The organism is Ensifer sp. GW101-20A05, assembly GCF_059424735.1.
Genome location: NZ_JBWKZT010000013.1, coordinates 1 through 56,962, shown reverse-complemented (window position 1 = coordinate 56,962; position 56,962 = coordinate 1). Strand labels below are relative to the sequence as shown.

At 61.3% G+C, this 56,962-nt stretch carries 50 protein-coding genes and 1 pseudogene; 13 read left to right on the top strand and 38 right to left on the bottom strand.

Annotation, left to right across the window (positions count from 1 at the left end; all coding sequences use genetic code 11):
* Positions 1-386 precede the first annotated feature (386 nt).
* Both AC070A_RS26100 and AC070A_RS26095 read right to left on the bottom strand, forming a co-directional pair.
* A complete protein-coding gene (locus tag AC070A_RS26100) occupies positions 387-1,382 on the bottom strand; it encodes an ABC transporter permease (RefSeq protein ID WP_057248741.1) in 996 nt (331 codons plus the stop codon).
* Between the two features lie 46 nt (positions 1,383-1,428).
* Positions 1,429-2,199: an ATP-binding cassette domain-containing protein gene (locus AC070A_RS26095; RefSeq protein ID WP_112947708.1), complete on the bottom strand. Its 771-nt coding sequence runs from the start codon at positions 2,197-2,199 to the stop codon at positions 1,429-1,431.
* 170 nt (positions 2,200-2,369) lie between these two features.
* Between AC070A_RS26095 and AC070A_RS26090 the strand changes: the two genes are divergently transcribed.
* From AC070A_RS26090 to AC070A_RS26070, 5 genes are all read left to right on the top strand, one after another.
* On the top strand, positions 2,370-3,350 hold the full coding sequence (locus tag AC070A_RS26090) for an NAD-dependent epimerase/dehydratase family protein (RefSeq protein WP_057248743.1): 981 nt from the start codon (positions 2,370-2,372) through the stop codon (positions 3,348-3,350).
* A 47-nt stretch (positions 3,351-3,397) separates the two neighbouring features.
* Positions 3,398-4,390, top strand: coding sequence for a sugar-binding protein (locus AC070A_RS26085; protein WP_057248744.1), 993 nt, complete (start codon positions 3,398-3,400; stop codon positions 4,388-4,390).
* A gap of 183 nt (positions 4,391-4,573) precedes the next feature.
* Complete coding sequence (locus AC070A_RS26080) at positions 4,574-5,470, top strand: NAD-dependent epimerase/dehydratase family protein (protein ID WP_057248745.1); 897 nt, start codon at positions 4,574-4,576, stop codon at positions 5,468-5,470.
* Positions 5,471-5,513: 43 nt separating this feature from the next.
* The gene (locus tag AC070A_RS26075; RefSeq protein WP_492384031.1) at positions 5,514-6,296 is read left to right on the top strand and encodes a FadR/GntR family transcriptional regulator; all 783 of its coding nucleotides are present in this window, start codon (positions 5,514-5,516) and stop codon (positions 6,294-6,296) included.
* A gap of 292 nt (positions 6,297-6,588) precedes the next feature.
* Positions 6,589-6,792, top strand: coding sequence for a cold-shock protein (locus tag AC070A_RS26070; RefSeq protein WP_057248747.1), 204 nt, complete (start codon positions 6,589-6,591; stop codon positions 6,790-6,792).
* An 85-nt stretch (positions 6,793-6,877) separates the two neighbouring features.
* Here the strand turns inward: AC070A_RS26070 and AC070A_RS26065 are convergent, their stop codons facing one another.
* The 7 genes from AC070A_RS26065 to AC070A_RS26035 all read right to left on the bottom strand — a co-directional run bounded on the left by AC070A_RS26065 (position 6,878) and on the right by AC070A_RS26035 (position 10,475).
* A complete protein-coding gene (locus AC070A_RS26065; RefSeq protein ID WP_375293094.1) occupies positions 6,878-7,183 on the bottom strand; it encodes a hypothetical protein in 306 nt (101 codons plus the stop codon).
* Positions 7,168-7,368: a hypothetical protein gene (locus AC070A_RS26060; protein WP_492384032.1), complete on the bottom strand. Its 201-nt coding sequence runs from the start codon at positions 7,366-7,368 to the stop codon at positions 7,168-7,170. Before AC070A_RS26060 ends, AC070A_RS26065 begins: the two co-directional genes overlap by 16 nt.
* 79 nt (positions 7,369-7,447) lie before the next feature.
* A complete protein-coding gene (locus AC070A_RS26055; protein ID WP_112995840.1) occupies positions 7,448-8,044 on the bottom strand; it encodes an NUDIX domain-containing protein in 597 nt (198 codons plus the stop codon).
* A gap of 67 nt (positions 8,045-8,111) precedes the next feature.
* Positions 8,112-8,483: a nuclear transport factor 2 family protein gene (locus AC070A_RS26050; RefSeq protein WP_192495587.1), complete on the bottom strand. Its 372-nt coding sequence runs from the start codon at positions 8,481-8,483 to the stop codon at positions 8,112-8,114.
* Positions 8,484-8,506: 23 nt separating this feature from the next.
* Complete coding sequence (locus AC070A_RS26045; RefSeq protein ID WP_057248752.1) at positions 8,507-9,352, bottom strand: PhzF family phenazine biosynthesis protein; 846 nt, start codon at positions 9,350-9,352, stop codon at positions 8,507-8,509.
* A 53-nt stretch (positions 9,353-9,405) separates the two neighbouring features.
* Positions 9,406-10,035 (bottom strand): LysE family translocator, encoded by a 630-nt coding sequence (locus AC070A_RS26040; protein WP_112995841.1) that lies wholly within the window; start codon positions 10,033-10,035, stop codon positions 9,406-9,408.
* Positions 10,036-10,070: 35 nt separating this feature from the next.
* Positions 10,071-10,475, bottom strand: coding sequence for a VOC family protein (locus tag AC070A_RS26035; protein ID WP_057248754.1), 405 nt, complete (start codon positions 10,473-10,475; stop codon positions 10,071-10,073).
* Between the two features lie 136 nt (positions 10,476-10,611).
* On the opposite strand from AC070A_RS26035, the gene AC070A_RS26030 reads away from it, so the two are divergent.
* Positions 10,612-11,973, top strand: a complete 1,362-nt coding sequence (locus AC070A_RS26030) for an aminotransferase-like domain-containing protein (protein WP_113479806.1) — start codon at positions 10,612-10,614, stop codon at positions 11,971-11,973.
* Positions 11,974-12,143: 170 nt separating this feature from the next.
* Here AC070A_RS26030 and AC070A_RS26025 read toward each other — a convergent pair whose 3' ends face one another.
* The 4 genes from AC070A_RS26025 to AC070A_RS26010 all read right to left on the bottom strand — a co-directional run bounded on the left by AC070A_RS26025 (position 12,144) and on the right by AC070A_RS26010 (position 15,562).
* Positions 12,144-13,280, bottom strand: a complete 1,137-nt coding sequence (locus tag AC070A_RS26025; RefSeq protein ID WP_492384033.1) for an aldo/keto reductase — start codon at positions 13,278-13,280, stop codon at positions 12,144-12,146.
* Positions 13,270-14,040 carry a DUF4405 domain-containing protein gene (locus tag AC070A_RS26020; RefSeq protein ID WP_492384034.1) on the bottom strand — a complete coding sequence of 257 codons (771 nt, stop codon included), beginning with the start codon at positions 14,038-14,040 and terminating at the stop codon, positions 13,270-13,272. The genes AC070A_RS26025 and AC070A_RS26020 overlap by 11 nt, the downstream gene beginning before the upstream one ends.
* 13 nt (positions 14,041-14,053) lie before the next feature.
* The gene (locus AC070A_RS26015; RefSeq protein ID WP_492384035.1) at positions 14,054-14,530 is read right to left on the bottom strand and encodes a cytochrome P460 family protein; all 477 of its coding nucleotides are present in this window, start codon (positions 14,528-14,530) and stop codon (positions 14,054-14,056) included.
* A 138-nt stretch (positions 14,531-14,668) separates the two neighbouring features.
* The gene (locus AC070A_RS26010) at positions 14,669-15,562 is read right to left on the bottom strand and encodes a LysR family transcriptional regulator (RefSeq protein ID WP_492384036.1); all 894 of its coding nucleotides are present in this window, start codon (positions 15,560-15,562) and stop codon (positions 14,669-14,671) included.
* Between the two features lie 184 nt (positions 15,563-15,746).
* Between AC070A_RS26010 and AC070A_RS26005 the strand changes: the two genes are divergently transcribed.
* Positions 15,747-16,736, top strand: a complete 990-nt coding sequence (locus tag AC070A_RS26005) for an aldo/keto reductase (protein ID WP_218373659.1) — start codon at positions 15,747-15,749, stop codon at positions 16,734-16,736.
* Between the two features lie 92 nt (positions 16,737-16,828).
* Here the strand turns inward: AC070A_RS26005 and AC070A_RS26000 are convergent, their stop codons facing one another.
* Together AC070A_RS26000 and AC070A_RS25995 are read right to left on the bottom strand one after the other, a co-directional pair.
* On the bottom strand, positions 16,829-19,279 hold the full coding sequence (locus tag AC070A_RS26000) for a GcvT family protein (RefSeq protein WP_492384037.1): 2,451 nt from the start codon (positions 19,277-19,279) through the stop codon (positions 16,829-16,831).
* Between the two features lie 85 nt (positions 19,280-19,364).
* Entirely contained in the window at positions 19,365-20,150 is a 786-nt protein-coding gene (locus AC070A_RS25995) for a DeoR/GlpR family DNA-binding transcription regulator (protein WP_492384038.1), read from the bottom strand.
* Positions 20,151-20,364: 214 nt separating this feature from the next.
* Here AC070A_RS25995 and AC070A_RS25990 point away from each other — a divergent pair, with 214 nt between their 5' ends.
* Entirely contained in the window at positions 20,365-21,402 is a 1,038-nt protein-coding gene (locus AC070A_RS25990; RefSeq protein WP_192495595.1) for a GlxA family transcriptional regulator, read from the top strand.
* 72 nt (positions 21,403-21,474) lie between these two features.
* Here AC070A_RS25990 and AC070A_RS25985 read toward each other — a convergent pair whose 3' ends face one another.
* From AC070A_RS25985 to AC070A_RS25955, 7 genes are all read right to left on the bottom strand, one after another.
* Positions 21,475-23,484 carry a putative 2-aminoethylphosphonate ABC transporter permease subunit gene (locus AC070A_RS25985; RefSeq protein ID WP_192495619.1) on the bottom strand — a complete coding sequence of 670 codons (2,010 nt, stop codon included), beginning with the start codon at positions 23,482-23,484 and terminating at the stop codon, positions 21,475-21,477.
* An 8-nt stretch (positions 23,485-23,492) separates the two neighbouring features.
* Positions 23,493-24,668: a putative 2-aminoethylphosphonate ABC transporter ATP-binding protein gene (locus tag AC070A_RS25980; RefSeq protein ID WP_113131866.1), complete on the bottom strand. Its 1,176-nt coding sequence runs from the start codon at positions 24,666-24,668 to the stop codon at positions 23,493-23,495.
* 82 nt (positions 24,669-24,750) lie between these two features.
* A complete protein-coding gene (locus AC070A_RS25975; protein WP_162733543.1) occupies positions 24,751-25,773 on the bottom strand; it encodes a putative 2-aminoethylphosphonate ABC transporter substrate-binding protein in 1,023 nt (340 codons plus the stop codon).
* Between the two features lie 364 nt (positions 25,774-26,137).
* Positions 26,138-27,592: a phosphonoacetaldehyde dehydrogenase gene (gene phnY, locus AC070A_RS25970; RefSeq protein WP_113131867.1), complete on the bottom strand. Its 1,455-nt coding sequence runs from the start codon at positions 27,590-27,592 to the stop codon at positions 26,138-26,140.
* Between the two features lie 10 nt (positions 27,593-27,602).
* Positions 27,603-28,865: a phosphonoacetate hydrolase gene (phnA, locus tag AC070A_RS25965; RefSeq protein ID WP_492384039.1), complete on the bottom strand. Its 1,263-nt coding sequence runs from the start codon at positions 28,863-28,865 to the stop codon at positions 27,603-27,605.
* A gap of 15 nt (positions 28,866-28,880) precedes the next feature.
* Complete coding sequence (locus AC070A_RS25960; RefSeq protein ID WP_492384040.1) at positions 28,881-30,083, bottom strand: 2-aminoethylphosphonate--pyruvate transaminase; 1,203 nt, start codon at positions 30,081-30,083, stop codon at positions 28,881-28,883.
* 103 nt (positions 30,084-30,186) lie between these two features.
* On the bottom strand, positions 30,187-31,839 hold the full coding sequence (locus tag AC070A_RS25955; protein WP_492384041.1) for a Na/Pi cotransporter family protein: 1,653 nt from the start codon (positions 31,837-31,839) through the stop codon (positions 30,187-30,189).
* 117 nt (positions 31,840-31,956) lie between these two features.
* On the opposite strand from AC070A_RS25955, the gene AC070A_RS25950 reads away from it, so the two are divergent.
* Positions 31,957-32,832 (top strand): LysR substrate-binding domain-containing protein, encoded by an 876-nt coding sequence (locus tag AC070A_RS25950; RefSeq protein ID WP_113131871.1) that lies wholly within the window; start codon positions 31,957-31,959, stop codon positions 32,830-32,832.
* 19 nt (positions 32,833-32,851) lie between these two features.
* Here the strand turns inward: AC070A_RS25950 and pta are convergent, their stop codons facing one another.
* The 8 genes from pta to tauA all read right to left on the bottom strand — a co-directional run bounded on the left by pta (position 32,852) and on the right by tauA (position 41,538).
* Complete coding sequence (gene pta / locus AC070A_RS25945) at positions 32,852-33,862, bottom strand: phosphate acetyltransferase (RefSeq protein ID WP_492384042.1); 1,011 nt, start codon at positions 33,860-33,862, stop codon at positions 32,852-32,854.
* A complete protein-coding gene (locus AC070A_RS25940; RefSeq protein WP_492384043.1) occupies positions 33,862-34,899 on the bottom strand; it encodes a YeiH family protein in 1,038 nt (345 codons plus the stop codon). The genes pta and AC070A_RS25940 overlap by 1 nt, the downstream gene beginning before the upstream one ends.
* Before the next feature lie 75 nt (positions 34,900-34,974).
* Positions 34,975-36,750, bottom strand: coding sequence for a sulfoacetaldehyde acetyltransferase (gene xsc / locus AC070A_RS25935; protein WP_057248759.1), 1,776 nt, complete (start codon positions 36,748-36,750; stop codon positions 34,975-34,977).
* A 34-nt stretch (positions 36,751-36,784) separates the two neighbouring features.
* Complete coding sequence (locus tag AC070A_RS25930) at positions 36,785-38,185, bottom strand: NAD(P)/FAD-dependent oxidoreductase (RefSeq protein WP_492384044.1); 1,401 nt, start codon at positions 38,183-38,185, stop codon at positions 36,785-36,787.
* Between the two features lie 17 nt (positions 38,186-38,202).
* Entirely contained in the window at positions 38,203-38,583 is a 381-nt protein-coding gene (locus AC070A_RS25925; protein WP_112995857.1) for a nuclear transport factor 2 family protein, read from the bottom strand.
* 219 nt (positions 38,584-38,802) lie between these two features.
* Complete coding sequence (locus AC070A_RS25920) at positions 38,803-39,630, bottom strand: ABC transporter permease subunit (protein ID WP_057248762.1); 828 nt, start codon at positions 39,628-39,630, stop codon at positions 38,803-38,805.
* The gene (locus tag AC070A_RS25915) at positions 39,623-40,435 is read right to left on the bottom strand and encodes a taurine ABC transporter ATP-binding protein (RefSeq protein ID WP_492384045.1); all 813 of its coding nucleotides are present in this window, start codon (positions 40,433-40,435) and stop codon (positions 39,623-39,625) included. Before AC070A_RS25915 ends, AC070A_RS25920 begins: the two co-directional genes overlap by 8 nt.
* A gap of 86 nt (positions 40,436-40,521) precedes the next feature.
* Positions 40,522-41,538 (bottom strand): taurine ABC transporter substrate-binding protein, encoded by a 1,017-nt coding sequence (tauA, locus tag AC070A_RS25910; RefSeq protein WP_112995845.1) that lies wholly within the window; start codon positions 41,536-41,538, stop codon positions 40,522-40,524.
* Between the two features lie 137 nt (positions 41,539-41,675).
* Between tauA and pdxR the strand changes: the two genes are divergently transcribed.
* On the top strand, positions 41,676-43,181 hold the full coding sequence (gene pdxR / locus AC070A_RS25905; RefSeq protein ID WP_309140519.1) for a MocR-like pyridoxine biosynthesis transcription factor PdxR: 1,506 nt from the start codon (positions 41,676-41,678) through the stop codon (positions 43,179-43,181).
* A 737-nt stretch (positions 43,182-43,918) separates the two neighbouring features.
* Positions 43,919-45,478, top strand: a complete 1,560-nt coding sequence (locus AC070A_RS25900) for an ABC transporter substrate-binding protein (RefSeq protein ID WP_057248764.1) — start codon at positions 43,919-43,921, stop codon at positions 45,476-45,478.
* Positions 45,479-45,800: 322 nt separating this feature from the next.
* Here AC070A_RS25900 and AC070A_RS25895 read toward each other — a convergent pair whose 3' ends face one another.
* From AC070A_RS25895 to AC070A_RS25865, 7 genes are all read right to left on the bottom strand, one after another.
* Positions 45,801-46,472, bottom strand: coding sequence for a hypothetical protein (locus AC070A_RS25895; RefSeq protein WP_492384046.1), 672 nt, complete (start codon positions 46,470-46,472; stop codon positions 45,801-45,803).
* 16 nt (positions 46,473-46,488) lie between these two features.
* The gene (locus AC070A_RS25890) at positions 46,489-47,673 is read right to left on the bottom strand and encodes a gluzincin family metallopeptidase (RefSeq protein WP_057248766.1); all 1,185 of its coding nucleotides are present in this window, start codon (positions 47,671-47,673) and stop codon (positions 46,489-46,491) included.
* A gap of 35 nt (positions 47,674-47,708) precedes the next feature.
* Positions 47,709-48,476 (bottom strand): TfuA-like protein, encoded by a 768-nt coding sequence (locus AC070A_RS25885; RefSeq protein ID WP_492384048.1) that lies wholly within the window; start codon positions 48,474-48,476, stop codon positions 47,709-47,711.
* Between the two features lie 8 nt (positions 48,477-48,484).
* Positions 48,485-49,660, bottom strand: a complete 1,176-nt coding sequence (locus AC070A_RS25880; protein WP_112995850.1) for a YcaO-like family protein — start codon at positions 49,658-49,660, stop codon at positions 48,485-48,487.
* Between the two features lie 43 nt (positions 49,661-49,703).
* The gene (locus AC070A_RS25875) at positions 49,704-52,772 is read right to left on the bottom strand and encodes an ATP-binding protein (RefSeq protein ID WP_492384049.1); all 3,069 of its coding nucleotides are present in this window, start codon (positions 52,770-52,772) and stop codon (positions 49,704-49,706) included.
* A 329-nt stretch (positions 52,773-53,101) separates the two neighbouring features.
* Positions 53,102-53,392 carry a type II toxin-antitoxin system RelE/ParE family toxin gene (locus tag AC070A_RS25870; RefSeq protein ID WP_057248770.1) on the bottom strand — a complete coding sequence of 97 codons (291 nt, stop codon included), beginning with the start codon at positions 53,390-53,392 and terminating at the stop codon, positions 53,102-53,104.
* Positions 53,380-53,601, bottom strand: coding sequence for a CopG family ribbon-helix-helix protein (locus tag AC070A_RS25865; RefSeq protein ID WP_492384407.1), 222 nt, complete (start codon positions 53,599-53,601; stop codon positions 53,380-53,382). Before AC070A_RS25865 ends, AC070A_RS25870 begins: the two co-directional genes overlap by 13 nt.
* Here AC070A_RS25865 and AC070A_RS25860 point away from each other — a divergent pair, their 5' ends adjacent.
* A complete protein-coding gene (locus tag AC070A_RS25860) occupies positions 53,602-53,817 on the top strand; it encodes a hypothetical protein (RefSeq protein WP_492384434.1) in 216 nt (71 codons plus the stop codon).
* A 317-nt stretch (positions 53,818-54,134) separates the two neighbouring features.
* Positions 54,135-54,436: pseudogene (locus tag AC070A_RS25855) on the top strand (PIN domain-containing protein); the annotation flags it as partial.
* Between the two features lie 26 nt (positions 54,437-54,462).
* Here the strand turns inward: AC070A_RS25855 and AC070A_RS25850 are convergent.
* Positions 54,463-56,814, bottom strand: coding sequence for a tetratricopeptide repeat protein (locus AC070A_RS25850; RefSeq protein ID WP_494773605.1), 2,352 nt, complete (start codon positions 56,812-56,814; stop codon positions 54,463-54,465).
* Between the last annotated feature and the right edge of the window lie 148 nt (positions 56,815-56,962).

The following is a 56,962-nucleotide window of genomic DNA, read 5'->3' as shown; positions in this document are numbered from 1 at the left end:
TTCAGATAGCGCCGCACTTCGGTTGCGTTCATAAATTGTGCCTGAGGGAAGGATTTTTCACAAGAATATTGTCGGCAACATAATCGAATGAGGCCGCGCGGAGCCAAACCGGCTTCGTATGGGCGACTTGCCAGTGCGCGACCCTCAGGGTGGCTCCCTTCTTGGCAGTCTGCGCACATTCCGGAACAGATGATTTCATGAGCCCGCAAACAAACTTGCGGCCCCGTCGCCGGCTTTAAAGCGAGCAATGTCAGTAGATTCATTGAAGAACTGGGATGCTGCGGCGGGACACCACTCACCGCGTGACGGCTGGCTTGCGTCGCAATCCCATCCCCTTCTGCAGTCCTCGTGAGAATTCTCGCACCAGTGTAGAGGAAGACTGAATGCTACTCGCTCTGGCGGAAATTGCGGATACGATCGAAAAGAACTGCGAGGATAGTCGCGCTGCCGATGAACGTACCCTGCCAGAAGGCGTTGATGCCGAGAAGCCCGAGGCTATTGCGGATCACCTCGATCAGTGCTGCGCCGACGAGCGCGCCGAAGGCAGTGCCGACGCCGCCAGCGAGATTCGCGCCCCCGATCACGGCCGCGGCGATGACCTGCAGTTCCATGCCGGCGCCGATATTGGTCGTCACCGCACCGAGCCAGCCGGTTTGGATGATGCCGGCGACGCCGGCCGAGAGCGCCGAGATCATGTAGACGCAGACCTTGATCGGCCGCACGGGGAGGCCCGTGGCCGTGGCCGCCTTCTCGTTGCCGCCGATGGCGTAAATGTAGCGGCCAATCCGGGTCCAGCGCAGCACGAAACCGGTGAGCAGTGCCAACATGATCATGTAGATCACCGGGTTGGCGATACCGAAGACGGATCCGCCGCCGAGCGACAGCAGCTTGTCGTGGTCCGGGCCGAACTCGAAAACCACCGTATTGTTGGACGCGACCATGGCCAGGCTTCGGGCAATCGAGAGCATGCCGAGGGTCACGACAAAGGGCGGAAAGCCGAGATAGGCAATGAGGATGCCATTGAACGCACCGATCACCAACGCAGTCGCGATCGAGACGGCAATACCTGTCTCGATGCTGTATCCCGCGTGCATCGTGACGGCGAGCACCATGCTGCACAGGCACAGCACCGAGCCCACCGAGAGGTCGATCCCGCCGGTGATGATGACGAGCGTCATGCCGAGGGCGATGATTGCGACGAAGGTGACGTTGCGGGTGATGTTGTAAAGATTCTTTGCGGTCGCGAAGCTGTCGGTGGCAAAGGACAGAAAGATGCAGGCAAGGATGACAGCGATCAGAACCCAGAAGGTCTGGTTGCCGAGGATCGTTCCTCCGAGCGTGCGCTGCCTGCGCTCGATCGTCTGGTCCAGCGTCGTTGCCATCGTTCCTCCCATTCCTCCGGTGCAGAAGATCGAGCTCGCTTGTCCCTCATCCAACCTCGATGGCGCCAGTAATCAGCCCCGTCACCTCCTCCGGCGAGGTCTCCGAGATCGGCTTGTCCGCCACCTTGCGGCCCCGGCGCATGACGACGACGCGATCGGCGACATCGAAGACATCGGGCATACGATGGCTGATGAGCACAACCAGGATGCCGCGATCGCGCAACTGCCGGATCAGATGCAGCACTTCGGCCACCTGGCGCACGGAAATTGCCGCCGTCGGCTCGTCCATCAAGACGATCTTCGCCTGCGAGATCATCGTACGCGCAATCGCCACCGCTTGCCGTTGGCCACCCGACATCTGCCGCACGAGGTCGCGTGGCCTGGTCTCCGAGCGGAGTTCTTTGAAGATCTCCCCGGCACGGCGGTACATAGCCTTGTAGTCTAGCACGCGCAGGGGGCCGATACCGCGCCTCAGTTCGCGGCCGAGGAAGACATTCGCGGCCGCGGAGAGGTTGTCACAAAGGGCCAGATCCTGGTGAACAATCTCGATGCCGAACTGCCTTGCCTCGATGGGGCGATGCAGCACGATATCGCTGCCGTTAAGGCGAATGGTTCCGTGGCTCGGACGGAAATTGCCTGCGATCATTTTGACAAGCGTCGATTTGCCGGCGCCGTTGTCGCCCATCAGGCCGACAACCTGACCGGCCTCTAACGACAGCGAAATGTCATTCACTGCCTGTATGGCCCCGAAATGCTTGGAAATATTGCTGAGCTCTAGCAGCACGACCAGCCTTCCAGACTCGCCAACACGCGCCAATCCGCCAGGACGCCTCGCCGCATGTCCGCCCCCTCGCGAGCCAGCGACTGCTTATTTACGCAAATCGTCATGAACGCGTCAATGATCTCTCACCCGATAAACCTGTTTTGTATGACAAATAGACATTGAGGCGAAGCGATCATATATTAGCTAATTCTTGGGAGATAAGCATGCTTATCCTTGTCACCGGGGCAACTGGCAAGGTCGGGCGGCACCTCATAGCAACGCTGCTTGATCGGCCACGTTTTTCGCAAGCGCGCGTTCGCGCGCTCTGCCATAACCGTGTGCTCGATCCAGCCGAGCGGCTTGATATCATCCGCGGCTCTATCGCCGATCGTGCGGTCGCGGAAGACGCGATTGCCGGTGTCAGCCACGTCGTGCATCTGGCGACTTGCAAGGAAACACCGGCCGACGTCATGGACGTGACAGTCAAGGGCCTCTTCTGGCTGCTCGAAGCGTTCAGAACGAGCCCCACGGCACGGCAGTTCATCCTGATCGGCGGCGACGCCGCGGTCGGGCATTTCTTCTATTCTCATGACGGACCGATAACGGAGTCGACACCGCACCGCGCCTATCCCGGCTGCTACGCGCTCTCGAAAGTGCTCGAGGAAGTGGTCGTCGAGCAGTACGCGATCCAATACGGGTTGAACGTCTGTTGCCTCCGGGCGCCGTGGATCATGGAGAAGGACGACTTCAAATATTCGCTTTCCTTCGGTGACGACGTGTTCGGTGGACCCGACTGGAAAACGCTTTTTGCGCCCGACGAAGCCAGGCGCTACGCAGAGGCCGGAACGGTTCCGTTGCTGCGCGATGCCGACGGAAGGCCGCTCAAGCGCAACTTCGTTCACGTCAGCGACCTCGTCTCGGCAATACTCAACACGATCGACAATCCGCGCGCAGAACGCCAGCGCTTCAACGTCGCCATGGATCGCCCGGTCGACTACGGCGAGGTCGCAAGCTACCTCAGGCGCACGCGCGGTCTGCCGTCCGTCGACGTTCCAAGCCACTTCCACTCGAACTGGTTGGACAACAGCAAGGCGAAGTACCTGCTGGGCTGGCAGCCGGAATACGATCTTAAAAAGCTTATCGACCAGGCCTGGCAATACGAGCGTTCGTCAAGCGACCCTCGCATCGTCTGGTATCCGGGTTGATTTGTGCCGCGGACAGATAGTGTCCGCTTGTTCAACGGGAGGATAGAATGAGGAAAGCATTGGTGCTTGCAGTTGCAGCGCTCGCGCTGGCCGCCGGCTCCGCCGGCGCCCAGACGAAGAAGCAGCTCGTCATTGTCGTCAAAGGCCTCGACAATCCGTTCTTCGAGGCAATCAACCAGGGATGCCAGAAGTGGAACAAGGAAAACACAAGCTCGGAATATGAGTGCTTCTATACCGGCCCGGCGTCGACCTCCGACGAAGCCGGCGAGGCGCAGATCGTCCAGGACATGCTCGGCAAGCCCAGCACGGCTGCGATCGCCATTTCGCCATCCAACGCCAAGCTGATTGCCCAGACACTGAAAACCGCCAATCCGACGGTTCCGGTCATGACGCTCGACGCCGATCTCGCCAAGGAAGACGCGGGTCTGCGCAAGACCTATCTCGGCACCGACAACTACACGATGGGGGCGCGGATCGCCGATTACATCAAGAAGGCCAAGCCGAACGGTGGCAAGATCTGCACGATCGAGGGCAACCCTGGTGCCGACAACATCCTGCGGCGGGCCCAGGGCATGCGTGACGTGCTCACCGGGAAAGACGGGCTTGCCGAACTGAAGGGTGAAGGCGGGTGGACGGAGGTCGCAGGTTGCCCGGTCTTTACCAATGACGACGGCGCCAAGGGCGTACAGGCGATGACGGATATCCTCGCTGCCAATCCCGACCTCGACGCCTTCGGCATCATGGGCGGTTGGCCGCTTTTCGGCGCGCCGCAACCCTATCGCGACCTGTTCAAGCCGATGGCGGACAAGATCGCGAAAAATGAATTCGTCATCGGCGCGGCGGACACGATCGGCGACGAGGTGGCGATTGCCAAGGAAGGTCTCGTAACTGCGCTCGTCGGCCAGCGCCCGTTCGAAATGGGCTACAAGGCGCCGTCGGTCATGCTGGACCTGATCGCCGGCAAGCCGGTGGAGGATCCGGTATTCACGGGTCTCGACGAATGCACCAAGGACACGGCGGATACCTGCATTCAGAAGTAAAACCGCCGCCGGGGCGCCCTTTACCGAGCGTCCCGGCCTTCGCCCTATCCGCGACAACCGGGGTCAGCGCGCACTCTTGCCGGCTGGCCGCGGCAACCTGCAACGACCCCGCTTGGAAGATCTCCCTTACGAACTATCATCGATAGGGATCATCCCCCAATCTTGCAGGACATGGAGAACACAATGACCAAGCGGATCATCTTCACCGGAGGGAGCGGCAAGGCCGGCCGCCATGTCGTGCAATACCTCGTCGAACAGGGCCACCAGGTGCTCAACCTCGACACGAAGCCCCTCGACAACCCGAAAGTGCGCACGCTGATCACCGACATCACGGACAGCGGCCAAGTGTTCAATGCACTGTCAAGCTACACGGGCCTGCACGAATTCGACCCTTCGCTCGCGCCGCAGCCGATCGATGCCGTTGTCCACTTTGCCGCGATCCCGCGCATCCTGATCGCCCCCGACAACGAGCTCTTTCGCGTCAATGCGATCGGCACCTACAATGTCATCGAGGCGGCGGTGAAGCTTGGCATCCGCAAGATCGTCATCGCATCGAGTGAGACGACCTACGGCCTCGTCTTCGCCAACGAGCCGCGAAACCCACGCTATTTCCCGCTCGACGAGGACTATGACGTCGACCCGATGGATAGCTACGCACTCTCCAAAGTCGTCAATGAAAAGACCGCGCGCGCCTTTGCACTCAGAAGCGGCGCCGACATCTATGCCCTGCGCATTGGCAATGTGATCGAGCCCAACGAATACCATCTCTTCCCCGGCTGGTTTGCCGATCCGGGCTTTCGCAAGCGCATTGCCTGGAGCTATGTCGATGCGCGCGACCTCGGCCAGATCACACTGAGGGCCGTGGAGACGGACGGTCTTGGGTTCCAGGTCTTCAACGCAGCAAGCGACGATACGTCCTCCGACATTCCAACCCGCGAACTGATCGACCGGTTCTACCAAGGCGTTCCTGTCAAGGGGCAGATCGGCGAATACGAGACGCTCTTATCAAACCGCAAAGCCCGCGCGATGCTCGACTTTGAGCCGCAACACAGCTGGCGGAAATATGTTGACGTCGGGTGACGCTCTGCGCGGCTGAGCGTTACAGACGCGAGAAAAGACGAAAATGGCTGAACGACAATCAGAAAAAGTCTCCGCCGGTTCGACCACGGCAGAGGCGAAGCGTGCGAGCCGACGCCTCGATGCGCCGCGTATGTCGGGACCCAGCGTCCACATGTCGCTTGCCGATGACATCGGGCTCAGTATCGTGCGTGGCGACTATCCGCCCGGAACGATCCTGCCGAACGAGACGCAATGGACGGAAATCTTCAACGTCAGTCGCACTGCGGTGAGAGAGGCGATCAAGATATTGATGGCCAAGGGCTTGCTCGCCTCGCGCCCGAAAGTCGGCAGCTGGGTGGAGCCGAGGGAGCGTTGGAACCTGCTCGATCGCGACGTTCTGAGCTGGTATGCGGTCTCACCGGACCATCTCCAGTTCCTCAAGACCGTGCAGGAATTTCGCCACATCCTGGAGCCGGAGGCGACGGCGCTCGCCGCCACCCGCCGGAACGAAAAGCAGATGACCGACATCAGCGCCGCATTGGAAGACATGCAACAGGCGACAACGCTGCAGACCCGCATCCAGGCCGACACACGCTTCCACCTTGCAATCCTGCGCGCGTCGGGAAACGATCTCCTGGTGCCGCTGGGCGCGCTGATCGAATCTGCACTCAACCACCTTTTCCTGCTGGTGACCCGGGAGGACAGCAGCTCCGTCCACGCGCTGAAGCTCCACGAGAACATCGAGAAAAGCATCCGCCTCGGACGCCCGAACGCGGCTCGCAATGCCGTGCGGCGACTTCTAGCCAATACCGATGAGCTCATAGCGCAATCGGGGCGCAATGTATGATCGTCAGGTCGGATGGCATGAGGCCCCCGAGCGCACCTCCGCTTGTGTGAGAGTTCACTGCCCCGCCGCGCGATATCGTGCGCGAAAAGTCGCAGCGTTCGCCTTCAATCATTAGGCACCGTCTACGACGGGCACGGCAGTGGCCGCAGGCGGCCTTCGCCAACACGACACGAAAGAGCTCGACCGCGCGCCGTCCGAGCCGCGAATCGCGTGAATGCGCGGTTGCGGGAGGGGGCAGCCTTGAATAAGCTGCAGTGGCAATTTGCAGGCCACTCAGCTGACGAGGATAATCATGGCAATCGGTACCGTTAAGTTTTTCAATCAGGACAAGGGCTTTGGCTTCATCACACCGGACAACGGTGGAGCGGACGTCTTTGTCCATGTGTCAGCGGTGGAAGGCGGAAGCCCACTTCGAGAGGGTCAAAAGGTCAGCTACGAACTTGGCCAGGACCGCAAGACAGGAAAATCGAAAGCCGAAAACGTCAGGCCAGCTTGAACGTCTCGACCTACCGGACTTCTTTTGGTCGGGCGATCTCGGTAATGGCAAGCTGAGCCATCAAAGCGGAAAGCAGATCACCGCTTTAGGTTGGTTTAAAGCCAAGCACGAAATCGACGACCTTCGACGAGGACATTTCGCAGGGCTTGAGCGTGGTGCTCGCACCAGAAAGCACATAAAAGTTGAAGCTGACGACATCCGCTCCGCCCAGTTCCTCGCCATATAACCAGATCCGCCTGCCATCGGCCGAGCGCCTGACGGTCACGCCCCATGGGCGACCTGCGAAGCTTCCCTGTCCATAGCCGTCGGGAAGCTGCGCAAGCGCCTTCTCAAACTTGACCAGCACCTCAGACGATAGCTCTGGCACCGACGGCGTCATGGCGCGAGGCACTCGTCAAAATTGCAGCGACCGTCGGCGTCCATTCGCGAGGCCGACCGCTTCTTTTGACAACAGAGGCCTATCATCGCGTTTCCGGACTGGCCTCCGTCGCGCTCTGGCGGGATGACTTCGATGTCGATGTCGATGTCGATGTCGATGTCGAAGTCGGAAAGGACATTCGGGGCAAACTGATCCATCTCGAGGTTCCCATATCGGGAACGGCAATCTTAGCAGGATCATCATCTGTCCGAGATCGATATGGCCCGGAGATCCGGATCAGCGCTTCACGTCGTGTTCCTGAAAGAGCCGGATCGTCAGGTGCTGAAGCAGAATGATCGTTTTGGCGTCGCGAATCTCACCACGGTCGATCATCTGGATCGCGTCGGACAACGAAATTTCCAGTACGTCTATGTCTTCTCCCTCGTCAGGAGCGCCGCCGCCAGTTCCCACCCTGTGTTTCTCGGTATATTCGCCGTAGAAAAATGCCAGGTATTCCGTGACCGATCCGGGGCTCATGTAGATGTCGAAAAGATGCGTCAGCTCGGAGACATCATAACCAGTTTCTTCAATCAGTTCTGCACGCATCCGCGTTGCCGGCTCGGCACCATCAAGCAGTCCCGCCGGGGTTTCGATCAGTGACTCCAGACCGCCATTCAAGAAAACCGGCAAACGAAACTGACGGGTCAGCAGAACACGGCCACTTCCGGGATTGTACAACAGACATGTCGCCCCGTTGCCACGATCGTAAGTCTCTCGGGTCTGCCGCTGCCAACCTCCATCCCTGAGCCGAAGTTCAAATTCGTACTTGGTCAGCCGTCCCCAATCATCCGCCAATACACGCTCCGCGATCGGCCGGAAAACACTCTCGTCCATCAAGTCACCACTCTCTTGTTTGCCGCTTCAATGGCCATGCAATTGGCCTCATACAGTCTGCCTAAGGCTACAAATGCCTCTGCTCGCTGATCTTGAACCAGGCTTTGGCAATCTTGCCGTTTTCAACTTCGTAGATACAAACGACATCGACCTCGCCCTTCCCTTCCGGAAAAGTTCGCGCAACCGTTTCGTGGTCGATGACGACATTGCCGACCACGATACGTGTCAGCACCGTTCCGTGTAGATCAGGCTCTTTGAACCGCTCGATATGTCGCTCTCGAATTTCGACAGCACCCCCTGCCAAAAGCGTGGAGGGAAATGCGTAGTACTGGCAATCATCAGCCCACCAGGGCATGAATGCCTCAATGTCTCGGGCGTTGTAGGCTTCGAGCTGTCTTTGGACGGGGAGCTCAATTTCTGCCCTATCGATTGTACCCAATGAAACACCTCTTCTTTCCCTTTTCAAAGGCCGTGTAGCCGGCCTTCGACATGCGTGCGCGTTTCGCCACCTACCCAAATTCGGCCAACATCATCGCGGCCCACATGAATTCGGCCATGGCGCCCAAGACGGGTCCCCTGGGCGGCGACATAGTCCTCCTCAACCACACTTCCAGCGAACAACCACTGTGCGATCGAGGCATTGAGGCTTCCGGTGACGGGGTCTTCGACGATTGCACCCAGATGGTCGCTGAAGAACGCACGAACCTCGAAGGCTGCATCGCCACCCTTTGCACGCGGACCAACCACACCAACGTCGATCCGACCGGCCCAGTTTCGGAGCGGATTGAGCGAAAGCACTTTCTCCGCCGATGCCAATCTGATCCCCAACCATCCAGGCCCATTGTCGATCCAGGCGGCATCAAGGATATCGCAAGGTTCAATGCCCAACAGTTGACGGGCCCCATCCAATTCACCCTGTGTTGGCGCGCCGGAACGGATCAGCGGCGGGGCGGCAAACGAAATCCGCCCATGCGCACGCCGGATCGTGACCAGACCGGCGCGGCATTCCTGAATGATTTCCGTCGCCTTCTTCGGCACCCGACCCGTCGAGAGCCAGACATGACAGCTTCCAAGCGTCGGGTGCCCGGCAAAAGGCATCTCCCTGTCCAGCGTGAATATCCTGACCCGGTAGTCAGCATCTGGATGCGTGGGCGATAAGAGGAAGGCGGTCTCCGACAAATTGAACCACCGCGTCAACTGCTGCATTTCATCCGTCGACATGGCATCTGCGCCGATGACGACCGCCAGCGGGTTACCAGAAAACGGCCCGGCGCCAAACACATCGACCATATGGACGGCAAGGGTCATGACATCGCGCTTTCAATTTGGGTCACTTCATTGGGGCATCGACGGACCGGATATCAGCTCTGCGAAACAAGCAGTTTAAGTCCCGCAACCGCGAAGACCGCCGAGAGCACACCTTCAATCCAGCGCCGCAATCTGGCGTATAGGGCAATCATGGAGGCCGTCGAAAAGACGATGGCGTAACCACCGAACACCAGGACGCCGAGGATGGCGCAACCGCCAATGATCACCGGTAGCGTGCCTGCGGGAGCATCCTGACGGAACCCCAACGACATGATCGCTATCCAGGCCAGAATCGCCTTCGGGTTTCCGATATGCATGAGAATGCCCTGCCGATAGAGCGATCGATAACAAGGCGTGGCAGGCCTTGCGTCCTTCTTCGTGATGTCGGAGATCGGCTTCAGAGCCGACTTGCCCGCACGAAAAGCCAGATAGAGCAAATAGACACCGCCAACGATCTTGATGACGAAAAGCGCCTCTGCATAGGCGGCCAACGCGGCGGAAATGCCCGTCGCCGCCAGTACTGCCCAGAAGAGTGAGCCCGTGATAACGCCCGCCGCCAAGACGAGCGCGGGCAGGCGACCGTCGCGCATCGCCGTTCCCATGATCGCCATGTTGCTCGGCCCAGGACTGGCGGTGGCGACGAGATAGGTGCCGTAGACGAGTGCTATCTGACTGCCGATCATTCGAAATTCTCCAGAAACAGGAGGCTTCTCCAGCACTAATGCTGGAGGTCTCCGCGGTGGACGATGTGGACCTTGTTTCCATCGGGGTCGCGCAGATACGCACCGAAGTAACCGTCGCCGTAGTGTGGGCGCGGGCCTGGGGCGCCTTCGTCCGTCCCGCCGTGCGTGAGACCCTCCGTGTAGGCCGTCCTCACGGCCTCCTGCGAGGGGGACAGAAAGGCGGCCATGCAGCCATTGCCGGCCGTCGCCAGCTCGCCATCGAAGGGGATGTAGACATAGAAGCGCGGCAGTGGCGCTTGAATAGCCACCCAGCAAAGCGCCGGAGGCCCGCCATCGGAGGCAACGACGCGGCGTTTCAGGCCGAGCGGAGCGAGCACGGCGTCATAGAAACGACCCGCCCGCTCAAGATCGCGCGCCCCGACGGTAACATGACTGAACATCTGGCTCTCCATGCGCCCGTCATCGCGGACAGGCGCCTCCTGCAAGTGTGTATTTCGTTCAGCGTCGTCATAGCGTATGTTACACTTGCTGTTTATCTGAATAGTGTCATGTGACACTTTTATCGAGGTGGCGAACATGCTCCTTCAATCGCCATGGGCACCACGTCTCGCCGACATAGAGGCGAATGCCGCCGAGCGGCTGGTCCTCGCTCTCGCCGACGACATCATCGAAGGGCGGCTGACGGGAGGCGACCGCCTGCCGGCGCATCGCGATGTCGCATGGAAACTGGGGATTGGCCTCGGCACGGTGACGAAAGCCTATGCCGCTCTGGAACGTCGAGGTCTGACGCGTAGCGTCAAGGGCCGGGGAACGTTCGTGGCGATCCGCCACGCACACAAGGATCGGCAGATCGATCTCTCATCCAACGCCCCGCCAGCAACGCTCAACGCACGCCTGCTGGCGCGGACATTGACCGGGATCGCGCGCAAGATCGATGCGGATCATCTCAATCTCTACGCCCCACCCGCCGGACATCTGGAGCACCGCCGCGTTCTGGCCCGCTGGCTCGAAACACTGGGTCTCATCGTCGATCCGTCGCATCTGGTGCTGACGAGCGGCGCCCGCCAGGCGCTCTCACTGGCCTTCGACCTCGCCTGCGGTCCGCAGGGACTGCTTCTGACCGAACGGATCACCTATCCCGGCGCGATCGCGCTGGCCCGGCGCAAGGGATATCGGATGCAGGGTGTCAGGATCGACGCAGAAGGGATGGTGCCAGAGGCACTGGCAGAGGCGCTCGACAGGGCCGCATCGGCCGGCAGAAAGGCAGTTTACCTCACTCCGACGCTTCACAATCCGACCACCGCCACGATGGGCGGGGAGCGAAGGCAGGCCATCGCGGAAATTTGCCGTCTGGCGGGCGCATGGATCATCGAGGACGGCGTCTATGCGCCGGCCGAGCCGGCTTTGCCTCCGCTGACGGCATTGGCGCCCGAGATCGCCTTTCATGTGAACGGGCTGTCCAAGTCGCTTGGCCCCGGATTGCAGATCGGCGTGCTCGCGCTGCCGGCTGGTTTTAACGAAGCAGCGGAAGACGCCTTGCAAGACATGCCTCTGGCCCCCTCGCCGCTCTCCTGTGCAGTGGTCGAGGAATGGCTGATCACCGGCGTCATCCCTTCGATCCAGCGCGATCTGCGCCATGAGGCGCGGCGTCGATCCAGTCTGGCTGTCTCGCTTCTCGGTACGGCCGAACTTGTCTCTGATCCCGATGCGTATAACGCCTGGCTGCCGATGCCGCGCGACGCTGCCAACCGCTTCGTATCCGCCGCTGCGGAGGCCGGCATCAAACTGACCCCACCGGATTCCATGATGGTGGACCGAGAGGATCGGGCGAGCGGAATTCGGCTTTGCCTTGGCGGCGCATCGTTCGAAGATCTGACCGAGGCACTGACACTTCTGGCGCAGTGGCTAATCGAGATGCCAAGGCAATCTGCGAAATAGGACCCGCGAACGCCCCACCTCACGCAACCGCCTGGGCGCCCGTTATTTCGACAAGCGGGCCACAAATGAACGCGGCTTCCTCCAACACGACGACTTTAGAACAGATAACTTCCGATTTGCCGTTGCGGGCCTCAAGCAAACAGATTGCTTTGGGCGGGCCTAAGTTGCGATTACGACTTCAGAGGTGCTTCAACATCCGAATAGGCCTGGACAGCGTCTGGCAGCCTCGCGCCACGGATTTCGATCACTGATACGGAGGCGTTCAGTTCGGCGATTTCGGCGGGCGAAAACTGGATTGCCGGCGCGCCGATGTTCTCGATCATATGCGCCATCTGCGTCGTTCCGGGGATCGGCACGATCCATGGCTTTTGAGACAGCAGCCAGGCCAGAGCGATTTGCCCCAGTCTGGTCTGTTTGCGTTCGGCCCAAACTTTCAGGAGCTCGACGAGTGCCAGGTTGTGGGGCAGGTTTTCAGGGGCAAAGCGGGTCTCGATGCCGCGGATATCCCCGGGGGCAAACCGCGTCTCCGCATCGATCGCACCGTTGAGGAAACCCACACCAAGAGGGCTCCACGGCACGAACCCTATGCCGAGTTCCTCGCAAACCGGGATCGCACCGGTCTCCGGGCCGCGCCAAAGCATCGAATATTCACTCTGAACCGCGGTCAGAGGCAGCGCGGCATGTGCTCGGCGCAGCGTGGTCAAGCACATCTCCGACAGGCCCCAATGCAGGACCTTGCCTTCGGACATCAGGTCTTTGACGGTCCCGGCGACGTCCTCGATTGGCACCTGTGGGTCAACCCGGTGCTGGTACAGAAGATCGATGCGATCGGTACGCAGCCGCTTCAGCATGCCCTCGACGACAAGCTTGATGTGCTCGGGGCGGCTGTTAAGGCCGGGCTTCCGTTCCCCGGTCTCTTGATCGATGTTCCAGCCGAACTTCGTGGCGATGACGACCTGGTCGCGGAAAGGCTCCACACCCTCGCCAAGGATCCTTTCTACCTCGTGCGGACCATAGGCTTCGGCGGCATCATAGAAAGTGAGGCCACGGTCGAAGGCTGTTCGGATGACATTGTGCATCTCCGCGCGCGTCGGAACGGTGCGCTGATAGGTCCGGCTCATATTCTGGACGCCGAGGCCGACGCTCGAAACTTCGAGCGAGCCGAGTTTCCGCCGTCCGATTTCCGACACAGTCGTGCTGGTTGGGACGCGCTCCCGTGTGGCGGTCTGCGCCTCAGCGACACCCGCGTTCGCCACCGCGGCCAGGGTGCCCGCTGCCAAAAGTAGGTCTCGACGGTTAAGCTCCATGTTCTCGTATCCTCTCTTGTTTTGATTTGAAGGGGTGGGCGAACTGGTCAGGAGATGGCTCGGTCCTCTCGAGCGCATCGGCGTCGGCCGACCGACGATGGGGAGCCTGGATGGCCGAGATGCCGTAGTACCCCGCAGCGACGTATAGTCCGGCGATGGAGGCGATGCGGAAGAAGAACCCAGCGGCGCCTTCGTTGAAATCCCAGAACTGCATGGTGGGGATCAGGAGAAGTCTCGATCCGATATCGAGTTCGAGGGAACTGTAGACGCCGCAGGCCGCGATTCCACAGGAGGCAAGCCTGAGGACTGCCGTACGGCCGAGGTGGTTTCGATGGAGTCCGAGCAGGCTTCGGACGACGTTCATGACGATCGACCAGTGAAGACCGAGGTGGATCGAGACGATGATCAAGGCCCAATAGGCGGCCAGGATATGGGCGTCTCTGGCGGAGGGGCCGCCGACGGCGAAAAACCCGAAAAGCGACTGCGAAATCAGGATGCTCGTGGTCAGCAAGGTCAGCATCGTGACCAGCAGCGTGAGGTTCAACCCGACGGTTACCTGCGGCCTCGCCTGACGCCGCGTTCGGGCTATGCCCCCGTACCAGCGACGATTGAAGACGTTGTGGAAGAGGAGCAGCGCGAACATGCTCGTGCCGATCAGTTCGTGCGAACGGTCGTCCATCCACCAATAGGCCATGGCGACCACAAACAGACCGACGGCGAGGAAGTCCAACCCGAGGCGCATCAGGAAAACGGGGGGCATCGCCAACCCTCCGTCATTCGATCACGGTGGCGTCGAATGCGCCAAGCGCGTCGAACGTGTAGAGGAAGTTCTCCCCAGAACGGGAGGAATGGCAGGACTGGCAGCGGGCGGTGTTCTCGTCCATGTTGACGGACTTGTCGGCCCAGAACCATTGGAACTGCCAGTCGTCCGTCCGCCGGCTCTCGGGATAGTCGTTGCCCCAGCCTTCCCCCTTCTGCATGACAAAGTAGCGGTGGACCTTTCCGTCTCGGTGGTCGACCAGCACGAAGTGCGTGCCATCAGGGATGGGTTGCCCGTTCTTGACCGCGTCGACCGCCTCGCGCGTGGTCATGATGTGCTCCGTCACCTCGCTCCGGCGGACGGTCGTGTAGTGCACAAGGTCGTCCAGATCTTTCGGGAACTGGACGCGGTTCGCTTCGGCGTAGACCTGGGTGTCAACGGCTGCGGCGGAAAATGCCAGCGCGCCCAGCCAGAGTTTAGTGCGTGTCATCGGTTTCTCTCACGAATTGGACAAGCGAACGGTACGTGAGAGCGGGCCGCGGCATTAGACGCCGAAACCGGGATGAGCTTATTAGGCCTGCTTCTTAATCACGGTCAGTTGATAAGCCGTGATTGAAAAAAACAGTCTTCAGCCCCGAAACCGAAGGGCGTCTACAAAGACGGCAAAGGCAGGCGAAGCATGTCTTCGGTTCGGATAATAGAGGTGATAGCCGGGGAACGGTTCGCACCAGTCCTCGAGGACGCGCTCAAGGCGACCAGTTGCAAGGTGCTCGGTCGCCTGGTCTTCGGGTAGGTAGGCAAGGCCCAGGCCGGAAAGTGCTGCGTCGATCCGCATTGCGAGATTGTTGAAGACAAGTTGGCCATCGACCCTGACCCGGATTTCACGACCGTCGCGTTCGAACTCCCAAGGATAGATGCCACCGCGGGTCGGCAGCCGCATGTTGATGCAGTTGTGACCGGTCAGGTCCTGGGGCGTCTCCGGCCGCCCATGGCGCCCGAAGTATGCCGGGGACCCGACGACCGCCATGCGCATGTCGCCGCTCACCTTAACCGCAATCATGTCCTTGGCGACCTGCTCGCCAAGCCGGATGCCCGCGTCGTAGCGCTCCGCGACGATGTCCGTCAGACCGTAATCGACGGTCACCTCGACGTTGATGTCGGGATACTCGATGGCAAGTTTCCGGATCGCGGGCGCGAGAACGGAAATCGCCGGGTGCTCGCCGGCCGTTATCCGGATCGTGCCCGAGGGCTTGTCCTTGAGTTCGCTGAGCGCGCCGAGTTCCGCCTCGATCTCTTCGAAGCGCGGGCCGACCGTCTTGAGCAGGCGCTCTCCCGCTTCTGTCGGCGCGACGCTCCGCGTCGTGCGCGTGAGCAGCCGGATGCCGAGGCGGGCCTCCAGTCCCCGCACGGTCTGGCTGAGCGCCGACTGCGAGACGCCGAGTTTTGCTGCCGCCTTGGTGAAGCTCCGTTCTCTCGCGACGGTCAGGAACGCGACGAGGTCGTTGTAATTTTCCTGGGGCATTCAGTAGTCCAGCTAATAGGTTCATGTCGATTATAGCGACTAATCGAAAACAGTCTCAATCGCTAGATTCCGGACAAGTACAGCGCGGTCGGGCGCCGCCATGAGCCATGAGGCATGAACTGCCCGGCGCCCCACAACGTTTGTCACCGATGTGTCGTCGCCACAAACACAAGGAAAAAGAGAAATGGAAACGCGCAAACTAGGAGCACTCGAAGTCTCTGCCATCGGGCTCGGATGCATGGGTATGAGCGCGGCCTACGGTCCTCCGGCCGACAAAGCGGAGATGATAAAGCTTATCCGCGGTGCCTATGAACGTGGGGTCACGTTTTTCGACACTGCCGAAGCTTATGGGCCCTTCGTGAACGAGGGGCTCGTCGGAGAAGCGCTCGCACCAATCCGGGACCAGGTCGTGATCGGGACGAAGTTCGGCTTCGACATTGATCTCAAGACAGGCAAGCGTGGCGGGGGAACGAACAGCCGCCCCGCGCACATCAAGGCGGTCGCCGACGCCAGCCTCAAGCGGCTCAAGACCGATCGTATCGACATCTTCTATCAACACCGCGTCGATCCGGACGTGCCGATCGAGGACGTTGCCGGAGCCATCAAGGACCTCGTCGCGGCAGGGAAGGTGAGACATTACGGACTTTCGGAAGCAGGTGTCGGTACAGTCCGTCGCGCCCATGCCGTCCATCCGCTTGCCGCCGTGCAGAGTGAATACTCGCTGTTCTGGCGTGGGCCTGAAGCCGAACTGCTTCCGGTACTCGAGGAACTGAACGTCGGCTTCGTCCCCTTCAGCCCGCTCGGAGCCGGGTTCCTGACGGGCAAGATCGATGAGAACACCACGTTCGATCCGACGGATTTTCGGAACATGGTGCCGCGCTTCTCCCCCGACGCCCGCAAAGCCAACATGGCGCTGGTCGATATCGTGAAAGCGGTAGCGGATCGCAAGGGAGCCACGCTCGCGCAGGTCGCCTTGGCTTGGCTTCTTGCCCAAAGGCCTTGGATCGTGCCGATCCCGGGCACCACGAAGTCGCACCGGCTCGAGGAAAATCTCGGCGCGGTTGACCTCGAACTGACCGCCGAAGACCGCTCCGAGATCGCCGCAGGCCTCTCCAAAATCGAGGTTCAGGGCGAGCGTCTTCCCGAAGCGGCGCTCAAGATGGTCGGCCACTGAGGACACCGGCCATATTCCCTCGGCAGATATCGCCTTGCGGTAATATCGGTTGGCGCGCGCGATCGGCCTGGCGCGCCAAGTGCTTGCAGCGACTAGGCCTTGATGCGGATGGCTTTCGGGTCATAGGCGGCCGTAACGTGAGGGGTGACAGCGAAACGAACGCCGGCGAGTTCGACCTCGAAGTTGCCGGACTTCACGAAGTCGGTATCCACGCCGGTTGCATGTTCGATCAGTGCCAGCGCGACCGAACGTCCAAGGGTATGTCCGTAGGCGGCCGAGCGCACCTCGCCAACGGGGTTCCCATCGCGAAGGATCAACTCGCCGCCCCAGAGCATTGGCCACGGATCGTTCACAGTAAACTGCACAATACGGCGAGAAGGAGCGCCCTTCGCCTTTGCGGCAAGATAGGCCTGCCGGCCGATGAAGCCGCCCGTCTTGTCGGCGGCGACTGCAAAGGAGAGACCCGCTTCGCAAGGATTGACGTCCGGCGTCAGCTCGCGGCTCCAGGCGCGATAGCCCTTTTCGAGCCTGAGGGCCTCAAGCGCATAGTAGCCGCAATCCGTCAGTCCGAAATCGCGGCCGACCTCGTGCAGCGCTTCGTAGACCCCGACGCCGAATTCCGTCGGCACGATCAGTTCCCAGCCGAGTTCGCCGACATAGGTCATGCGGTTTGCATAGGCCGTGGCGTAACCGACATCGATCTCCCGGATCGTTGCGAAGGGAAAGCCCTCATTCGAGAGATCCGCAGAGGTGACCCGAGAGAGGATGTCGCGCGACTTCGGCCCCATCAGCGCCAGGACCGCATAGGCGGAGGTAACGTCGGTCAGCGTCAAATGGGCGTCCGCGGGTACGTTCTTGCGGATCCAGTCCGCGTCGTGCACGGCTTGCGCCGATCCGGTAATCAGCAGGAAGCGGTCGGAGGCAAGGCGCATCACCGTCAGATCGCTTTCGTAGCCGCCACGTTTGTTCAAGATGCCCGTATAAACGGAACGGCCGATCTCGACGTCGATCTCCGCAGCGCAGATGCGATTGAGCTCTGCTGCGGCATCCCGACCCTGGACGAGCAGCTTGGCAAACGAGGTCTGGTCGAAGATACCGGCAGCCTCGCGCGTCGCCTGCATCTCGCGCTTGACCGCGTCGTGCCAATTCTGCCGGCCGAAGGCGTATTCCGTCACGGGATTCTCGCCTTCTGCGGCAAACCAGTTGGCGCGTTCCCATCCCATCTTCGAACCGAAGCACGCCCCCTTGGCGGCGAGGCGATCGTAGAGCGGCGAGCGGCGGAAGGGACGGGCCGTGTCCAGTTCCCGGTTCGGCCAGGGCATCGCGTAGTGGAGGCCCAGTGTCTCCTTGACACGGTCGTGCAGCCAGCGAGGATTGTTGTTGAAGCCGGCGAAGCGGCGGATATCAACCGGCCACAGATCCATGGTCGGCGCGCGGTTGACGATCCATTCGGCAAGTGCCCGCCCTGCTCCGCCGGCACTGGCGATCCCCATGGAATTGAAGCCCGCGCCGACAAAGAAGTTCTTCAGCTCCGGCGCCTCGCCGAGAATGAAATTGTTGTCTGCGGTAAAACTCTCCGGCCCGTTGTAGAATTTCTTCACCTCTGAGGTCGCAAGCTGTGGCACCCGCTGCAGGGCGTTGTGCATCAGGATCTCGAACTGGTCCCAGTCATCAGGCAAAAGAGCAAACTCGAAATCATCAGGAATGCCGGCCATGCCCCAGGGCTTCGCCTCCGGCTCGAAGCCGCCCATGACGAGACCACCGACTTCCTCCTTGAAATAGATGTAGCCGTCTGGATCGCGCATGACCGGCAGATCGGGATGCACGCCCTCGATCCGGCCGGTGACGATATACATGTGTTCAGCCGAGTGCAGCGGCACCGTGACGCCGCACATCTGGCCGACCTTGCGCGCCCATTGCCCGGCGCAGTTGACGACGATCTCGGCGGCAATGGCCCCGCGATCGGTTTCCACCCCGGTCACGACACCGTTCTTCGTCGAAATACCGGTGACCCGGACGCGCTCGATGACACGCGCACCGCGATTGCGCGCGCCTTTCGCGAGCGATTGCGTGAGGTCGGTCGGATTGGCCTTGCCATCGCCAGGCAGCCAGACGGCGCCGACGAGATCGTCGATGGCCATCACCGGCCAGAGATCCTGTGCCTCCTTCGGCGAGATCACCTCGATCTCGACCCCCTGCGCACGGGCGGAGGCCGCCGTGCGCTTCAGCACGGTCATGCGGTCCTCTGTTCGGGCGACGGAAAGGGAACCGCAATTCTTCCAGCCCGTGGCAAGACCGGTCTCCGATTCCAGCTCGCTATAGAGCTTGGTCGAGTATTTGATGAGGCTCGTCATGTTGGCGTGGCTGCGCAACTGGCCGACGAGACCGGCCGCGTGCCATGTGGTGCCACCACTCAGCTGCCCCTGCTCCAGAAGAACGACATCGTTCCAGCCGAGGTTGGTCAAATGATAGGCGACCGAACAACCGATGATACCGCCACCGACGATGACGACCTGGGCCTGCGTTGGAAATTCCTGCGCCATGAAACGACCTCCCGAAACCATGGAAGGCCACACGGTAACAAAACACCGACAAAGAACAAGACAAAAAGTTACAAAATATTACATTTCATTGTTCGGCGACGATTAGAGTGGGACCTTTACGCTCCAGCGCCTCGCGGATCGCCTCCGGCGGGCGCCGATCGACGATCACCCCGGCGGCGACTTCGAAGCGCGGAATACGCAGCGGCGTCAGCCGTCCGAACTTGGAGCTGTCGAGCACGAAATAGGCTTTGGCCGCAGTCGTCACCATGCGGGATCGTTGCTCGGCGCCGCTGCGGGTAAAGTCGGTCACCTCGCCATCCGGCGAGAGCCCGCCGCCGCCGAGAAAGGCGACATCGACACGGAAATGGTTGATGGCCTCGAGCGCATCGATGCCGACGGCCGCTTCCTCGTCCGGATCGATCTCTCCGCCGAGCATATGAACCCGCACGAGTGGTTGCCGGCACATCAAAAGCGCGATCGACAGTGAAGTCGTGCAAATCGTTAGGTTTTTTCGCCCGGATAACGCGTGGGCCACGGCCAGCGTCGTGGTGCCGGAATCCAGGAAGATCACCATGCCGTCGCGCACCAGACCCGCCGCAGCACGGCCGATCGCCGCCTTCGCCCCGGCATTTTCCTCCCGTCGCTCGGTAAAAGCTGCCTCAGTGGGTTCGAACAGGGTGGCGCCGCCATGCACAAGATCAAGCTGGCCGCGATCGGCAAGCAGCTTCAGGTCGCGCCTTATCGTCTGGCGTGACACGTCGAAAAAGTCCGCCAGTTCGGTGATACCCACGGTACCGTTGGCAGCAAGACGTCTAAGGATTTCGCCATGGCGGCGTGGGGCAAGAGCGCGGGCGCTTTGAGAGTCAGACATGGAACCAACTGTGTTCATTTTTGTCCATTTGACAAGTCGCGCCACAGCCTCGCGGCTCGCCTAGCTGGAAAGTACCGGCATTTCACGCGAGATCGCGGAGAATTTTCCTCCGCAGCCGTCGAAACCGGCTTGGCAACGGTTAGTTATGTTGCATAATGTAACTATTCTATCCAACTCGCAACACGTCGCGACCTTTCATTATCAGGAAGAGACAATGCAGCAGGCACGCGCGCTGGTCCGCCACTTCACCTTCTATCTGCTCGATGGCTTTGCCCTGCATGGCTTTTCCGCAGCGATCGAAGCGCTGCGCCTTGCCAATGACGTGGCCGAGCGCGCCGTTTACCACTGGCACATTGTAACGGCAGATGGCTCATCCGCCGTCTCATCCTGCGGCACACGCCTTGCTGCGGCCGGACCGCTCGCGGATGAGCGCGGCCGGTTCCACCGGGGCGAACAGCCGGGGTTCGTCGTCATCTGCGGCAGCCGCACGAAGCCGCCCGCCGACCGGGCTCTGGAGGCCTGGCTTCGGCACTGCGCTCGCAGTCAGGTGCGCCTCGCCGGACTTGCCGGCGGCGTCTACTGTCTGGCCCGCGCGGGCCTGCTCGACGAGCGTCGATGCGCGGTGCACTGGGAGCATTTTCCGGATTTCTCAGAACGGTTCTTCATTGCCGGTGCGCGCCAGACCGCCTTCGAGATCGACGGCAGCCTTTACACCTGCGCCGGCGGCAATGCGCCCTTCGACATGTTCCTGCGTATCATCAAAGCAGACCTCGGCCCGGACGTGGTCAACCGCATCTGCGAGGCGGCGCTCTGCGAACGTCTTCGCGAGACAGGCGAGCGCCAGCGCCTTCCGCTGCAGGCACGCCTTGGCATCGACAACCCATTTCTGATCCGGATCATCGAGCAGATGGAGGCCAATCTTGCTGAGCCGCTGAAGCTTGCCAACATGTCGCCGGCGACCGGCCTTTCGCGGCGGCAGACGGAGCGGCTGTTTCGAAAGGAAATGGGCCGCACGCCGGCGCGTTATTATCTCGACCTACGGCTGGAGCGCGCCCATCTTCTGCTGCTCACCTCATCTCTCCAGGTCATCGAGATCGCGGTCGCCTGCGGCTTTACCACCGCCTCGCACTTTTCCCGCACCTACCGCGAGCGCTATGGACTTACGCCACAGCGCACGCGTCTCGCCGAAATGGAACGCCTGCGCGCGGGAAACGACCGTAGAGCGGTGATGGCAGAGATTCGGGTGGCTTAGGTTGACGCGGCAAAGGCGTCGCCCCCCTTCGGCGACGAAGGAAGGCGAGACGAATTGCGGGGCGGAAGCGGGCTAGCGCCACGCCTGAGTACGGGCGAGCAGGCCGCGCGCGATCAGCGCATGGACGAGCTTGGCCGCGACATTGGTGTAGAAGATCATCATGCCCATGGCCGCAGCCGGCGCAATGTCACCCGCATCGTCCATGTTGAGCACCGCGACCGACGCAAGCTTGGTGTCCGTCGAATAGAGGAACACCACCGCTGAGACCGTCGTCATCGCGTTGACGAAGAGATAGATCGCGATGTTGAGGATCGCCGGGAGGCAGACGGGCACCGTGACCCGGAAGAACAGCCGGTGGAAGGGCTGCTTCAGCGAGGCGGCGACGGATTCGAACTCCGGATCCATCTGCTTCAGCGCCGTCAGCGCCGTCAGATGCGCGACCGTGTAGAAGTGCGTCACCGTCGAGACGACGAGGATCGTCATCGTGCCATAGATTGGGTGCAGCGGATTGGTCGGATTGTTGAAGAAGAAGATGTAGGCGAGGCCGAGCACCATGCCGGGCACGGCCATCGGCATCATCGCCAGGAAATGGAAGACACCGCGGCCGAAGCGGAAACCGTCGGCCTTCTCGACCATGTAGGCGCCGGCAAAGACGACGACCGAACCGAAGAGAGCTGTCAAAAGCGCAAGCCGGATCGAGTTTCCATAGGCCGCCCAGCCGCCGCCGTCCATCAGGTCGAAGGCGAAGTTCTTGCTCGTGAGCGTCAGGTCATAGGGCCAGAACTTCACCACCGCTGCGATCTGGCACATGGCGATCATGCCGAGGATGAAGAGGCTGACGAGGCAGGCGAAGGCGAAGCACAGCCCGTCCAAACGCGCGTTGGGCTTCGGCGCGTAGGGCACGGCGCGCGCCGACAGCAGTGCTACCTGTCGCTTCTGCATGTGCCGGTCGACGGCAAAGGCAAGCACGGCTGGGACAAGCAGGATGACGGAGACGACCGCGCCCATCTCGAAGTTCTGCTGGCCGATCACCTGCTTGTAGATGTCGACGGCCAGCATGCCGTATTGCCCGCCGATCACCTTGGGCAAGCCGAAGTCGGTGATGACCAGCGTGAAGACGACGAAGGCGGCCGAGACAATGCCAAAGCGCGCACCGGGGACCGTAACGGTCGTGAAGGTGCGCCACTTGCTGGCTTTGAGCGACGCGGCAGCCTCATAGTGCCGGGCATCGGCAATGGAGAGCGCCGTCAGGATGATCAGAAAGGCATGTGGCAGGGTGAAGAAGATCGAGCCGATGACGATGCCGATCGGCCCGTAGATCGAATAGCCGAGAAGCCAATCCCTGAAGATGCCCTGGTTGCCGAAGAGGTAGACGAGTGCGATGCCCGGCAGCAGCGACGGCACCAGGATCGGTATCGTCAGGATGCCGCGGAACAGACCCTTGAGCAGCATGCAGCTTCGCGTCAGACCGTAGGCAAGCGCAAAGGCGATCGAGATCGTGAACACCGTGCTGATTACCGCCATCAGCACGGAATTGTAGATCGACTGCGCCAACGCGGGCGTCGAGAAATAGGCCGTGAAGTTCGTAAAACCCAAGACACGTGCGGGCCGCAGCACCACGCGCCGGAAGGTACCGGAATCGTATTCGCGCCACTCCGTCCCCTTTTCCAGGGTGGAGCCGACAAGGAAGGCCGCATCATCCGTGGTGCCGCGAATGCGGTAATGGACCGGGCTGCGGAACTTGAATTCCGGAAAGAATTTTGTGGCCGCCAGCCGTCCGTCTGAACTGCTGGAAAGCTCGCCCTCCGTCACCGCTCCGAGTTCCCGGTTCAGGTCTGCGGCACTGACGATCGGCCCCCAGTTCGCGCCGGTCTCATCGCTCATCTGGAATTCGAAAGCTGCAAGGTCGAACCGATAAGTCGAAAGCGACTTCGACAGCATGACAAAGAGCGGCGCGCCGAGCGCCACGATCAGGTAAAGCCCGATGACCGCCATGAAGCCGAGCTTGATGCGATCGTCGCGGGAGGCGTCCTGCCGGAGCCGTTTGCCGATCATGGGGAGGTGAGGCGCTTCGAGGACCATGTTCATCGTTAGGCACCCCTTGGATAGAGCAGAAGACGTTCCCGCGGGATTTCCACCTGGATGGCGCCGCCCGTCTCGATCCTGAGGCGCCTGACGGCATTGACGGAGAAGTCGGCGACAAGCGTGCGTTCGCCAAGGCGCGGTGCCGTCAAGCGCGTGCGCCAGAACATGCCGAGGAACTCCATCTCCTGCACTTCGGCATCGATCAGGTTCTGCGGCGTCGCCGGCCGGTCGATGGCGTTGGCGGCATGGGCATCGGCACCGTGCGGGATGATATCAACCGGGCGGACGACGGCCGTTGCCGCATGGCCCGCCGAAAAATCCAGGGTCGAGCAACAGAAAGCCGAGTGGCCGATCTCGACCTCGCCGTCCCCGGTGACACGCGCTGGGAATTGGTTGGTCTCACCGATGAAATCGGCGACGAACAGCGTTTCGGGGTGACGGTAGATCTCGGTGGGCGAGCCGACTTGCTCGATGACGCCGTGGTTCATGACGACGATCCGGTCGGCCATGGCAAGCGCCTCCTCCTGGTCGTGCGTGACCATGATGGTGGTGACGCCGAGTTTGCGCTGCAGTGCCTTTATCTCATGGCGAAGATGCACGCGGACCTTGGCATCGAGTGCCGAAAGCGGCTCGTCAAGCAACAACAGCCCCGGGGAGATTGCGATGGCGCGGGCAAGCGCAATGCGCTGCTGCTGGCCACCGGAAAGCTGAGCCGGATACTTCTTGCCGTGAGCCGACAGGCCGACTGTTTCCAGCAATTCGGCGACGCGGGACGCGACCCCCGCCTTCGATCGGCCGGTGTTTTCCAGGCCGAAGGCGATGTTCTGCTCGATCGTCAGGTTGGGAAAGAGCGCGTAGGACTGGAAGACGATGCCATAGTCGCGCCTGGAGGCCGGCAGCGTCGAGATGTTGCGGCCATCCTGCAGGATGGTGCCCTGCGTCTGCAGATCGAGACCGGCGATGGCTCTCAGCAATGTTGTCTTGCCGCAGCCGGAGGGACCGAGGAAACAGACGAACTCGCCTCTGGCAATGCTCAGCGAAATGTCGCGCAGCGCAACGAAATCGCCATAGGTCTTCCAGAGATCCGAGATCTGCAAATAGGGAGCCGGCTCCGCGGCCGCGTCATCGGCGAAGTGCTGACGGCTGGTGGGCGTCGGTTCGATCGACAGGGCATGCCTCATCTGCAAGCTCCGCTGGCTTGAGGGATTTCCAAGAGAAATGCGAACGGGCGCAGCGCGGTAGCGCTACGCCCGGCCATCAGGCTCAGCTCTTCGGCTCAGACTTGGCGTCGTAGCGCTTCTGCCATTCCTTGAGGATTTCCGCGCGATTGTTGGCGGCCCATTCGAAGTCGTTGACGATCATCCGGGAAGCGATGTCGTCGGGCAGGTGCTCGACCTGCTTGGCGACACCCGGATAGGCAACGACGGCATAGCCGGAATTGTACATCTCGTTGGCTTCCTTGGTGACCGACCAGTCGACCAGCGTCTTTGCGGCTTCGAGATTTGCCGTGCCGGCGATGATCGCGGTTGCCTCCGCCTCCCAGCCTGAACCCTCCGCGGGGAAGATGATGTCGATCGGTGCGCCGGCACTCTTGGCCTTGGCACCCGGAAACTCGAAGGACACGCCGATGACGGCTTCACCGGCACCCGCCATCTTGCACGGCTTGGAGCCGGAATGGGTGTAGGCGGAGATGTTCTGGTGGAGCTTGTCCATGAAGTCCCAGGCCTTCTCCTCACCCCACATCTGCATCCAGCCCGAGACGTCGAGGAAACCGGTGCCCGAGGATGCCGGGTTCGGCATCACCACGTGGCCCTTGTATTCGGGCTTCGTCAGGTCTTTCCAGCTCGCCGGCGGTGTGAGACCGAGCTTTTCACCCTCGACCGTGTTGTAGCAAAGGGCTGCGACATAGGCGTCCATGCCGACCCAGCTCGGCGGCGTGTCCTTGTCGACGAACTTCGGATCGAGCGCCTCGACACCCTTCGGCTGGTAAGGCTCCAGCATGCCTTCGGTCTTCAGGAGCAGCAGCGAGGTTGCAGCGAGCCCCCAGACGACGTCGGCCTGCGGATTGTCCTTCTCGGCGAGCAGCTTGGCGGTCATGACGCCGGTGGAATCGCGCACCCAGTTGATTTTGATGTCCGGGTGGGCCTTCTCGAAGGTCGCCTTGTAGCGGTCGAGGTCTACGGCTTCGACGGCGGTGTAGACGGTGAGCTGGGTTTCAGCGGCAGCGATGGCAGGAAGCACAGCGGAAGCGGCGCCGGCAAGCACGAAGAGCATGCGTCTGTTCATGATTGAAGTTCTCCTCTGAGGTCCTGGTAAAACCGGGGAAGCGCGGCGGGCAATCTTGTCGTTGCCCTCTTGTGATCGGCTTCGGGAAACATTCTGCGCAGCGGTTTCCTGTAAGTAAAATTTATTATTCTTATCGTTCAGAAGATTAAAGCTATGGATGATCCGCCGCAGAACTGGGCATGACGAGCCACGATTGATCAAGGCGGCGGCAAGTTTCGATACAACTTCGCACGACCTGCCGAAAGAAGGGGCAGATCTACGATTGTGCACCGAAGACGATGCAGTGAGACGCTCCGAACCATAAAAAAGGGAGCCGCCAAGGCGGCTCCCAGAGGGGTGAGTCAGCGGGGGGAAACGCTTGAGATCACCATGGCAAGGAGAATGTCTTGACGTTGGTAAAGCTCTTCATCGCCTCGATGACGCCTTCCTTGTAGCCGTTGCCGGAATCCTTAATGCCGCCGAAGGGGCTCATCTCGATCCGGTAACCCGGCACTTCCCAGATGTTGACCGTGCCGACCTTCAGCCCGGCGATGTATTTCTGCATTCGCCGGAACTCATTGGTGCAGACGCCGGAAGAAAGGCCGAAGGCCGTCGAGTTCGAGAGCGCGATCAGCGCGTCGTCGTTGTCGGGGGCGCGCACGATCGGGATGATCGGCGCGAAGGTTTCCTCCATCACCAGCTCGCTGGAATGCGCTACCCGGTCGACCACAATCGGTGGCAACAAGGCACCCTTTCGACCGGGGTGATAGAGGATCTCCGCTCCCTCTTCCGCAGCCTTCAACACACGCTGTTCGAAGACTTCCGCCGCGCGAGCATGCACGACCGTGCCGAGCTCGGTCGCCCGGTCCATCGGATCGCCGAACCTCAGCTTTTTCGCTCGCTCCAGCACCAGCGGCACGAAGCGGTCGGCAACGCTCTCCTGGCAGAGGATGCGTTTGACCGCAGTGCAGCGTTGGCCGGAGTTCTTGGTGGCGCCGGCAACGGCAAGATCCGCCGCTCTTGCGAGATCGTCGTCCGACAGATCGTTGAGGATGATCAGCGGATCATTGCCGCCGAGCTCCAGCACCTGACGCTTGTAATGGGCGTGTGCTGCGATCAGCTTGCCGACCGGAACGCTGCCGGTAAAGGTGATGAGGTCGAAGTTCGGATTGGTGATCATCTCCATGCCGATATCGGCGGGCCAGCCGGTCACGACCGAGAGCATCTCCGGCGGCAGGCCGGCCTCATAGAGGATGTCGGCGAAGACCAGCGCCGTCATCGGCGTCAGTTCGGTCGGCTTCAGCACCACGCAATTGTTGGTCGCGACCGCCGGCGCCACCTTATGCGCCACCATGTTGAGAGGATGGTTGAAGGGCGTGATCGCCGAAATGGCGTTGAGCGGTTCGCGGGTGGTGAAGATCTTGCGCGCCTTGCCGTGCGGGGTAAGGTCGCAGGAGAAGATCTCGCCATCGTCATGGATGCACATCTGCCCCGACAGCGTCAGCACGTCGAAGGCGCGGCCGACTTCATAGAGCGAATCCTGCTTGGAGATGCCGAGCTCCAGCGTGATCAGGTCGGAAATCTCCTCCTTGCGGGCGACGAGTAGGTCGGCGGCCTTGAGCAGGATGCGCTGACGCTCATAGCGTGTCAGCTTCGGCTGGTATGCCCCCGCGATCTCGAAGGCCTTGCGGGCGTGCTCGGCGTTACCCGCCGGCACGGTGCCGATGACGGCATCGTTGAAGGGATAGCGCACCTCGATGCGCCCTTCGGTATCGACCGCCTTGCCGGCGATCCGCATCGGCTCGTGGCGAATGGCGAACGTCGTTTCCACCTTGGTCATCGAGCCCTCCCTAGTGCGCCGTTTGTGCCGCTGCGACGAGCGCGTAGAAGAACGCGTCGAAATTGCGTAGCGTGCCGGCCGTCAGAAGTTCCGGAAGCTTGCGGTTGGCGATGAAGGGCACCTCCTGTTCGGTGAGCCCGCCATGCGAACGCAGCGGCTCGTTGAGTGCTGCGAGATCGTGCCGGTGCTCGCTGGTGCCGAGCGTCTTGTTTTCGGTTGAGATCAGCACGAGATCGCCGATGCGGTCATCGGGCAGTTCGAAACGCACGCAGGCTTCCGGGCGTGTAAGGACGACATCGATACCCTCGATCACCTTCAGGCGCTCGATGATCTCCTCCTTGTCGGCGCCTTCCGGCAGATAGGCCGTGGCAAAGGAGCCGAGCGCACCGTGGTGCACGACATAGGGGTCGGTGATCGGCAGGATGACGCGGGCGGCGTCCTTGCCGAGCCACTCGTCGAGCAGGTCCTGGACGTAGACGACATCCGGCGACCCATCGTTCTTGTGCTTCGGCTTCATGCCGTGGTCGGCGGTGACGATAATCGCGGCGCCAAGCGCATCGAGTTCGGTCAGGTATTTGTCGAACATCTCATAGAAGGAATTCGCCTGCGGCACGCCGGGCGCATACTTGTGCTGCACGTAGTCGGTCGTCGTCAGATACATGACGTCGGGCCGGAACTCCTTGAGCAGCTTGACGCCGGCGGCAAAGACGAACTCGGAAAGGTCAGCCGAATAGACTTCCGGCACAGGGCGGCCGAGCCAGGCCGATGCATTGTCGAGGCCGTTTTCTGCCTTGGTCGTCTTGTCGGACTTTTCCGACGAGAAGCAGATCGCCCTGCCCTCGTCGAACTTGAGGCCGTGGCCGAGCAGCGCCCGCAGCTTGTCCTTCGCCGTCACCACGGCAACTTTCGCACCGGCATCGTAGAAGGCGCTGAAGATGGTCGGCGCGCGCAGGAAGCGCGGGTCGTTCATCATCACTTCGTTGCCGGTCTGCGGTTCATAGAGATAGTTGCCGCAGATGCCGTGGATTGCCGGCGGCCGGCCGGTGGCGATGGAAAGGTTGTTCGGATTGGTGAAGCTCGGGATGACGCTGAGCGCGGTGCGCTCCGTTCCGGTCTTGCGGATGCGCTCGAGCGTCGGCATCAGCCCGGCCTTGATGGCTTCATCGAGGTAGGCCGGCTCGCAGCCGTCGAGGCAGATGGCGATGGCCGGAACCTTCGGCCACGGATAGGTGCGGCGGTTGGCGGTAACGGTGATCTTGGACATCTGGTTCATTGGAATTTCCTTTGTTCAGGCAGCGAGACGGCGGCGTTCCTCAAGGGCGACCGCCGGCGGGGCGGCACTGTCGACGCCCATTTCATTGAGGGATTCACGAGCAGCTGCGACCACACGGCGCATAACGTGCTCGTCCATGCGGCCGATGCAGCCGACGCGGAAACTGTCGACCACGGTCAGCTTGCCCGGATAGATGATGAAGCCCTTGTCCTTCATCAGATCGTAGAAACGATCGAAGGCGAAGGCGGGATGGGCCGGGCTGAAGAAGGTGACGATGATTGGCGACAGCCACTGGTCGGCAAGCAACGTCTCGAAGCCTGCCTCGCGCATGCCGGCGACCATGACGTCGCGGTTGCGGGCATAGCGGGCGCCGCGACCGGCGACGCCTCCCTCCTCGCGGTGCAGCCGCAGCGCTTCGAGGAAGGCCGCGACCACATGGGTCGGAGGTGTGAAGCGCCACTGGCCGGTCTTGTTCATGTAGTCCCATTGGGCATGCACATCGAGGCTCAGCGAGTGGCTGCGGCCCTTAGCGGCCTCCAGCTCGCTCTTGCGGGCGATGACGAAGCCGAAGCCGGGCACGCCCTCGATGCATTTGTTTGCCGAGGAGACGATCGCCTCGTAGCGGAAATCGCTGATGCCGGCCGGCACGGCGCCGAAGGCGCTCATGGAATCGACCAGCAGCTTGCGGCCGCGAGAATAGACGGTGTCGGAGATTTCCTTGAGGGGATTGAGGATACCGGAGCTCGTCTCGCAATGTACGACGACGACATGGGTGATATCAGGGTCGGCATCGAGAGCGGCCGCGACTTCGAGGCCGCGGGGCGGCATGTAGTCGCCCTTGTCGATCATCACGTGGTCGCGGCCGAGATAGGTAAGCGTCTGGGCGATGCGCTTGCCATAGGCGCCGTTCATCAGCACCAGGACCTTGCCGTCCTTCGGAACGAAGGTGCCGAGCATTGCCTCCACCGAAAACGAGCCGCTGCCCTGCATCGGCACGCAATCGAACTCGCCCTTGGTATCACCGGCAATGTCGAGCAGTTCGCGGCGCAGCCTGGCGGTCATTGCCCGGAAGTCGCCATCCCAGGAGCCCCAGTCCCTCAGCATGGCTTCCTTGACCTCGTAGGCCGTCGTCAGTGGGCCGGGCGTGAGCAGATAGGGCTCGCCGAGCCTCGGCGTTTCCAGGGGCGCGATGGTTCTGTCAGAAGCTGTGTTTGGCATTGTCCGTCCTCGCGGTTGGCGTGTTCGAGAACGACAATGGGGCGGAAACATCTATCTGTAAAATCGTTCTTTTGTATCAATCTATCGATCTGATTTATACTTCCTATACGGCGGGAACCAACCGGCTTTCCAGCAGGTCACCGCTCTCGCGCAGGCGCGGATAGGCCATGGTGGTCACCAGCGAATTGACCTCCTTCAGGCCCCGAACGATCTCCAGGTGCATGTCGCTCGACAGGATGCTGGCCGCCACACCTTGGCGAAGCCGCTCCAGGTGGCTCTTGCTGCTTTCCTCGACGAGGCGGCGCACATGTTCCTTTTGCCGGACCATCTCGCGGGCGATCACCGGGTCGGGCGAAACGAGAAGACTGGCCGCAAGCCTGACGTTGGACGACACGGCCGCGTGTAGCAGGGTGAGTTCGCGCCACCCGTCGTGCGAGAACGCACCCGCCCCCTCCAGCCGCTCCTCGGCCATTTGCAGCAGGCTTTTTGCGACCACGTCGCCGGCATATTCGAGATGGATTGCCGCCTCGGTGAGTTCGATGCCGCGCCTGGATTGGTCTTGGGTGAGGAAACCTCGGTTGACGGCGGCGATGTAAAGTTTGATCTCGCTATGCGCCCGATGGATCTCCCCGTCGATGCTTCGCAGCGTCTTTACGGCTTCCGGCGTTGGCGCGTGGATGACCGTCATCACCGGCTCCAGCATTCGGGCGATGAGATTGCCCATATGCAATACCTCGCGCGCCGCAGCGGCAAGCGCCTGCGGCGGCTTGTCGATCAGCGTGCGGTCGAGTGCGCTGACATGGACCGATCGGTCGCCGGCGCCGGCGGCATCCGGCATGAACAACTGGACAAGACGCGCCATCAGACCGCAGGAGGCCATCCCGACGAGAACGAGGGCGGCATTGAAATGTACATGCAGGTTGACGAGCTTTGCGGCCGCCGTCTCTCCCGGAAGCCAGTCGAAGGGGGCATGCAACGAGAATGCGCCGAAGACGGTTGCGCCGAACAGGGCGCGAAAGAGAAGGTTGCCGAGCGGCAGCCGTCTCCCCTCGACCGGCAGGCCGCGCGTCAGCCAGAGCGCGATCAGCCCACCACCGATATTGACCCCGAGAACCAGCGGAATGCCGACATCAACAGGCACGATGTCCTTCGCGGCGAAAGTCAGGATCAGCAGGATCGCCGCCACGCTCGAATGCAGCGCCCAGGTGAAAAACGCAGCGAGGATCATAACCGTCAGCGCATCCTTGCCGACGAAGGCGACGACGGAGGGCAGGACCGGGCTTTGGGCGAGCGGCTGCGTCGCATGGCCGATCATCTGCAGCGACAGAAGCAACAGGCCGATGCCAAGCACGGCGCGTCCGGCTTCGACCGCCTTGCGGCTTGATGCCTTCAGATGCACGAGGCCACCGGCCGCGACCAGGAGCGGCGCCAGCCAATGCAGATCGAAGGACAGGATCTTAACGACGAGCGCCGAGCCGAGATCGGCGCCAAGCAGCACCGCGAGACCGGTATCGAGCCCCAGCGCGCCGCTGACGGCAAAGCCGGCGGCAAGCATGGCGACGGCTGTCGAACTCTGTAGAGCAATCGCCACCACGCAGCCGCAGACGGCGGCGCGCGGCCGGCCGCCAGCACCGCCGACCGTTCGCGCGACGATGTCGCCGGCAGCTGCTTCGACGCCTTTTTTCACGAGACTGACGGCATAGAGCAACAGGACGGTGGCAGCAGCAAGTTCGAGGGCGACAGCCGGGAGGTTCATGGGCGCGCTCCGGAAAGAGGATGGAATCCGAAAACTATCCTTTGCCGCTTTACATAAATCAAATCGTTCGTTTTAATGAATCCATAGATGAAATCTATCCTGAAAGGCGTCGCACGCATGCGCTATGTCCAGCTTCGCGCCTTCCACAACGTGGCCATCCACGGCGGCTTCTCACGCGCGGCGGAAGCGCTGTTCCTCACCCAGCCTGCGGTATCCGATCAGGTGCGCAAGCTCGAGGAGGAGTACGACGTCCTGCTCTTCAACCGAAACAAGAAGCAGGTGACGCTGACCCAGTCGGGCCAGCAGCTTCTCGAAGTCACGCGCCGGATGTTCGATGTCGAACAGCAGGCGCTGGATCTTCTTTCGGAATCGCGGGCACTGAGGGCTGGAAAGCTGCGCATCGTGGCGGACGCCGCCCACCACCTGCTGCACATTCTCGCCGCCTTCCGGCGCACCTATCCGACGGTGCAGGTCTCGATCGATTCCGGCAACACCGAGACGGTCATCACCAGCCTGCACGCCTACGAGGCGGATATCGGCGTACTCGGCGAGATCCCGCAATCGAGCGATTTCGACATCCTGAAACTGAACTCGACGCCGATCATCGCTTTTGCCAGCAGCGACTATCCCCTCGCCGGTCAAAAGACCGTCACCTTCTCCGACCTTGCCAAACACCCGCTCGTCATGCGCGAACAGGGCTCCAAGACCCGGCAGAAACTGGAAGCGATGGCCGAACAATGCGGCGTGCCTCTGACGCCGCTCATCGAAGCCGAGGGCCGCGAGGCCGTGCGCGAGATCGTTGCTGCGGGCGGCGGCGTTGGCTTCGTCTCCTCGGCCGAGTTCGGCCAGGACAATCGCCTCGTTCCGATCCGGATCGAGGCGCCGGAAATGCTGATGGATGAAGCACTGATCTGCTTGCGCGAACGTAGCAACGGCAAGCTTGTCAGCGCCTTCTTCGACATCGCGCGCAGTCTTTCAAAAGCGGTAACGTGAGCTGTCGGCTTTCATCCGCCTACCCACTCGATTTCCCGCCTGAGGCCTGAACGACGGTGACGGCGATCATGAGGAAGACATCCTCGACATTGCAGCCGCGCGAAAGATCGTTGGCCGGTTTTGCGAGCCCCTGCAGGATCGGGCCGATCGCCGTCGCACCGCCGATCCGCTGCGCGATCTTGTAGCCGATATTCGCCGCATCAAGGTTCGGGAAGACGAAGACATTGGCCTCGCCGTTGAGCGCCGAGTTGGGGGCCTTGGCGGCACTGACGGCCTCGACGAAGGCGCTGTCGAACTGCAGCTCGCCGTCGATGACCAGACCGGGTGCTGCGGCATGGGCGAGCCTGGTCGCCTCCACCACCTTGGAAACGCGCTCATGCGCAGCGCTGCCGGCGGTCGAGAAGGAAAGCATCGCCACCTTCGCGGGCTTGCCGGCAAGCTGCTCGAAGGAGCGCGCCGACGTCACCGCGATGTCGGCGAGACCCGCAGCATCGGGATCCACGACGAGGCCGCAGTCGGCAAAGACGAAAGCGCCCTTCTTTGCGTGATGCGGCGCGCACAGCATCATCAGAAAGAAGCTCGACACCAGGCCAACGTCCGGCGCGCGACCGATGGTCTGGAGCGCGGCGCGCACCGTATCGGCGGTGGTCGCAACCGCCCCGCCAACCGTGCCGTCGGCGGCATCCTCGCGCACCATCATCGCGGCAAAGACGAGCGGCGAACGCACAGCCTCGGCTGCCGCCGCCGCGTCGACGCCCTTGTTGCGGCGCAATTCATGGTAGGCCGCAGCAAGGCGCGGGGTGAGCGGCGACAACGCCGGATCCTCGATGCGGATTTCGCCCGGGCGCGCGCCGGCGGCCGCCAACCGTTCCTCGACGATGTTCCGGCTGCCGACGAGGGTTGTCTCGGCAACGCCCTCGCGCACGGCGCGCAAGGCCCCCTCGACGATGCGTGGGTCTTCCCCTTCGGCAAGCACGATATGGCGCGGCGCGGCTTTCGCGGCTTCGAGAATGCGATCGAGCGGTTTCATCAGGCGTGTCCCAAATAGTGAATGCCGACGAGAATGAAGAGGGCGATGAAGACGGTTTCGGCGACGATAAGCGCGACCGCATCTCCGCCGACGTCGAGAACGCGCCTGAGCGAGGTGCGCATGCCGACGGCGACGATGCCCGCAATCAGCGCCCAACGGGAGGTTTCCATGCCGGCTTTGGCCACCAGTTCGGGCACGAGGCCGAAGGAGTTGAACGCCGCAAAGATCAGAAAGGCGACGACGAAACCGGGCAAAAGCGGCGGACGCTTGCCGGTCTCGCCCTCGGGCTGCGGCACCTTGCGCAGCGACAGCGAGAAGATAAGCACGACCGGCGCCAGCATGGTGACGCGGATCAGCTTGACGAGCGTCGCCGTCTCCCCCGCTTCCGGCGAGACCGAGAAGCCGGCGCCGACGACCTGCGCGACATCGTGGATGGTGCCGCCGAAGAAGATGCCAGTCGCGCGGGCATCGAGCCCCATGGTCTGGGCAATGATCGGATAGGCGATCATGGCAAGGGTGGAGAGCACCGTGACCGAGAGCACAGTGAAGATCAGGTTGCGCTCGGAAAACTCGTTCTTCGGCAAGACGGCAGCGATCGCCATCGCCGCCGACGCGCCACAGATGGCGACCGAACCGCTGGTGATGAGCGCCAGCCGCCAGCCGCGGCCGAGCAATTTCGCGGCGAGCAGGCCAAAGCCGATGGTGGCCGCGATCGCCGAGACGAGCAGCAGGATGGTGCCGGCGCCGAGTCCGATCAGGAGGTCGACGCTGATCCGCATGCCGAGCAGCGCCACACCGATGCGCAGCACCTTCTTGGCGCAGAAATCAATCCCGGCGACACAACGCCCCTCCTCGGACAGAAAGTGGAAGGCGATGCCGAGCAAAAGCGCCATCAGCATGGCCGGCGCGCCGTAGTGATCGGAGAGGAACTGGGCGGCGACGGCGACGGCCGCTGTGACGGCGAAGCCCGGCCAGTGGGTCGCAAAGCCGGAGGGCACGCTGCGGAAACGTTCGTGGACAGATGCGGTAAAGGTCATGATGTCATTCCGGTCGCTCGCGGGACGCTGCGCCCGCCCGGAAAAGCCGGGCGGGCATCGTGCAATCGGGTCGGCTCAGGCCCGCTTCTGCGGACGCATGTCGGCACGATCAATGCCGGCAACCGGCACCGGCTTCTTCATCGCGTCGCGCCGGAAAGGCTCGCCGAGCTCCTGGTTGAGGATGACTTCGACGAAGGTGGTGACACCCCTCTTCTGGTCGGCGATCGCGTTGGACAGCGCCTCGGTGAGGGCTGCCGTCGTATTGACGGTCACGCCCCTCAGCCCGCAGCCTTCGGCCACCTTGGCGTAAGAGAGGTTGGGGTTGAGCTCGGTGCCGACGAAATTGTTGGCGTACCAGAGCGTCGTGTTGCGCTTTTCAGCACCCCATTGGTAGTTGCGGAAGATCACCATGGTGATCGCCGGCCAGCCCTCACGGCCGATCGAGCCCATCTCGTTCATCGAGATGCCGAAGGCGCCGTCGCCGGCAAAGCCGACCACCGGCACATCCGGGCAACCGATCTTGGCGCCGACGATCGACGGGAAACCGTAGCCGCAGGGGCCGAACATGCCCGGTGCCAGATATTTCCGGCCAGCCTCGAAGGTTGGATAGGCGTTGCCGATCGCGCAATTGTTGCCGATGTCGGTGGAGATGATCGCCTCTTTCGGCAGAGCCGCCTGGATCGCCCGCCAGGCCTGGCGCGGCGACATGCGGTTCGGCTCGCGCGAGCGTGCGCTCTCGTTCCATTCCGTGCCCGGATCGTCGTCCTCATGATCCATCGAGGAGAGCTGCTGCTGCCAGGCCGAACGGGTCTGGTGGATCGCCGCCTTGCGCTCCTCACGGCCGGCATCGCCGGCCGAGGGCGAGAGCTGCTCGAGGATCTGGCGGGCGACCTGCTTGGCATCGCCACAGATGCCGACCGACACCTTCTTGGTCAGCCCGATCCGGTCGGCGTTGATATCGACCTGGATGATCGAAGCGTTCTTCGGCCAGTAGTCGATGCCATAACCCGGAAGCGTCGAGAAGGGATTGAGCCGGGTGCCGAGTGCCAGCACGACGTCGGCTTTGGAGATCAGCTCCATCGCTGCCTTCGAGCCGTTATAGCCGAGCGGGCCGACCGAGAGGCGATGGCTGCCGGGGAAGGCATCATTGTGCTGGTAGCCGCAGCAGACCGGCGCGTCGAGGCGTTCGGCAAGCTTCATGGAATCGGAAATGGCATTGCCGATGACGACGCCGGCACCATTGAGGATAACAGGGAATTTCGCCTCCGACAGCAGCTTTGCGGCTTCCGCAATCGCCTGCGGTCCGCCGGCCGGACGCTCGAAGCGGACGATCGCCGGCAGGTCGACGTCGATCACCTGGGTCCAGTAGTCGCGCGGGATGTTGATCTGCGCAGGCGCACAACCGCGCCAGGCCTTTTCGATGACGCGGTTCAGGACTTCAGGTATACGCGAGGGATCGCGTACCTCTTCCTGGTAGCACACCATTTCCTCGAACATCGCCATCTGGTCGACTTCCTGGAAGCCGCCCTGACCGATCGTCTTGTTGGCCGCCTGGGGCGTCACCATCAGGAGCGGCGTGTGGTTCCAGTAGGCCGTCTTGATCGCGGTGATGAACCCGGTGACGCCAGGGCCGTTCTGGCCGATCGCAACCGACATCGTGCCCGTCGCGCGGCTGAAGCCATCCGCCATCATGCCGGCATTGGTCTCATGGGCGCAGTCCCAGAACTTGATGCCAGCCTTCGGGAAAAGGTCCGACACCGGCATCATGGCCGAGCCGATGATGCCGAAGGCATGTTCGAGGCCATGCATCTGAAGAACTTTGACGAAGGCTTCCTCGGTGGTCATTTTCATGGGGTGGTTCCTTTCCTGGTATTATTTCAAAGAGTTAGAGGATCTCGTCACGGAGGTAGTACCAGCGGTACATTCCCCATTGGCCGAGCCGTCGGAACGGCGTCAGAAGCCCGTGGCCCGGCAGAGGCGAAGTGAAGATGGGGAGGTCGAGGCCGCCGCCTTTGCCGGCGACCATCTGGGCCATGCGACGGCCGGCCTGGGCGGAATACATCACGCCGTTGCCGCCATAGCCCATGGCGTAGAACAGCCTTTGGCCCGGATCCGGCTGGAAGATGCGCGGCATCATGTCGTGGCTGACATCCACCCAACCCCACCAGGAGTAGTCGATGTCGATGCCGCGGAGCGCCGGGAACTTGCGGTAGAGGCCGGCAAGCAGGATCTCGAGATGCTTCGGATTGCTCGCGTCGCGTCCGGTGATGGCGCTGCGGCTGCCGATCTGCACCCGGCCATCCGGCAGCATGCGATAGTAGTGACGCAGCGTCCGCGTATCGGTGAGCGGGATGCGCGCCTTGAAGTTCAGCGCCTTCTGCTCGCTTTCCGTCAGCGGTCGAGTGACGATCGAGTTCGACAGGATCGGCATCAGTCGGTGGCGGGTGAGCGCGTTCATGCCAGGCGAGGTGTATCCGGCAGTAGCGATGCAGACGGCACGCGCCCGCACCGTTCCGCCAGGCGTCGTCAGGTAATGCATGCCGCCCTTGGCAGTGCAATCAAGCGCCGGGCTCGACGTATGCACCTTTGCCCCCAGCTTGCGGGCAAGCCTGAGGTAGCCGAAGGCTAGCTTGGCGGCATGGATGCCCATGCCATCGGGCTCATACATCGCCCCGCGTGCTTCCTCGTCACGGACGAATTCGCGATGGATCTCGTCGCGCGATACCATGCGGGCACGATAGCCGAAGGTGTCGTTGAGGACGCGCACTTCGCTTTCGAGCGCTGGCAGCATCTTGTCGCGGTGGGCGATATAGAGATGGCCGCCATCCTGCGGATCGCAGTCGATTTCGGGCTCGCGGACGAGAGTGCGAAAGAGGTCGAATCCCTCGGAAATCTCCGCGTGCATCTTGCGGGCGACGTCGACGCCCCAGCGGGCAATCCACTGCGAGCGCTTAAGACGGCCAGCCGAAATCTGCGCCTGCCCGCCATTGCGGGTGCTGCAGCCCCAGGCAACGCCGTTTGCCTCCAGCACCGTCGCCTTGATGCCGTGCTCACGCGCCAGATGAATGGCGCAGGAGAGGCCCGTATAGCCCGAGCCGATGATGGCGACTTCGACGTCGATGTCGCTTGTGACTGGGCCGTCATCCTCCGGTTCAGGCCCGGCAGTGCCGATCCAATAGGTCGGCGCGTAGTCCTTGCCTCTGCCGGGGCTGCGGGCATGGTTGGGGTCATAGGCCGGATCGAACGGCTCTCTTGCAGGCTTCAAGGGAGTGGCGCGCAGTTGCATTGCTTTCGCTCCAGCCGTCAGTAGCGGGGTTGCAGGACCGGGCGGTTCTTGCGGAACGCCTGCTTGCGCACGATCTTGCCGTTGCGGAAGGTGAAGAGGTCGCAGCCCTCGGCCTCAGTGCGGCTGCCATCGGCGGCCGTGCCGGAGAAGGTCCATTCGGACACGCCGCGGTCGCCTTCGACGAAATGGCTGTGATTGCCCCATTCGGCATCCGGCATCGATGTCCAGACGCCGCTGAAGGCGTCAGCAATCGCCGCTCTACCCGTGAAGCGGGCGCCGTAGACCTCGGGTCCGCCGACCGCGTTAAAAACGCAGTCCTCGGCAAAGAAGCGCATGACCCCATCGATGTCGTGCCGGTTGAAGGCATCGAACAAGGTTTTGAGATCGGTTGCAGTCAGTGTCATCGTCCTGTCCTTTGGCTTAGTCGTCAGGCATGGCTTCGCCGGAGACGGGAGACGCCGTCTTCAAAGGCCGCCAGGCCGGGTACGAATGATTTGTCGAAGCTGTCGCCTAGAGCGCCGTGCGTTCAATTGAACGCGCAAAGGAACGCTCTAGCACTTTGATTCTAGGCAATCTTTCCGTCTCCAGTGATTCGACTTGAGAGCGGGATTCTCTGGTTAAAGGTGGCCCTTCCAGGGGATCAGCACCTTTTCTAGGTAGCGGATCAGAAGATCGAAGGCGAAGGCGAAGATGCCGATGATGAAGATGCCCATGATCACCGTGTCGCTTTCGAGGTTTTCAGCTGCATTCAGAACCATGAAGCCGAGCCCTCGGTTGGCAGCCACCATTTCCGCCGCCACCAGGGTCGTCCAGCCGACACCGATGCCGATGCGCATGCCGGTGAAGATCTCGGGCAAGGCGGCCTTCATGATGACCTGGCTGATGACCTGCCCGCGGGTGGCCCCCATCGCATAGGCCGCGTGGATCTGTTCGGTAGAGACCGAACGCACCCCTGCTCTGGCGGCAATCGCCATCGGCGCGAAGATTGCCAGATAGATGAGGAACACCTTCGGGAACTCACCGATGCCGAGCCAGATGATGACAAGCGGCAGGTAGGCAAGTGGCGGCAGCGGCCGATAGAATTCGATGATGGGGTCGAACAGACCGCGCACGAAGCGGTTGACGCCCATCAGGATGCCGATCGGAACCGCCGTCACCAGCGCCAGCAGAAAGGCACCGAAGACGCGACTGATGCTGGCGAGCGTGTGCTCGATCAGGGTCGAGTTCGAAACACCGTCCGTCAGCGCCAGCATGAACTTGTCCCAGACCGCCAGCGGCGACGGCAGGAACAGCGGCTTGACCCAACCGGATTCGGTTACGAAGAACCAGAGGGCGACGAGCACGAGTGTCGTTGAAAAACTGATGAGACCGCTGCTTCCGTCACCCGGAGCGCCGAAGATCTTGCCGGCCTTTACGGGCTTGGCGCGTGTCACTCTGTCAAGCATGGGCCACCTCCGGGTTGCCGGACGCACGTTCGTCGCCATAGATGATGCCGAGCACCTCCTCGCGCATGCGGATGAATTCCGGGCTGGATTTGATCGCCCGGGCATTGCCCTCGGCGAGGAAACGCTTGTTGAAGTTGAGTTCGTAGGTGTGGGTGATGCGGCCCGGGCGCGGCGACATGACGATCAGCCGCGAGCCGAGGAACAGCGCCTCCTCGACGCTATGGGTGATGAAGAAGAACATCTTGTTGGTGAGCTGCCAGACTTTCAGAAGCAACTCCTGGATCGTCTCGCGCGTCAGCGCGTCGAGTGCCGCCATCGGCTCGTCCATCAAGAGCATGGCGGGATCGCAGGTCAGCGCCCGTGCGATGCCGACGCGCTGCTGCATCCCACCCGACAGGTGGTAGATCATATGCCGGTGGAAGTCCTGCAGGCCGACCAAGGCTAGGTTCTTGGTGGCGAGATCCCGCCTGGTCGCCTTGTCGACGCCGCGCAGCTTGAGGCCGAATTCGGTGTTCTCGATGACGTTCAGCCACGGCAGCAATGCGTGCTTCTGGAAGACCACGCCGCGCTCGGCGCCCGGTCCGTTGACCTGGTGATTGCCAAGCGTGATGTCGCCCTCTGAGGGGGCCATGAAGCCCGCCATCAGGTTGAGCAAGGTGGTTTTCCCGCAGCCCGAAGCCCCGAGGGCGACGACAAAGTCGCCGCTGTTGATGGTAAGGTTGACACCTTTCAGGGCGATGATCGCCTGGTCCGAGTACAGGCCCGGATAGATCAGACTGATGTTCCTGACGCTCAATGTTTCCATGAGAAATGCCTCCCTGCACCTCGGTCACGGTCTTGAAGATGGACGCGCCGGCCGCTCCTCAGGACCGGCGCAATCAGCAGATCAAATTATTGCGCGGCCACCTTGGCAAAGTCGGCGTTCACATAGGGCGCATAATCGTCGAGCGAATTGCCGATCTGCTTTTGCTCGACGAGGAACTTGGCGCTTTCGGTGAGCGCGCGCGTGGCGCCACCGCCGAGCCAAACCTCGGAGGCCTGCTCATCCGCATTCGGGAAGGAAAGAAGACGCAAGGCTTCGACCGTGCTCGGGCCATCGCCGCCGATCAGCTTGACGATGCCCTGGACTTGCTCAGACTCCTCCGTCCACGCCGCCTTGTCGGCATTGTAGTCGGCATAAGCTTTCGCCAGAACCTTGGTGAAGGCCTCCATGAGCTTCGGATTTTCCGCGGCCCAGGCCTTATCAACCACCAGCCCGTCGAAGGTCGGCACGCTCGCAGCACCGATCACTTCGGAATCGGAGATCGTCTTGCCAGTCTTCTGAATTTCAGAAAGCGCCGGCGGCCAGACATAGGCGGCATCGATATCGCCGCGCTGCCAGGCGGCGACGATCTGCGGCGGCTTCAGATTGAGGATTTCCACTTCGCGCGGGTCGACGTTCCAGACCTTGTTCATGCCGACCAAAAGATGGAAATGCGAGGTCGAGACGAAGGGCACGGCGACCTTCTTGCCCTTGAGGTCCGCGGGCGTTTCGATGCCGGAACCGTCGCGGGCGACCAGCGCCTCCGATTGACCGATATTGTCGAGGATCCAGAAGAGTTGCAGTTCGACACCGCGCGTGGCGGCAGCCGCGGTGCCAGTCGAACCGAGAACGCCGATCGGCACGTCGCCCGAGGCGAGCGCCGTCGTGATGTCGCCGGCCGAGCTGAATTGGCGCCAGTCGATCGAGTAGCCGGCCTCTTTGGCGGCGGCGTCGAAGCGCCCGTCGGCGATCGCAGCCACAAACGGGCCGACGATCTGCTGATAGCCGACGACGAGCTTCGTCTCGGCATAAGCCACGCCGGATGCGGCCAGGCTCGCCACAATGCTGGCTGCTGCAGCCAGTCGTCTGAAATGTCCATGTAGCATGCTTCGTCCTCCTCTTTGTTTATTCACTGACCGGTTTTTCCGATCTTGCTCATGACGATAAGGCCGAGATCCGGCTTGCGTTATATCCAGTATGGAAGTTGAATAGATCCAGATTAACGTCATTGGAGGCCGGCGTCGTGCGGACGAATGTTTCCGAAACCATCTTCTTCATCGATCGCGACAGCGGGATTGGCCTGCAGGCACAGCTGCGCGAAACGATCGTTTCGGCCGTGCTTGCCGGGCGGGTGCAGCCGCACGCGCACCTGCCTTCCACGCGCAAACTCGCGGACTATCTCCGGATCTCGCGCATCACGGTAACGCTCGCCTATCAGGAACTGATCAGCCAAGGCTATGTCGAGGCCGTCAACCGCAGTTCCTATCGTATCGCCGGCAATCCGCCAGGCATGGATGTGGAAGGGGAACGCCCATCGGGCGGCGCCGATCCGGTCGATTGGAGCCGCAAGATCAAGATGAGCTTCGATGTCGTGCGCCAGGTCCACAAACCGCTGGACTGGCGACGCTACCCTTTCCCCTTCCTCTACGGCCAGATGGACCCCACGCTGTTTGACCTTAACGCCTGGCGTGATTGCGCCCGCCGGGCGCTTGCGCGCGAGGACTTCGTGCTGATGGCGAGCGACTTTGCCGCTGCCGACGACGTGCGGCTCGTCAACTACATCTGCTCGCGCACGCTGCCGCGGCGCGGCATTCACGCCACTCCGGACGAAATCCTCGTTACCGTCGGCGCGCAGAATGCGCTCTGGATCGTCACCCGACTGATCCTGGAAAAGGGCTCAGCCGCCGTCTGCGAAAACCCCTGCCACCCGGATATCAGCGCCTCGCTCCTGCTCAGCGGTGCTGACGTCACGACCGTCGATGTCGATCGCGAGGGCCTGTCGCCGGATGCGCTACCGGAGAAAGTCGACGCCGTCTTCGTGACCCCGAGCCACCATTCGCCGACAGGCGCGACCATGCCGGTCGACCGGCGAACGCAACTGCTTGTAGCTGCGGAGGAGAAAGACTTCGTCATTGTCGAGGACGATTACGAGTTCGAGATCAGCTACCTCGCTCCGCCCTCGCCGGCGCTGAAAGCGCTCGATCCGACGGGCCGGGTGCTCTACATCGGCAGCTTCTCAAAATCCCTGTTTCCCGGGCTTCGGCTCGGCTATCTCGTGGCGCCTGCACCCTTCATTCGCGAGGCGCGCGCGCTTCGCTCGCTGATGCTGCGTCACCCGCCCGGCCACCTGCAGCGCACCGCTGCCTATTTCCTGGCGCTTGGGCATTATGACGCCGTACTGCACCGCATGCGGACCGAGTATCACAAGCGCCACGTGCTGATGGCCGAGGCGCTGCGTCGGGAGAATTTGACCGTCGCCGGGTCCTCGACCTTCGGCGGCACGTCCTTCTGGATGGAGGGGCCGGAAGGGCTCGACGCCGACCGTCTGGTCAGCGAGTTGCGCCAGGATGGCGTTCTGGTCGAATCCGGCTCGCCCTTCTTCCCTAGAAGCGACCGGCCCTGCCGCTTTTTCCGCATGGGATATTCGTCCATTCCAGGCACCAGTATTGCCGAGGGCGTCGCCCGCGTTCGCGCCCGCATCGACGCCCTTGCTTGCAGCAGCAACGACAAGACCTCCACTGCGAAGTAGAGGGGCTGGACCACTGTCGGCCATTTCCCGTCGAGCGGGCTGGTGCGCGCGACGACCTAACGCAGCTTTTTCCTTTGCTTCGAACGCTGCGGGCTCGCCGCAACCGCCATCTTGTTGTCGCTTTGGATTGTCGCCGCGATCGTATTCAATATTGTCGACAAAGTCGTTGACAAAAACTTTTGGCGTGCGATGGTGCCGATCAGCAGCAACGAGCTAGGGAGGAGCAGGTTGATGCAAGGGCTTCAGAAGACCGCCGCGATAGCGAGTTCATGCAACTTTTGGCGGCGCCGCACATACGAGCCCGCACCGCCCGGCCGGCTCGCCTGACATCCCCTCATTCGATCGCCATTCCAGCGTCTAACACTGAACCTTGGGTTTCTGTGCCGCATCTATAAAGCGGTGCGGAGATTACCCCTGTTCGAGGTGACGTTTGGCGCTGGCCATCGAATGACAGCCATATCGACGACAGGACTTGGCGCTTCAGCATCGCCGGGAGGCTTTCGCTTGAATGCCTCGCTGCCCAGGGACGCCAGTTAATCAAGATCCCCAGGGGGCCGTCGACGGCCTTTGCGGTGATCGACACAACCGAGCAGGCCATGCCCGCGCCAACAACGGACCACGCCACTAGCCGCCCCCTAGCGGGCGGCGAGACGGACAGCCTGTGAGCCGTCCTTGCCTCTCAAGAAGAAGATTCCCGTTCAAGGGGACCGGTGACCTTAACAAAGGAGAACAGCAGAATGCTCAAGAAATTGATTCTCGCAGCCGTCATGTCGGCTGCGCTTTCCGCGCCGGGCCATGCGGAAACGCTCAAATGGGGCGCCTCGCGCGACATCTATTCGCTCGACCCCTATTCTTATGGCGACAGCTACACGCTGTCCTTCCTCAACCACGTCTATGAGGGGCTTGTCCGTTTTGACGCCGAATTGAAGATCGAGCCGGCGCTGGCAACGTCCTGGGAGGCGGTATCAGACACGGTCTGGCGGTTTCATCTGCGCGAGGGCGTCAAGTTCCACGATGGCGCCGATTTCACCGCGGACGACGTGATCGCCTCTCTCACTCGGGTCAGCGATCCGGTGTCTCCACTCCGCGGCAACCTTCCCGCCTACAAGTCGGCGAAGAAGGTGGACGACCACACTGTCGATATCGAACTGGTCGGACCCTATCCGCTGCTGCTGAACGACTTGACGAACATCCACATTTTCGACGCTACCTGGCTCACCGACAACAACTCGCTGAAGCCGACCGACGTCGGCAAGAAGATCGAAGGCTACGCCACCTACCACACCAACGGCACGGGTCCGTTCAAGCTCGAGAGCCGCGCGCCCGACAGCAAGACCGTTCTCGTCAAGAATGACAAGTGGTGGGACAAGTCGCAATCCAACATAGATCGTATCGAGTTTACACCGATCGTCTCGGCCGCGACGCGCGTCGCCGCACTGCTGTCGGGTGAGATCAACTTCACCGAGAATGCGCCTGCGCAGGATCTACCGCGCCTTCTCGCGCAGCCGGATCTGAAGGTCATGGAGCGCACCGACCTGCGCACCATCATGATGGGCTTCAACCGCAAGCCGAAACTGGCCGACGGCGTCGACAACAAGTTCAACGACCTGCGTGTTCGCCAGGCCGTCGCTCACGCGCTCGACAAGGAGCTCATCCAGAAACGGGTCATGCGCGGCAAGTCGAGGACGGCGGGCGCGATCATTGCGCCGGAGATTCCCGGATATAGCGAAGCACTGGACAAGGTGGTGCCGTTCAATCCCGACCTGTCGAAGAAGCTGCTGGCAGAAGCCGGCGCAACCGACCTCCCCTTCACACTCGTCTGCACGAACGAGGCCTATGTCAACGAGGAGGAGCTTTGCCAGAGCATCGTCAACATGCTGAGCCGCGCCGGCTTCAAGCCGCAACTCGACATCGGCCCGACGGCCGCACAGGCGCCCAAGCGCACGGGTGGTCTCTCCGACGTCTACATCATCGGCTGGGCGAACGAGCCGATGCTCGACAGCTACTCGATCCTGCTCCAGATGATCGAGACGAAGAGCGACAAGGCGGGCGTGTTCAACTGGGGTGGCTGGAGCTATCCGGAGATTGACAAGCTCGTCATCCAGGCATCGACCGAAATGGATCGGACGAAACGGCTCGAGCTGCAGACCAAGGCACTCCAGATGGTCAAGGACGAAATGATCATGTTGCCGTTGCACCAGCAGCCCATGGCCTGGGTGATGAGCAACAGGATCGACCGGGTCGCTCAGCTCGCGGACAACAAGCCACGCCACTGGCTGACTCATTTCGCGGAGTAACCCTCGCGCGGAGCTGGAACGGCAAGGCGTTCGGGCTCCCGCTCAACATGCGAGGCGGACCGATAAATCCCCGCCCCTCACCTGCCCGGCCGCGCCAGCGACCGGGCAATGTCGATAATGTCGTCTCTCGCTGCGGTCCGAAGCTTTCGAACAGTTGGAGGCGGGTGTTGTTTTGCCGGCCGGTCTGAACTCGCCGAAGAATGGTAGCGTGGTTCATTGCAAAGTCTGTGCGGTCCGGCGAAAATCGCGCAGTTGCCAACCTGAAAGGTTGGCAACTCACTGGTGCAGGCCGTGAGCTCCCGAGGATAAAAGGGCGCGCCCGTCAGTCGCGTTGCCGCTGTGGGGCCAACGCCATCGTCTGCGCATAGGCGAGCGGCGACCGGTTGCCTGGCAGGTTTTCGTCCAGCACCAACGTCTTGAGGTTGTCGGCGCGGATGTCGAGAGATATGGCCCGCTCGAGTTTGTCGATCGACCAAACAGCGTAGCCGAATTTCGCGTCAAATCCACAATCGCAGCCGCAATCGCCGTCGGCGATTGCCGTCGGCCTTTCAGATAGACACATGATCTGCGGTTTTGGCAGCTTGTAGCAGTGCCCCTCATAGGCATAACCATAAATCACGCCAATGCTCTTTAGATACTCTACTTCACCCCCAAAACTAACGGGAAGGAAGCTATAGTATTTTCCATCAAATAATGCGATCGTTACTCCATCGCCTACAATTCCAGAGCTTTTCTTTATGTAATCCAAAATCTCCTCTATCATCCTGTTTATATCATCAATTATCCCCGTTTCTCCAATAGATCTTAGCTTCTTATCAATCCCATCGAGAGCTTCTCTAATATTTTTATCTTTATTCTTCCTTTCATAAAACCTTGTCGGCCGTCCATATAATCTAATATCTCCTGGTCGATACGACTTATATTCAATTACATCTTCTAGATCCTTTGGATCTAGTGGATATCCAACAACAGGATTCGCGCAACAACCACTCATTTTTTCCTCCCTTGACTTACCTTGAAGCGATGATTTCGCGCCAAGCGAAATTCTCTTCGAGCAATTCGGCGGCCGGCCCGTCCGCCGAGGCGACGATGGCCTCTGCCGCCTGCTCAAGGCGCAGTGTGTTCAGATCGAGTGTGCTCAATGACGTCGCGAGTGCCGCACCCACCGCGTCTCGCGCGGCGGTCAATGCCAGCTTGAAATATAATGGCTTGGTGCCGAAGGCCTCCGCCGTCGCCTGCCGAAAAGTATCAAATTCGTCCCGCGCCAGTTCCCGGATATCGACATCCAGAAGCCGCCTGTCGGCGCAACCGTTCGCGACTAGATCGCGATGATAAAGTGCAACGATGCTGTCAAAGATGGCGCCAACGAACGGCAGCGCGCGATCGTGCACCTCGCGGGTAGTTGCGGACATTCGCCGGAAATTGGTGGCCAAGCGAATCTGCGTTTCGGGGCTCGTCTCCGCAAAGCGGTTCAGTTCGTTGTAGAGCAGCAGATTGCCTCTCGTTCGCCGCAAAAGCCGGTCAATCGCGGAATCAAAGTGCAAGAACGAGATCAGTGAAACACAGTCCGAAAAGGCTTCGGAGAACGAAAAGAAGTCGCCATCAGGCGATGTCACAGTCGGTACACCCGTCTCCGAGAGCATGATCAGATGCCCGACCTCGTGCGCGATCGTGTCGAAATTCAACGCGTAAGGTCTCAGGATGCCGTCGACGTCGGACCAACCCAGTTCCAGAAAACCGTAGCCCGCTTGAGCATTGTCCCAATCGACAAATGGAACGATTTCTAGCCTTGGAAAGGTCTGATCGAAGAACCAGTGGACCCGCCGCCCCAAATAGCTCTGCCAAATGTCGAGAACGAAACGCACGCAGGCGTAGGCGTGAACAGCAAGAAATGGCCGGGAGGTCGGATCGATGTTGTCGAAGTGACGATCCGGACCCGGCCTCACCGGCGCGCGCTTCGCCCCGCCGAATGGCGGCAAGCTCGCGAGGCCATAGGGCTGCTTGTCATAGAGCGGATCCGCGACATACATGGAGAGGTCACTGGGGCCCTCGCCTAATTCGTCGCGTGGTATCGATAGCCACACACGATCGGGCTGTTCGTATCCGGGAATGAAGGGGGGCTGCGGATAAATCCAAAACCGCGTGCCGACACGCGCATTTCCAGAGTCGAGGGCATCGTCCCGAAGCAGACGCATCGCACAATTGCCCCCCTCGATTGAAAAATCTGGGATTAAGGATTCAATTTATAAGTGTTTGCTAATGTTGAGTCAATGCCGCCCGCCTCAAGATCCCGGACAAAGGTGTTCGTTGCAACCCACGCACAGCTCACAGGCCCCGTATTTTCCTGCATCACGAGGGACCGCGCGTTTCGCAGCGCAAGCAGAGCGTCCCGTTTTTTTTGCCACACCATCTCCTTCTGCAATTGCTTGAGCCCCTCCTCCTGCCATCCTGCATCCCGTAAAATCGCTTCGAACCGGCGCTCTCGAAAGTTCATGTTTCGCGCAGTCGTTGTGAGCAAGTCGCGATCGGCTGCCGTTATGAAATCCCGGCGTGTCAGGCTGGCGAACGTCCGCTGGAGATCGACCAAGGCGTCTGTCAAAGGAAGAAAGCCAAGCTCCGGCGGCCCCGAAAGAACGGCGACCGCATCATCGGGAGCAAGCCGCCAGCGCCGATACCACCTGTAGATCAGGCCGACACCGATCATGCCGAACTCACTGAGTTCCGCCGCCCTGAGCGCGCCCATGCTTGCCGCGCCGATCACGACGATCCCCTGTGCCATTGCCCAGAGGATTTCCTTGTGTCGGACAGCCGGCCTGTCCTCGAATTGCCCGTCGATCAGGACCATCGCCCGCGGGCGGAATGCGTGGGCGGCAAGCAGAATGTCGCCTTGCGCGGCGGGCTGCAGGTAGATGGCGTCGAGAACCGGCTCCGCCTCGGTCAACCGAAGCGTCGGACCAAGAAACACCAGGATCGGACCTTTCTCGCTCGCATCGACCATGTGAACACTCACCGCAGGATGGAAAAGGGAATGGCTCCGGGAAGGATGGTTCTCACGCACTGAACGCCTGTTTCGACGTCCGTTCCCACCGGCACGGCCAATATGGGCCCCATTCCGGCGGATAGGACCCTGTCGATCAGCGCGCCGAGATCCGAAACGGCGCGTGCTTCGATTGCCTGACGCGGCAACCCGGACGTACCCATAAGAATAAGCTGGCGGGCCTTGGCGACGACCGAGTCGGTGCTACGTCTGTAATGCTCCCGGGTTTGATCGTCGCGCGCCCCCGATATCGCCCCGGCCCGCGCTGACAGCGCTTCGAGCATCGCGCTCTCCGCTGCCGCGGCGATGCTCGGTCCTGCCGCGTAGCCCTCGGTCGGAAGAGCAAGGATCGGTTCGCCGGGGCCTGTCTCGATCGTCTGGCACCAGACCACTGGGACATCTGCCGGCGAAGGAGCTAGCCAAAGGCCGAAGGAAATATGGTGCTCGCCCACAACGGACAGTATGTGATCAACTCCGTCACCCAGCCCGAACGGGGAAATGCGCATTCGATCGAAGAAGCCGTGGGTGGCGAAGGCGCGCGCGAGGGCGTCGCGCTCGATACATTCGAACAATCCATGCGCAAATGCACCGAAGACGGTCATATGACAGGCGAGACCCGTGGTCGTGCGCATGAACAGGCCATCATGAGCGGGCGGCGGGTCCGTGTAGCAGGTGTGAACAAGTTCCAGGGGGACCGATTGTGGGAAACCAGCCGTGATGTCGACGCCGGTGATCCAGGGTATCGCCCGTATCCGCCAGTTCCCCTGGCGATCAGGTGCCAGAAGATTTTCAAACAGGCCGTCGGCGATCTTGAGTTCATCCGCCGTGGTGGAAAATACCCGCCCCGAGGGAATGGCTTCGGCGTAAAACCGCTCAAGCGATTCCATGATCGCCCCCACCGCCGCTCCCGCCATGGAAAGGCCGCGCCCGAGCGACGTGACTTCAGAAAGAGCGGCGGGTCGAACGGCTTGAGCCACCGGCAGGCCGATCCGGTCAAGTCCGGTCAGATCACCAAGCCGGGTTATGCCCGCACGACGACAGAGCCGTAAAATCGCGCGCAAGCATTGCTCGGCTTCTAGGTCCGCGGGAGGAGAGAGCGGGTTGCTTAAGCCGGCAAGTATGGCGTCGCGAAAACGCGCAAGCATCCCCTCAAGGTTTGACGGATCGTCGGTTTTCTGCCTCGTTCGTTCAATGTTGACCGGCAACGCCAAGCTCCTGCATTGAATGTCTCGCCCGTCGCAGAAGTGCCTTTGCTCCTTGACGTTCGGCGATATCTACGGCTGAGCGCAGGTCGAGGATGATGGGATCCTTGGTGGTGTTGCCCCGCGCCTGAAGAACGGCGCGGATACGGTAGAGCTCCGCGAGCCAATAGGCATGACCGGTTTCCTTCGCCTTTTCGATCGCGTCATTCGTGACCTCGAGCGCTGACTCATAGTTGCCAGCTTGCCCGAGCAGCGTGGCGTGCATGTAGAGATAAATCGGGAGATCTGCGACGACACCGAGGCTTCTCAAGAGCGACAGCCCTTCGCGAAACATCGCATGTCCCCTCGTGAGGCTTTCCCCATGCGCTAGAGCCCATCCAGCAAACAGCAGCGACAGGCCGGACAGCGACTGCATTTCATGCGATCTCGCGAAGTCTGCCATTCTCTTGGAAATTTCGGTGAGACGCCCATAGTCGTCCCGATAGAACGCAGACACCGCTTCCGTATCAAGCGAATGCGCCTTGCTGGGCGCGTGTGATATCCGGTCAACGAACGCGACCATCTTCGAAAGAGCCGAATCCGATGCTTTCGATTGTCCTGTCAGCCACAGCGAAAGGGCCAGTTGCCCTAGACCGCACACCTTGGCGTCATGGCCGCCAAATAACGTTCGGTTGGTTTTCGCCGATTGCTCGTCATAAAGCGCCAGTCCGGCCTTAATCGCATCCTGGGCCTCTCGATGGTGGCCAAGGTTAAAAGCAATGGCCCAGATGCAATGGTTAACCTGGAGCTTGATCTCCGGATCTTCCGTCCCAGCCTGCATGGCCCGCACTTGCAGAGCGCGTTCGCGCATAACGCGAAAGTCTGTTCCCGTGAGCCACCACCCCCAATAGATCGGAAACCATCTGGATTGCTCTTCCATCGGTTGCCGGCGGGCGATGGCTACGCCATCCTCATATAACTTGCGAGCCGGAGGTGAGTTCAGTCCGACAAGACCGGTCAAAACTGGGCCGAGCGAAATCAGCGCGGATAGCTGCAGTGTTTCGATCGCATGTCCCGCGCCGAACCGGTCGCAAATCTCCACGGCGTGCTCCAGGTAGTTGCGCGCCTCTACCATCGCCGATCGGCTCGAGCTTTCCTTCCCTGCCGCAGTGTACAATTCGATTGCGTTTTCGATGAAGCCCGCTCGTTCCGCATGTTCGGCGAGCGTTCCGGTGTCCATCCAAGCGGCCATTTGGCGGTTTTGACTGACAGCAATGAACAGCCGCCGATGCAATGCCTGCCGCTGCCTGCGCAAGAGCCCATTGTAGATCGTTTCCTGAATCAAAACGTGCCGGAAGCCGTAGGCGATATGCCCTCGCGTCCTGATCCGCATCAGGAACCCTGAATCACTCAGGGTATCGGCGGCCTTGACCAAAGACTTTTTGCCCAGCCCTGGCAGCAGTTCGCGAAGCAACGATAGCGTGAACCGGCTGCCCGCAACTGCTCCCGCTCGCGCCACGTCTCTGGCCGTGCCCAGGTGGTTGAGGCGTGCGTCCAGTATTTCCTCGAATGCCGACACATGGCTGGGTTTGACGTTTTCCGACAGGCTCATAGTGTCTGCAGCAACGTTCTCCGAGACCCATTGGCAGATCTGCTCGATGAAGAGTGGGACGCCGCCGGATATCCTCTCGATAACGTCATAGAGCTCAGGAAGCATGCCCTGCCTCTGCTCCGGCCATCTTGCCTCTATCGCCCGTCGTGTTTCGTCACGATCAAGCGGGAGCAGCGTCAGCCGCGTGGGGTTGGCCGCGTCCAGCCAATCCGACGCAAACCCGAGACGTGAGGTCGCGACGAGGAAAATCGGAAGTTGGTGTGCAACCCGAGCGGCCTCCGCCAGCAAATCCCGGGAGGTTGGATCGATCCAGTGGATGTCTTCGACAGCCAGGACGATCGGGCCGTTCGCGCACAACGCCGCGAGTGCGCGAAACACGGCGCGATGAGCCTTTTCCCGGATGGCTTTTGGGTCGTTGTCGGCGAGCCGTTGATTTCGTCCCAGCGCACCCAGCAAATACGCGAATGTTTCAATCGTTTCTGCGTCGCGAATGCCGTTTCGTTCAAAGGGGTGTGCTACAGCGGAGGCGGACAGGCCCAGTTGATCGTCTTGTCCCGACGTTGCGCCCATAAGACTGTTCAACAGGGGATGCAGCGTCGAGCGATGCCCGCCTGGCAGGCACTGAAAGAAGTACAGCCCTGATCGCCGGTCGCGCGTCATCTTGCGGACTTCCCGCAGAAGCCGCGATTTTCCGATGCCTGCATCTCCTTCGAGCAGGAGGATTTCGCCACCTTGCGCGGTGACCTTTTCCCAACAGGCGGCGATCGTGTTCAACTCGCTTTCGCGGCCAATGAAGGGGCCGCCAAGGCTCCCGAAAGCGTAGAACCTGTCGACATCAATCTTGTGACCGAGTGCGCGCCATACCTTCTCGGGCACAGTGAAGCCCTTGAGCGTCCTGGCGCCTTCGAACACGAAAGCATGCGACCTACCGGCCAGGTCGCGCGTGTCCTCCGAAACGAAAACGCTGTCTGGGTCGGCAATCTCTTCCAGACGGGTGGCTATGGCCAGTGCAGCACCCGTAACCGGTTCCCCCTTCTCCTCCTGCGTCTCTTGAATGAGCGCAACGGATGTCGCGATCCCGACTCGAACGTGCAAGTCGTCGCGCCCGGCTTCTCGGGCAACGCCCGCGCAGCCCTCGACGATCGCGAGACCCGCGCGAATGGCGAGCGAAGCCGCATCCTTCGCACCCAACTCGATCGGAAAGAGCGCCACGCCGCCATCTCCAGCCTCAAGCTGCATGACGCCGGAATGAGAGATTATCGCGTGTTTCGCTGCATTCTGAAACGCAACGATCAGTTCCTGATAGTCTTCTATGTCGAGCAGGTGGAGAAGTCTCGTCGACCCGACGAGATCATAGCAGATGGCGGTGACGATCCGCCGCTCACCTCCATATTCGGAGAGGCGTCCCTTGCGTCCCGAAGGTTTCGTCGGTTGTCGTGGGTTGTTGACCCGACTTTCGAGCATCCGCCACCCCCACCGCTCGCATGTATGATGGATTAGGAATATATAGCATAAGCGAGCGGCGTTCGCGTAGGAGCAGCAATTCTATCGGGCCGCCGCATGCCCCCAAAGCTGTATTCGTCGAGCGCCTTGCCTGGCTCAACGCTTGAGGTTCCAGCCATCGCTGACCTTTGGTTTGCGGAAGGATGCAGTATAGCCCGTGTGCATCCGCTGGTGATCGGCCCATTCAATATGTGAAACTTCCGCCTAAACCGGCGAAGCCCGTTTCAGTCCAGCATTGAGAACAGTCACATAGGACGAGCAATCGCTCAAAGACGACACCGCCGGCACTCTCAGAAGCCAGCTTCTTTCTGATGGCGCACGGCGAGGATTGTCAAAATGTCCCCATCAATACGGTAGCGCGTGATGTATCCGCTATCTCCAAAATCAATGAGCCACTCTCGATATTGGTCAGGCAGATCATCAATGAGGCGCCGCATTTTAGGATGTGCGCCAAGGGCTTGCACACCCTTCAGAATGGCTTCACCTGCTCGCTTGGCTGCCAATGGGCTTTTGGCCTGCAAGAATTTGCGAAGGCGTTCAAGATCACGAACAGCTGCTGGCGAGAAGACTATTTGTGGCATTCAGGTGCAGCGCTCTCGTCGTCCGTTCCCCACGTGGATAGCCATTTTTCGACCTCGTCCTCAGTGGCATGTAGGCCGGTCGCTTGATACTCCTCCCACGCTCTGAGCGTGGCGTGTCGCAATGCCTCTCGCTTCTCTTCTCGCTCCACGTATTGTGCAATCGCTTCACGCATGATCCAGTGAGAAGACCGGCGGCGGATTTCGGCCAAGTGTTGAACGCGGCCCTTGAGCTCATCATCGAGCTTGTAGCACTTCTGCCTGACTGGTTCGTGGCGCCAGAACTCGCCGAGGGCAAGTTGGCCGACGCCCTGCCGTCCTATCGCTTCCCCGATCACCAGATTTACGCGATGCACCTGCCCATGCAGATGGTCCCGCAGAAAATCCACGCCTGGCTCCGTTTCCTCAGGGATTATGTCCGTCGTTGAACTTCCTGGCACGGCACGGCGGACTTCTGCTCGGAAGGTGTCAGCGCGCCTGATTTCCGACCTCCCCATCACGTAGTGGCTCACAATTTTCGTTGCTGGTTGGTCTGAAAACCGCTTTCGTCGAACGGAGAAACGTTTTTCAGCGTTGAACGCTTACCGTCAACCCAGCCGAGATAGAGCGCTTAGGTTGCAGCCACGCCTCTGCGCCGGCCGCGCAGTGGCGGCGAGCGCAATGGCGTTCCTCTCCTGTCACCTCGGCTGGATGCGCCGCCAATAACGCTCGAAGTCATTAATGTCTTGTGTGATGAATTGCCGTTATATTATTGTTTTACAACAATATTTCGATTGCTTTGTTTGATCCAAGCCATGTAACCCATGACGATGCGCACGAATGGTTCGCAGCGATTGGCCAGCTCGCCGAGGCGACCTGCCCAATGACCGAAAATGGCTTCATCCGGATTGTGGGCAACCCCAAATATCCCAATTCTCCCGGTTCTCCGTACCTCGTAATGGAGATGATGGGAAAACTGCGGTCGCTCCCCGACCACAATTTTTGGCCTGCCGACGTGAGCCCGTTGGGTCCGGTGATATTGATCCCACAAAAATTCTGACTGCTGGATAGGTCACTTCGTCCGACAGGCGCGCTTACCTGCCATGTTGAACTGCATCCTGTAATTGCCTGACGAGTTCTGCGGTCCGTGGGTCATTTGGCTGGAGTCGGGCGAGCGCCTCCGCAAACTCAAGCGTCTCGGCATGGCGGCCGAGTTTGAGTCCAAGCTGAATGGCAGTGCCGAGCAGATTGGCGTCAGTCGCACCCCCCGGAACGGTCGGATCGAATAGTTCGAAAGCGTCATCCGTGCGGCCCACCGCATCCAGCGCGATTGCTGCCGTCGTCCTGTATCGGGAGTTGGCAGGGGCCAGGCGCACGGCAGCCTCCAGTTCCCGGATCGCGTCCGGCATCGCCTTTTGACGAACAAGCGACAAACCATGCCCGTAGCGGAGCTCGGGCCGATCCGGGTTGGCGGCGACCGCCTCGGCGTAGGCCTGTTCGGATTTCTCATTGTCACCGCTGGCACGATAGAGCTCGGCGAGATTGATGCGCGCACCCGAAAGCGTCGGATCGAGAATAATCGCCTGGCGGAACGCCTTTTCCGCGTCGTCCGTGCGCCCCTGTTCGAACAGGAAGGTCCCATGGTTGTTCTGTACCTCGGCGACGTCCGCGTTGGCCTGGACATAGGCGCGCAAATCGTCGACGGCCGTATCGAAGGCCCGGCGTTGACCGCCGAGAAGGTCCAGTGACGGGGTGCTGCCAAGAGCCCTGGCTGCGGCCACCCGGACTGCTCGGGCTTCGTCGCCAAGAAGAACGCCGATCGCGGCCAATCGAAGTTCAGGCGGCAAGCTGGCAGCCGCTTCTGCTGCCCCCAGTCGGACGAGCGGATCGGAGTCTTTCGCTGCAACTTCGACGTCTGCGGCCGTGGCTACTCCGTCGAGCCTCGTCATTTCGGCAATCGCACTGCCCCTGATGATGCCTGGTTGTTCGCGGTCGGCCAAAAACCTGCGCAGATCATCGATCGCTGCACGATCGTCCTGCGCCGCTGCCGCGAAGGCGTGCGCTATCGTCGGGCGATTGCGCCAGTGCTTGCCGTACCATTTGTCCATGGTCTCCGCTGACCATGCGTTTGTCCTGCCTTCATGACACGAGGTGCAGGCATTCGGGACGCCGTAGGCTTCGGAAAGGTCTGGGCGCGGGATCACGAAGGAGTGGTCGCGTCGCGGATCCGCCTTCATGTAGCTGCGCTGGGGCATGTGACAGTTGGCGCATTGCGCGCCGGGCGACCCCGTCGGGTGATGGGTATGTGCCGTTGTGTCGAACACTCCGCTGGGATCGTATTTTTCAAAACGCTCCGGTGCCGTTTCAGTGTGGCATTGCGTGCATAGGGCGTTGCCGACGGCCTTGACCGTACCTTCATGTGGCTTGTGGCAATCAAAGCAGGTGACGCCCGCTCTCGCCATCTTGCTCTGCTGGAAGGAGCCGTACTCGAACACCTCGTCGAGAATCTGTCCGTCCGGAAAATAGAGGTCCCGGCGGAGCAGTGCCGGCGAAAAATGGTCGAGGAAGGCGTTTCCGGGTCGATAGCCATCGACAAGCTTGGTCCGCCGCGCGTGACAGGCAAAACAGGTGCCTGCATCGACCTTCGACAGGCCCAGACCGGGAGCCGCCGTCGGGGCATCTTTGGATTTGGCCTTGGCCCACTCGACATGCTTCGCACCGCCGCCGTGACAGGACTGGCAGCCGATGCTGGTCGCGACGTAGGACGACTTGTATTCGTTCGTCTCCGGCCGAAAATTGACCTGAGGGTTGGTGGAATGGCAGTCGATGCAGGTGCGGTTCCAGCGATAGAAAGGCCCTGTCCAATGATAGGTGGATGCTGGCCGTGCCGGTTTGCTTTCGCCGAGCCAGAACCACGCCTGCTTGTCTGTGTCCCAGGCGACGTCGAAAGCCTGCAATCGCCCGTGACCGAGATCGATCAGATATTGCTGCAAGGGTTCGTAGGCAAAAGTGTATTTAACCTCGAAGTCCGCTTGCCGGCCGTCCGGTCCTTCCGTGCGGACGAAGAAGCGACCGTCGCGGCGGAAGAACTCTGCCGCAATGCCATCGCGCTCGAACCGGGTGTTGTTGAAATCGGCACGCACGGTTTTGTCGTCGGCAAGGGCCATCGCCTTGGCGTGATGCGACGTGGCGAATGCGGCCGCCTCATCGGCGTGGCAGGACGAACATGTCGTCTCGGCCACGAACCCGTCATGAATCGCGATCAGCGGATCGGCGGCAGGCGGAACCGTCTCGGCCGCAACGGTCTGTGCGGCGAACGCAAGCAAGGCGCCAAACAATAGGGCTGCGCGAATAAATGCCGCTGAGAGAACAAACCCCGTCAATCGAACGCTCCGTATCGTTCTGGAACAAAGGTCTCGCTGCACCCGGCAGCGTGACCAAAGCATCGGGCAGAAAAGCAACTGAGAGAACCCAATCAGCCGAGCTTTCCATTTTTTGTTCGTGGCGGCTGTGTTCATGCTGACTACAACAACCTGCCAGGTTAGTAGCAAGGCGGGTACGGATAGTAGCCGCATTGCGGCGGGTAGTAATACG

What these genes read in the sequence shown, in the direction of transcription:
- AC070A_RS26040 (WP_112995841.1), bottom strand. Translation starts at nt 10,035, where the DNA reads ATGATCGGCAGTCAGATAGCACTCGTCTACGGCACCTATCTCGTCGCC.
- AC070A_RS26035 (WP_057248754.1), bottom strand. Translation starts at nt 10,475, where the DNA reads ATGTTCAGTCATGTTACCGTCGGGGCGCGCGATCTTGAGCGGGCGGGT.
- AC070A_RS25930 (WP_492384044.1), bottom strand. Translation starts at nt 38,185, where the DNA reads ATGCAACTGCGCGCCACTCCCTTGAAGCCTGCAAGAGAGCCGTTCGAT.
- AC070A_RS26075 (WP_492384031.1), top strand. Translation starts at nt 5,514, where the DNA reads ATGGCTGAACGACAATCAGAAAAAGTCTCCGCCGGTTCGACCACGGCA.
- AC070A_RS25850 (WP_494773605.1), bottom strand. Translation starts at nt 56,814, where the DNA reads ATGCTTTGGTCACGCTGCCGGGTGCAGCGAGACCTTTGTTCCAGAACG.
- phnY (WP_113131867.1), bottom strand. Translation starts at nt 27,592, where the DNA reads ATGACCAAGGTGGAAACGACGTTCGCCATTCGCCACGAGCCGATGCGG.
- AC070A_RS26080 (WP_057248745.1), top strand. Translation starts at nt 4,574, where the DNA reads ATGACCAAGCGGATCATCTTCACCGGAGGGAGCGGCAAGGCCGGCCGC.
- AC070A_RS25875 (WP_492384049.1), bottom strand. Translation starts at nt 52,772, where the DNA reads ATGCTCGAAAGTCGGGTCAACAACCCACGACAACCGACGAAACCTTCG.
- AC070A_RS26090 (WP_057248743.1), top strand. Translation starts at nt 2,370, where the DNA reads ATGCTTATCCTTGTCACCGGGGCAACTGGCAAGGTCGGGCGGCACCTC.
- AC070A_RS25940 (WP_492384043.1), bottom strand. Translation starts at nt 34,899, where the DNA reads ATGACCTTTACCGCATCTGTCCACGAACGTTTCCGCAGCGTGCCCTCC.
- AC070A_RS25975 (WP_162733543.1), bottom strand. Translation starts at nt 25,773, where the DNA reads ATGAACAGACGCATGCTCTTCGTGCTTGCCGGCGCCGCTTCCGCTGTG.
- AC070A_RS25870 (WP_057248770.1), bottom strand. Translation starts at nt 53,392, where the DNA reads ATGCCACAAATAGTCTTCTCGCCAGCAGCTGTTCGTGATCTTGAACGC.
- AC070A_RS25950 (WP_113131871.1), top strand. Translation starts at nt 31,957, where the DNA reads ATGCGCTATGTCCAGCTTCGCGCCTTCCACAACGTGGCCATCCACGGC.
- AC070A_RS26055 (WP_112995840.1), bottom strand. Translation starts at nt 8,044, where the DNA reads ATGGACGAGAGTGTTTTCCGGCCGATCGCGGAGCGTGTATTGGCGGAT.
- AC070A_RS26010 (WP_492384036.1), bottom strand. Translation starts at nt 15,562, where the DNA reads ATGCCCCAGGAAAATTACAACGACCTCGTCGCGTTCCTGACCGTCGCG.
- AC070A_RS26020 (WP_492384034.1), bottom strand. Translation starts at nt 14,040, where the DNA reads ATGCCCCCCGTTTTCCTGATGCGCCTCGGGTTGGACTTCCTCGCCGTC.
- AC070A_RS25890 (WP_057248766.1), bottom strand. Translation starts at nt 47,673, where the DNA reads ATGCGTCTGCTTCGGGACGATGCCCTCGACTCTGGAAATGCGCGTGTC.
- AC070A_RS25985 (WP_192495619.1), bottom strand. Translation starts at nt 23,484, where the DNA reads ATGGTCCTCGAAGCGCCTCACCTCCCCATGATCGGCAAACGGCTCCGG.
- AC070A_RS26025 (WP_492384033.1), bottom strand. Translation starts at nt 13,280, where the DNA reads ATGGAGCTTAACCGTCGAGACCTACTTTTGGCAGCGGGCACCCTGGCC.
- AC070A_RS25920 (WP_057248762.1), bottom strand. Translation starts at nt 39,630, where the DNA reads ATGCTTGACAGAGTGACACGCGCCAAGCCCGTAAAGGCCGGCAAGATC.
- AC070A_RS26045 (WP_057248752.1), bottom strand. Translation starts at nt 9,352, where the DNA reads ATGACCCTTGCCGTCCATATGGTCGATGTGTTTGGCGCCGGGCCGTTT.
- AC070A_RS26100 (WP_057248741.1), bottom strand. Translation starts at nt 1,382, where the DNA reads ATGGCAACGACGCTGGACCAGACGATCGAGCGCAGGCAGCGCACGCTC.
- AC070A_RS25960 (WP_492384040.1), bottom strand. Translation starts at nt 30,083, where the DNA reads ATGCCAAACACAGCTTCTGACAGAACCATCGCGCCCCTGGAAACGCCG.
- AC070A_RS25880 (WP_112995850.1), bottom strand. Translation starts at nt 49,660, where the DNA reads ATGCTTGCGCGTTTTCGCGACGCCATACTTGCCGGCTTAAGCAACCCG.
- AC070A_RS25990 (WP_192495595.1), top strand. Translation starts at nt 20,365, where the DNA reads ATGCAGCAGGCACGCGCGCTGGTCCGCCACTTCACCTTCTATCTGCTC.
- pta (WP_492384042.1), bottom strand. Translation starts at nt 33,862, where the DNA reads ATGAAACCGCTCGATCGCATTCTCGAAGCCGCGAAAGCCGCGCCGCGC.
- AC070A_RS26070 (WP_057248747.1), top strand. Translation starts at nt 6,589, where the DNA reads ATGGCAATCGGTACCGTTAAGTTTTTCAATCAGGACAAGGGCTTTGGC.
- AC070A_RS26085 (WP_057248744.1), top strand. Translation starts at nt 3,398, where the DNA reads ATGAGGAAAGCATTGGTGCTTGCAGTTGCAGCGCTCGCGCTGGCCGCC.
- AC070A_RS26015 (WP_492384035.1), bottom strand. Translation starts at nt 14,530, where the DNA reads ATGACACGCACTAAACTCTGGCTGGGCGCGCTGGCATTTTCCGCCGCA.
- AC070A_RS25995 (WP_492384038.1), bottom strand. Translation starts at nt 20,150, where the DNA reads ATGTCTGACTCTCAAAGCGCCCGCGCTCTTGCCCCACGCCGCCATGGC.
- AC070A_RS25900 (WP_057248764.1), top strand. Translation starts at nt 43,919, where the DNA reads ATGCTCAAGAAATTGATTCTCGCAGCCGTCATGTCGGCTGCGCTTTCC.
- AC070A_RS26030 (WP_113479806.1), top strand. Translation starts at nt 10,612, where the DNA reads ATGCTCCTTCAATCGCCATGGGCACCACGTCTCGCCGACATAGAGGCG.
- AC070A_RS25915 (WP_492384045.1), bottom strand. Translation starts at nt 40,435, where the DNA reads ATGGAAACATTGAGCGTCAGGAACATCAGTCTGATCTATCCGGGCCTG.
- AC070A_RS25980 (WP_113131866.1), bottom strand. Translation starts at nt 24,668, where the DNA reads ATGAGGCATGCCCTGTCGATCGAACCGACGCCCACCAGCCGTCAGCAC.
- phnA (WP_492384039.1), bottom strand. Translation starts at nt 28,865, where the DNA reads ATGAACCAGATGTCCAAGATCACCGTTACCGCCAACCGCCGCACCTAT.
- AC070A_RS26005 (WP_218373659.1), top strand. Translation starts at nt 15,747, where the DNA reads ATGGAAACGCGCAAACTAGGAGCACTCGAAGTCTCTGCCATCGGGCTC.
- xsc (WP_057248759.1), bottom strand. Translation starts at nt 36,750, where the DNA reads ATGAAAATGACCACCGAGGAAGCCTTCGTCAAAGTTCTTCAGATGCAT.
- tauA (WP_112995845.1), bottom strand. Translation starts at nt 41,538, where the DNA reads ATGCTACATGGACATTTCAGACGACTGGCTGCAGCAGCCAGCATTGTG.
- AC070A_RS26000 (WP_492384037.1), bottom strand. Translation starts at nt 19,279, where the DNA reads ATGGCGCAGGAATTTCCAACGCAGGCCCAGGTCGTCATCGTCGGTGGC.
- AC070A_RS25895 (WP_492384046.1), bottom strand. Translation starts at nt 46,472, where the DNA reads ATGAGTGGTTGTTGCGCGAATCCTGTTGTTGGATATCCACTAGATCCA.
- AC070A_RS25955 (WP_492384041.1), bottom strand. Translation starts at nt 31,839, where the DNA reads ATGAACCTCCCGGCTGTCGCCCTCGAACTTGCTGCTGCCACCGTCCTG.
- AC070A_RS25885 (WP_492384048.1), bottom strand. Translation starts at nt 48,476, where the DNA reads ATGGTCGATGCGAGCGAGAAAGGTCCGATCCTGGTGTTTCTTGGTCCG.
- AC070A_RS26060 (WP_492384032.1), bottom strand. Translation starts at nt 7,368, where the DNA reads ATGGATCAGTTTGCCCCGAATGTCCTTTCCGACTTCGACATCGACATC.